Annotated in this window: 55 protein-coding genes and 1 pseudogene (2 of these 56 only partly in view); 22 read left to right on the top strand and 34 right to left on the bottom strand. The window is 51.7% G+C overall.

Annotated elements, in window-relative coordinates:
* Positions 1 to 239 carry the beginning of a muramoyltetrapeptide carboxypeptidase gene (gene ldcA / locus OGX67_RS09940; protein WP_257651126.1) on the bottom strand. 676 nt of this gene lie to the left of the window's left edge, so only the first 239 of its 915 coding nucleotides appear in the window; it begins with the start codon at positions 237 to 239; its stop codon lies beyond the left edge, outside the window.
* Positions 240 to 337: 98 nt separating this feature from the next.
* On the opposite strand from ldcA, the gene emtA reads away from it, so the two are divergent.
* On the top strand, positions 338 to 949 hold the full coding sequence (emtA, locus tag OGX67_RS09945; RefSeq protein ID WP_003020914.1) for a membrane-bound lytic murein transglycosylase EmtA: 612 nt from the start codon (positions 338 to 340) through the stop codon (positions 947 to 949).
* An 11-nt stretch (positions 950 to 960) separates the two neighbouring features.
* Here emtA and ycgR read toward each other — a convergent pair whose 3' ends face one another.
* Positions 961 to 1695 (bottom strand): flagellar brake protein YcgR, encoded by a 735-nt coding sequence (gene ycgR / locus OGX67_RS09950; RefSeq protein ID WP_003844054.1) that lies wholly within the window; start codon positions 1693 to 1695, stop codon positions 961 to 963.
* A 201-nt stretch (positions 1696 to 1896) separates the two neighbouring features.
* On the opposite strand from ycgR, the gene OGX67_RS09955 reads away from it, so the two are divergent.
* The gene (locus OGX67_RS09955; RefSeq protein WP_003020908.1) at positions 1897 to 2151 is read left to right on the top strand and encodes a GlsB/YeaQ/YmgE family stress response membrane protein; all 255 of its coding nucleotides are present in this window, start codon (positions 1897 to 1899) and stop codon (positions 2149 to 2151) included.
* 41 nt (positions 2152 to 2192) lie between these two features.
* Here OGX67_RS09955 and OGX67_RS09960 read toward each other — a convergent pair whose 3' ends face one another.
* The 17 genes and pseudogenes from OGX67_RS09960 to OGX67_RS10040 form a co-directional block, all read right to left on the bottom strand.
* A complete protein-coding gene (locus tag OGX67_RS09960) occupies positions 2193 to 4163 on the bottom strand; it encodes a TonB-dependent receptor plug domain-containing protein (protein WP_200014615.1) in 1971 nt (656 codons plus the stop codon).
* A 23-nt stretch (positions 4164 to 4186) separates the two neighbouring features.
* A complete protein-coding gene (gene modD / locus OGX67_RS09965) occupies positions 4187 to 5044 on the bottom strand; it encodes a ModD protein (RefSeq protein WP_257651127.1) in 858 nt (285 codons plus the stop codon).
* Positions 5041 to 5853, bottom strand: a complete 813-nt coding sequence (locus OGX67_RS09970) for a class I SAM-dependent methyltransferase (protein ID WP_032935412.1) — start codon at positions 5851 to 5853, stop codon at positions 5041 to 5043. The genes modD and OGX67_RS09970 overlap by 4 nt, the downstream gene beginning before the upstream one ends.
* Positions 5854 to 5862: 9 nt before the next feature.
* The gene (locus OGX67_RS09975) at positions 5863 to 6624 is read right to left on the bottom strand and encodes an ABC transporter ATP-binding protein (protein WP_048232176.1); all 762 of its coding nucleotides are present in this window, start codon (positions 6622 to 6624) and stop codon (positions 5863 to 5865) included.
* Positions 6621 to 7580: a FecCD family ABC transporter permease gene (locus OGX67_RS09980; RefSeq protein WP_369707177.1), complete on the bottom strand. Its 960-nt coding sequence runs from the start codon at positions 7578 to 7580 to the stop codon at positions 6621 to 6623. Before OGX67_RS09980 ends, OGX67_RS09975 begins: the two co-directional genes overlap by 4 nt.
* A 26-nt stretch (positions 7581 to 7606) precedes the next feature.
* Complete coding sequence (locus tag OGX67_RS09985; protein ID WP_286526422.1) at positions 7607 to 8629, bottom strand: ABC transporter substrate-binding protein; 1023 nt, start codon at positions 8627 to 8629, stop codon at positions 7607 to 7609.
* 207 nt (positions 8630 to 8836) lie between these two features.
* On the bottom strand, positions 8837 to 10549 hold the full coding sequence (locus tag OGX67_RS09990; RefSeq protein WP_257651129.1) for an alpha,alpha-trehalase: 1713 nt from the start codon (positions 10547 to 10549) through the stop codon (positions 8837 to 8839).
* A 170-nt stretch (positions 10550 to 10719) separates the two neighbouring features.
* Entirely contained in the window at positions 10720 to 12150 is a 1431-nt protein-coding gene (gene dhaM / locus OGX67_RS09995; protein WP_257651130.1) for a dihydroxyacetone kinase phosphoryl donor subunit DhaM, read from the bottom strand.
* A 10-nt stretch (positions 12151 to 12160) separates the two neighbouring features.
* A complete protein-coding gene (dhaL, locus tag OGX67_RS10000) occupies positions 12161 to 12793 on the bottom strand; it encodes a dihydroxyacetone kinase subunit DhaL (RefSeq protein WP_003020881.1) in 633 nt (210 codons plus the stop codon).
* Positions 12794 to 12804: 11 nt separating this feature from the next.
* A complete protein-coding gene (dhaK, locus tag OGX67_RS10005; protein ID WP_003020880.1) occupies positions 12805 to 13875 on the bottom strand; it encodes a dihydroxyacetone kinase subunit DhaK in 1071 nt (356 codons plus the stop codon).
* A gap of 325 nt (positions 13876 to 14200) precedes the next feature.
* On the bottom strand, positions 14201 to 15475 hold the full coding sequence (locus OGX67_RS10010; RefSeq protein ID WP_257651131.1) for a Glu/Leu/Phe/Val family dehydrogenase: 1275 nt from the start codon (positions 15473 to 15475) through the stop codon (positions 14201 to 14203).
* A 321-nt stretch (positions 15476 to 15796) separates the two neighbouring features.
* On the bottom strand, positions 15797 to 16765 hold the full coding sequence (locus tag OGX67_RS10015; protein WP_286526427.1) for a Csu type fimbrial protein: 969 nt from the start codon (positions 16763 to 16765) through the stop codon (positions 15797 to 15799).
* Positions 16766 to 16778: 13 nt separating this feature from the next.
* Entirely contained in the window at positions 16779 to 19064 is a 2286-nt protein-coding gene (locus tag OGX67_RS10020) for a fimbria/pilus outer membrane usher protein (RefSeq protein ID WP_257651132.1), read from the bottom strand.
* A 55-nt stretch (positions 19065 to 19119) separates the two neighbouring features.
* Positions 19120 to 19843: pseudogene (locus tag OGX67_RS10025) on the bottom strand (fimbrial biogenesis chaperone).
* A gap of 14 nt (positions 19844 to 19857) precedes the next feature.
* A complete protein-coding gene (locus tag OGX67_RS10030) occupies positions 19858 to 20388 on the bottom strand; it encodes a Csu type fimbrial protein (RefSeq protein ID WP_003020867.1) in 531 nt (176 codons plus the stop codon).
* A gap of 308 nt (positions 20389 to 20696) precedes the next feature.
* Positions 20697 to 21428: a MerR family transcriptional regulator gene (locus tag OGX67_RS10035; protein WP_049002309.1), complete on the bottom strand. Its 732-nt coding sequence runs from the start codon at positions 21426 to 21428 to the stop codon at positions 20697 to 20699.
* A gap of 203 nt (positions 21429 to 21631) precedes the next feature.
* A complete protein-coding gene (locus OGX67_RS10040) occupies positions 21632 to 22861 on the bottom strand; it encodes a diguanylate phosphodiesterase (protein WP_103798133.1) in 1230 nt (409 codons plus the stop codon).
* Between the two features lie 317 nt (positions 22862 to 23178).
* Here OGX67_RS10040 and ycgZ point away from each other — a divergent pair, with 317 nt between their 5' ends.
* The 4 genes from ycgZ to OGX67_RS10060 all read left to right on the top strand — a co-directional run bounded on the left by ycgZ (position 23179) and on the right by OGX67_RS10060 (position 24714).
* Positions 23179 to 23415 (top strand): regulatory protein YcgZ, encoded by a 237-nt coding sequence (ycgZ, locus tag OGX67_RS10045; RefSeq protein WP_257651134.1) that lies wholly within the window; start codon positions 23179 to 23181, stop codon positions 23413 to 23415.
* A gap of 41 nt (positions 23416 to 23456) precedes the next feature.
* A complete protein-coding gene (locus OGX67_RS10050; protein WP_003844030.1) occupies positions 23457 to 23729 on the top strand; it encodes a hypothetical protein in 273 nt (90 codons plus the stop codon).
* A 34-nt stretch (positions 23730 to 23763) separates the two neighbouring features.
* The gene (locus OGX67_RS10055; protein WP_003020849.1) at positions 23764 to 24030 is read left to right on the top strand and encodes a biofilm development regulator YmgB/AriR family protein; all 267 of its coding nucleotides are present in this window, start codon (positions 23764 to 23766) and stop codon (positions 24028 to 24030) included.
* Positions 24031 to 24162: 132 nt separating this feature from the next.
* Positions 24163 to 24714, top strand: coding sequence for a LuxR C-terminal-related transcriptional regulator (locus tag OGX67_RS10060; protein ID WP_003020846.1), 552 nt, complete (start codon positions 24163 to 24165; stop codon positions 24712 to 24714).
* 78 nt (positions 24715 to 24792) lie between these two features.
* On the opposite strand, the gene OGX67_RS10065 is transcribed toward OGX67_RS10060, so the two are convergent.
* The 3 genes from OGX67_RS10065 to OGX67_RS10075 form a co-directional block, all read right to left on the bottom strand.
* Positions 24793 to 26052, bottom strand: coding sequence for an MFS transporter (locus OGX67_RS10065; protein ID WP_257651135.1), 1260 nt, complete (start codon positions 26050 to 26052; stop codon positions 24793 to 24795).
* 64 nt (positions 26053 to 26116) lie between these two features.
* On the bottom strand, positions 26117 to 27064 hold the full coding sequence (locus tag OGX67_RS10070) for a PfkB family carbohydrate kinase (protein ID WP_257651136.1): 948 nt from the start codon (positions 27062 to 27064) through the stop codon (positions 26117 to 26119).
* 30 nt (positions 27065 to 27094) lie between these two features.
* The gene (locus OGX67_RS10075; RefSeq protein WP_257651137.1) at positions 27095 to 28531 is read right to left on the bottom strand and encodes a glycoside hydrolase family 32 protein; all 1437 of its coding nucleotides are present in this window, start codon (positions 28529 to 28531) and stop codon (positions 27095 to 27097) included.
* 173 nt (positions 28532 to 28704) lie between these two features.
* Here OGX67_RS10075 and OGX67_RS10080 point away from each other — a divergent pair, with 173 nt between their 5' ends.
* From OGX67_RS10080 to OGX67_RS10100, 5 genes are all read left to right on the top strand, one after another.
* Positions 28705 to 29700 carry a LacI family DNA-binding transcriptional regulator gene (locus tag OGX67_RS10080; protein WP_003020837.1) on the top strand — a complete coding sequence of 332 codons (996 nt, stop codon included), beginning with the start codon at positions 28705 to 28707 and terminating at the stop codon, positions 29698 to 29700.
* A 477-nt stretch (positions 29701 to 30177) separates the two neighbouring features.
* Positions 30178 to 31098: a helix-turn-helix transcriptional regulator gene (locus OGX67_RS10085; RefSeq protein WP_032949433.1), complete on the top strand. Its 921-nt coding sequence runs from the start codon at positions 30178 to 30180 to the stop codon at positions 31096 to 31098.
* A gap of 38 nt (positions 31099 to 31136) precedes the next feature.
* The gene (locus tag OGX67_RS10090) at positions 31137 to 32234 is read left to right on the top strand and encodes a chemotaxis protein (RefSeq protein WP_286526434.1); all 1098 of its coding nucleotides are present in this window, start codon (positions 31137 to 31139) and stop codon (positions 32232 to 32234) included.
* A gap of 46 nt (positions 32235 to 32280) precedes the next feature.
* The gene (locus tag OGX67_RS10095; protein ID WP_257651139.1) at positions 32281 to 33852 is read left to right on the top strand and encodes a cobalamin adenosyltransferase; all 1572 of its coding nucleotides are present in this window, start codon (positions 32281 to 32283) and stop codon (positions 33850 to 33852) included.
* Positions 33849 to 34115, top strand: coding sequence for a YkgJ family cysteine cluster protein (locus OGX67_RS10100; protein ID WP_257651140.1), 267 nt, complete (start codon positions 33849 to 33851; stop codon positions 34113 to 34115). Before OGX67_RS10095 ends, OGX67_RS10100 begins: the two co-directional genes overlap by 4 nt.
* Before the next feature lie 167 nt (positions 34116 to 34282).
* Here OGX67_RS10100 and ychF read toward each other — a convergent pair whose 3' ends face one another.
* The gene (gene ychF / locus OGX67_RS10105; RefSeq protein WP_003020818.1) at positions 34283 to 35377 is read right to left on the bottom strand and encodes a redox-regulated ATPase YchF; all 1095 of its coding nucleotides are present in this window, start codon (positions 35375 to 35377) and stop codon (positions 34283 to 34285) included.
* A 115-nt stretch (positions 35378 to 35492) separates the two neighbouring features.
* The gene (gene pth, locus OGX67_RS10110) at positions 35493 to 36077 is read right to left on the bottom strand and encodes an aminoacyl-tRNA hydrolase (protein ID WP_003020814.1); all 585 of its coding nucleotides are present in this window, start codon (positions 36075 to 36077) and stop codon (positions 35493 to 35495) included.
* Positions 36078 to 36351: 274 nt separating this feature from the next.
* Between pth and ychH the strand changes: the two genes are divergently transcribed.
* Positions 36352 to 36633 carry a stress-induced protein YchH gene (gene ychH, locus OGX67_RS10115; RefSeq protein WP_003020810.1) on the top strand — a complete coding sequence of 94 codons (282 nt, stop codon included), beginning with the start codon at positions 36352 to 36354 and terminating at the stop codon, positions 36631 to 36633.
* Positions 36634 to 36747: 114 nt separating this feature from the next.
* On the opposite strand, the gene lysC is transcribed toward ychH, so the two are convergent.
* Positions 36748 to 38109 (bottom strand): lysine-sensitive aspartokinase 3, encoded by a 1362-nt coding sequence (lysC, locus tag OGX67_RS10120; RefSeq protein WP_003020806.1) that lies wholly within the window; start codon positions 38107 to 38109, stop codon positions 36748 to 36750.
* Between the two features lie 608 nt (positions 38110 to 38717).
* On the opposite strand from lysC, the gene OGX67_RS10125 reads away from it, so the two are divergent.
* Both OGX67_RS10125 and OGX67_RS10130 read left to right on the top strand, forming a co-directional pair.
* Entirely contained in the window at positions 38718 to 40103 is a 1386-nt protein-coding gene (locus OGX67_RS10125; RefSeq protein ID WP_003020802.1) for a diaminobutyrate--2-oxoglutarate transaminase, read from the top strand.
* Positions 40104 to 40118: 15 nt separating this feature from the next.
* Positions 40119 to 41582, top strand: a complete 1464-nt coding sequence (locus OGX67_RS10130; RefSeq protein ID WP_286526437.1) for a pyridoxal phosphate-dependent decarboxylase family protein — start codon at positions 40119 to 40121, stop codon at positions 41580 to 41582.
* A gap of 120 nt (positions 41583 to 41702) precedes the next feature.
* On the opposite strand, the gene dauA is transcribed toward OGX67_RS10130, so the two are convergent.
* From dauA to lolB, 4 genes are all read right to left on the bottom strand, one after another.
* Complete coding sequence (dauA, locus tag OGX67_RS10135) at positions 41703 to 43385, bottom strand: C4-dicarboxylic acid transporter DauA (RefSeq protein ID WP_071697385.1); 1683 nt, start codon at positions 43383 to 43385, stop codon at positions 41703 to 41705.
* Between the two features lie 124 nt (positions 43386 to 43509).
* Complete coding sequence (gene prs, locus OGX67_RS10140) at positions 43510 to 44457, bottom strand: ribose-phosphate diphosphokinase (RefSeq protein WP_001518537.1); 948 nt, start codon at positions 44455 to 44457, stop codon at positions 43510 to 43512.
* Positions 44458 to 44723: 266 nt separating this feature from the next.
* A complete protein-coding gene (gene ispE / locus OGX67_RS10145) occupies positions 44724 to 45575 on the bottom strand; it encodes a 4-(cytidine 5'-diphospho)-2-C-methyl-D-erythritol kinase (RefSeq protein WP_257651142.1) in 852 nt (283 codons plus the stop codon).
* On the bottom strand, positions 45572 to 46195 hold the full coding sequence (lolB, locus tag OGX67_RS10150) for a lipoprotein insertase outer membrane protein LolB (protein ID WP_003020792.1): 624 nt from the start codon (positions 46193 to 46195) through the stop codon (positions 45572 to 45574). The genes ispE and lolB overlap by 4 nt, the downstream gene beginning before the upstream one ends.
* Positions 46196 to 46406: 211 nt before the next feature.
* Between lolB and hemA the strand changes: the two genes are divergently transcribed.
* The 6 genes from hemA to kdsA are packed head-to-tail and all read left to right on the top strand — an operon-like array spanning position 46407 to position 51711.
* Positions 46407 to 47663 (top strand): glutamyl-tRNA reductase, encoded by a 1257-nt coding sequence (gene hemA / locus OGX67_RS10155; protein WP_003020789.1) that lies wholly within the window; start codon positions 46407 to 46409, stop codon positions 47661 to 47663.
* Positions 47664 to 47704: 41 nt separating this feature from the next.
* Positions 47705 to 48787, top strand: coding sequence for a peptide chain release factor 1 (gene prfA / locus OGX67_RS10160; protein WP_003020786.1), 1083 nt, complete (start codon positions 47705 to 47707; stop codon positions 48785 to 48787).
* A complete protein-coding gene (gene prmC, locus OGX67_RS10165; protein WP_257651143.1) occupies positions 48787 to 49620 on the top strand; it encodes a peptide chain release factor N(5)-glutamine methyltransferase in 834 nt (277 codons plus the stop codon). Before prfA ends, prmC begins: the two co-directional genes overlap by 1 nt.
* Positions 49617 to 50009 carry an invasion regulator SirB2 gene (gene sirB2 / locus OGX67_RS10170; protein ID WP_003020779.1) on the top strand — a complete coding sequence of 131 codons (393 nt, stop codon included), beginning with the start codon at positions 49617 to 49619 and terminating at the stop codon, positions 50007 to 50009. Before prmC ends, sirB2 begins: the two co-directional genes overlap by 4 nt.
* Before the next feature lie 2 nt (positions 50010 to 50011).
* On the top strand, positions 50012 to 50821 hold the full coding sequence (sirB1, locus tag OGX67_RS10175) for an invasion regulator SirB1 (protein WP_061548117.1): 810 nt from the start codon (positions 50012 to 50014) through the stop codon (positions 50819 to 50821).
* A gap of 35 nt (positions 50822 to 50856) precedes the next feature.
* The gene (kdsA, locus tag OGX67_RS10180) at positions 50857 to 51711 is read left to right on the top strand and encodes a 3-deoxy-8-phosphooctulonate synthase (protein ID WP_003020772.1); all 855 of its coding nucleotides are present in this window, start codon (positions 50857 to 50859) and stop codon (positions 51709 to 51711) included.
* A 98-nt stretch (positions 51712 to 51809) separates the two neighbouring features.
* On the opposite strand, the gene chaA is transcribed toward kdsA, so the two are convergent.
* A complete protein-coding gene (chaA, locus tag OGX67_RS10185; protein ID WP_003020769.1) occupies positions 51810 to 52910 on the bottom strand; it encodes a sodium-potassium/proton antiporter ChaA in 1101 nt (366 codons plus the stop codon).
* A 403-nt stretch (positions 52911 to 53313) separates the two neighbouring features.
* Here chaA and OGX67_RS10190 point away from each other — a divergent pair, with 403 nt between their 5' ends.
* Entirely contained in the window at positions 53314 to 54009 is a 696-nt protein-coding gene (locus OGX67_RS10190) for a gamma-glutamylcyclotransferase (protein ID WP_138828585.1), read from the top strand.
* 54 nt (positions 54010 to 54063) lie between these two features.
* On the opposite strand, the gene OGX67_RS10195 is transcribed toward OGX67_RS10190, so the two are convergent.
* Both OGX67_RS10195 and OGX67_RS10200 read right to left on the bottom strand, forming a co-directional pair.
* On the bottom strand, positions 54064 to 54309 hold the full coding sequence (locus OGX67_RS10195) for a DUF1883 domain-containing protein (RefSeq protein ID WP_003020763.1): 246 nt from the start codon (positions 54307 to 54309) through the stop codon (positions 54064 to 54066).
* Positions 54310 to 54571: 262 nt separating this feature from the next.
* Positions 54572 to 54925, bottom strand: coding sequence for a DsrE/DsrF/TusD sulfur relay family protein (locus OGX67_RS10200; protein WP_032935460.1), 354 nt, complete (start codon positions 54923 to 54925; stop codon positions 54572 to 54574).
* Between the two features lie 175 nt (positions 54926 to 55100).
* Between OGX67_RS10200 and OGX67_RS10205 the strand changes: the two genes are divergently transcribed.
* Positions 55101 to 56486, top strand: a complete 1386-nt coding sequence (locus tag OGX67_RS10205; protein WP_257651144.1) for a YchO/YchP family invasin — start codon at positions 55101 to 55103, stop codon at positions 56484 to 56486.
* Positions 56487 to 56507: 21 nt separating this feature from the next.
* Here the strand turns inward: OGX67_RS10205 and narL are convergent, their stop codons facing one another.
* Both narL and narX read right to left on the bottom strand, forming a co-directional pair.
* Positions 56508 to 57158 carry a two-component system response regulator NarL gene (narL, locus tag OGX67_RS10210; RefSeq protein WP_003020756.1) on the bottom strand — a complete coding sequence of 217 codons (651 nt, stop codon included), beginning with the start codon at positions 57156 to 57158 and terminating at the stop codon, positions 56508 to 56510.
* Positions 57151 to 57671, bottom strand: partial view of a nitrate/nitrite two-component system sensor histidine kinase NarX gene (gene narX, locus OGX67_RS10215; protein ID WP_003020754.1) — the end only. Its footprint extends 1276 nt past the window's final position; only the last 521 of its 1797 coding nucleotides appear in the window; the start codon falls outside the window, past its right edge; its stop codon occupies positions 57151 to 57153. Before narX ends, narL begins: the two co-directional genes overlap by 8 nt.

The raw sequence follows: 57671 nt of genomic DNA on the forward strand, positions 1-57671 counted from the left end.
CTCGCGCCATAGCCGCCACGTACCGCCATCACAATGGTATTGGGGGTTTTCAGATTAACGAGCGAGTTCACATCAGCAAGCCTTTCTGCCTCTGTACCCGCAAAACGCTGGCAGCGGCGCGCAATGACCGCTGAATTGTCGACCTGATGACCGGCCTCAGTAAGACGTGCAAGCCCACGTAAGGCAGCCTGCTGATTGATACAGTAGCCCGATGGGGCAATTAAGTGAAACCGGGACATGGCATTTCCTTGCTACAACTAAAACCAAATGTATATCATGCCGCGTAGGTATGTCGTTGTCACCTCAGCGACAGGTTCCGGCTATAAGGATAGATGACGTGAAATTGAGATGGTTTGCTTTTTTGGTTGTATTACTTGCGGGCTGTAGTTCAAAACATGATTACAAAAACCCGCCGTGGAATGCTGAAGTTCCGGTTAAACGCGCAATGCAATGGATGCCGATCAGTGAAAAAGCCGGTGCGGCCTGGGGTGTCAGTCCACAATTGATTACCGCTATTATTGCCATTGAATCAGGCGGTAATCCGAATGCGGTCAGTAAGTCTAATGCGATTGGTCTGATGCAGTTAAAAGCCTCGACTTCAGGCCGCGATGTTTATCGTCGCATGGGATGGAGCGGAGAGCCGTCGACCAGCGAGTTGAAAAACCCCGAACGCAATATCTCCATGGGGGCCGCATACCTGAGCATTCTGGAGACCGGGCCGCTGGCAGGGATTGAGGATCCACAGGTGATGCAGTATGCGCTGGTAGTATCGTACGCTAACGGAGCGGGAGCATTGCTGCGAACGTTCTCTTCCGACAGGAAGAAAGCCATCAATAAGATCAACGATCTCAGCCCGGATGAATTTATTGAACATGTTGCGGACAATCATCCGGCGCCGCAGGCTCCGCGCTATATCTGGAAGCTTCAGCAAGCGCTGGATGTAATGTAATTCAGGTGATGTTAATCGCGCACTTTGTTCGACTTTTCCCGGGCCTCGCGCTCAAGGGAAAAAATAATCCGCTGTAAGTTCCGCTCCACCGCCGGGCCGACGTTGAGAAAACGAAAGCTCAGGCGGGGAGTGGTAATGGTTTCGTTTTTACTGTCGATAACTTTGCGTTCGCTAATGGAAATAAGCTGGGCGTCAACGTGATACACCCCCCATTGTTCCATGTTCAGTTCAACCTGCGCGAAGCGTATACCTTCTACCAGTCCTTCTGGTTTTGCCGTTTCTAACAGCCCGCCCATACCGCCAAGCGACAAATCGAATAAGCGAAAGCACAGCGTGCTGTTGTCCGGCATTTTTGCCGTGCAGCGATAGGGAGGATGCAGCGGAGCGCCGATGCGAAAATATTCCCGACGCTGAACAAACCACAGGGAAGGCGGCAAGGATGAAATAAACGCTGGCAGTTGCTGATACTCACCTTTTTTTAACTGTGGCAGGGTGAATTCTACTTTGGCTCCCTGCGTTTCGGCGATAATCGAGATCTGACTGGCCCGCTGTACGGCCTGGTTTTCATATTCCTGGCTACCAAAATCCATGACCAGCTCGTTCGGGCTGACGGCCAGAACTTTGCTGATGAACTGGCCGCCCGACCAGGAGATACGCAGTGGAACCTGCTGCGATTTTAAGTCCCGAAGTACACCTAACACCGCTAACGGATTTTGCTTCAGGAACTGCTCATTGTAGTTACTCACACCTAATGACTCCCGGATGCCTGGTTTGTCGTTGGATTATCGGCATCAATCAACGGAACTTAATACAAATGGATGAAATTTTTTACCAACGCCAATGAATTAAGTCTGCGTGAAAACAGCATATAGCGATGGTTTGCCTATACTTTAAAGGCTGGCGCAAGAATGTCTTGCGCGTGCGTTCACTGGAAAGAGGGCCTGAAAATGGGAATTATTGCCTGGATTATTTTTGGTCTGATTGCGGGGGTTATCGCCAAACTGATTATGCCGGGGCGCGATGGCGGTGGATTTATCCTGACCTGTATTCTCGGTGTTGTCGGTGCTGTGGTCGGTGGATGGCTGGCAACGATGTTTGGTATCGGCGGCGATGTCAGCGGGTTTAATCTCCACAGCTTCCTGGTGGCCGTGGTCGGCGCGATTGTTGTGCTGGGTGTCTTCCGACTGGTGCGGCGAGATTAATCGAACGGCCCCCGCGGGGGCCGTTTCTCTGTATTGCTAAGTCAGAACTGATACTCAATCCCCGCCCAGTAATTACGGCCTTCTTCAATAAATCCTTCACTATAAACGTACTGCGTATCGAACAGGTTATTGACCGACGCGTTAACGCTGAATCCGTGACCGATGGCGTAGTCAGCGCGTAAATGGGTAATGGCGAAACCAGCGGCTTTCTGTGAGCCGTCGCTATTGCTATAGCTCGACGAACGGGCCTCTTCTGACAGCGTAATACTGAGCGGATCCCATGGCTTCAGCGTCATCCAGGCAGTCAGGGTTTGCGTTGGCAGGTCGGTAATCTTGCCGATGTCGCTGCGTTTGACGTCTGCATGAATAAGGCCGTAGCTCAGACCGACATCCAGTATATCAAAGACTTTACCTTTAACGCCTGCATCCAGACCAGTGTAATCCACCCGGCCGCTGTTCTGATTCTGAATGGTGTCGGCATCAATATTGTGTGAAAGGATGGCGTCGCTGATGCGGTTGTAATACACGCTGGCTTCGAATCCCCAGTTCTGACTAAGTGACCCATTCCAGGTCAGATCCACGCTGCGGGCGCGTTCAGGTTTAAGCTGCGGATTGACCAGCGCCACCTGGTTATAGGCCGGTTTTGAGGTCGTGTAGCGTTCTTTCAACGTAGGGAAACGCGTTCTGTCAGAATAGGACAGCGCTAATGTGTCTGCATTTTCGAAGTGATATTTGGTCATCATCTGCCAGTTGAAGGCCGACTGATTGTTGTCATCATAGTGGGTGACGCTACCATTTTTTTCGTGCTTCATGCCTTCCAGACTGTCGCGCCAGTCATAGCTTATTCCCGCCACTACATCGACATTATCCGCCGCTGCCCACTGATATTCACTGGCAACAGACCAGGTGCGGTCTTCGTAACGGTCGTAAGCCGCATTCGGTGCGCCTTTCTCACGGTGAACATCATCCTTCCAGTTTACGGCGAAAGAGAGCAGGTCGTTTTCACGCATATCCGCAGCGAGCTGCAGGCCAGCCCCATCGCTATAGTCTGAATAATGACTGTAGTTCCCTTTTTTGTTTTTCAGATCGGCAAGCGAGTTGTACATCATCAACGTATTTTCAAAGGTATCGCGATACAGACGGCTTTTCAGAGTGAAACGATCGCCCAGATGGGTGGTGCCCTGATAGTAATAGCTCTCTTTATCGTACTGTGGCCATTGCCAGTAGCGTGATTTCTGATTGCTGGTTCCGGCATATGGTGGGTTATCTTTTTCACCGTCCTGATTTATATAGGTCAGGACATATTCATCATCGCCGCGAGGGGTAAAGCCCAGCTTCACGATGCCGCGTTTATCATCGGCGGACGAGTTGGCAATCTTGCCGTGACTGCCCGCAACCGGATTGTCCACGCCGTGCGGTAAGCCAAGGAAATCCTGCTTCAACTGGCTGCCGCTGAGCTGAATGTAACCCAGATCGTTACTGGCGCCAAATGAAGCGTGCATATCGTGAGCGTTGTCTTTGCTACGACTCCAGCCCTGGCGATAACCGATGCTGCCTTCAATTGGTTTGGTGGGCTTTTTGGTGGTGATATTAATGGCACCGCCCATCTGGTTAGGCCCTTGTAGCAGAGATGAGTAGCCTTTGGATACTTCAACTGAAGCGATATCGGATGTCAGAAAACGGCCTAAATCGAGGTTGCCGTCATAGGGGATGTACACCGGCACACCGTCAAAAAAGACGGGAACCTGACGGCTGTCAAAACCGCGTACTTTCACCTGCTGCTCATTGCGGTTGCCCGACTTTTGCAGCACCACGCCGGGGACGACGCTTAGCGCCTGCGCCACGTTTTGTTTATCCAACTGTTGGATCGTTTCCTGGCCGAGAACCGTAGTGGTTGCCGCAGAGGCCGGGCTTGACCAGACGGTCATGGTTTCGCTTTCTTGCCCAGCAAAAGCACTGTGCGCGAAAGCAAACGACAGGGCTGTGTAAAGACAACTTTTGTTGAAATTCATTATTGTTAGTCCATTTTTTAATGTTATATGCCACGTGCGTCCGGGCTCAGGTTAACTTTGATATCCGCAGGTGGAGCGTAATAAGGTGCGGAAGTGATAAAGAGCCTGATGCCACAGTCGAGATAACTCGCCAGCGAGGCGAGGGTAATGCCGCCAGTCAGCGCCAGCGTGCAATGAGGGGCCAGTGAAGGTGCCAGGCGGGCAATGTCTGTCGCCTGCTCAGGGGTGAATTTGTCGAGTTGCAGAACATCGGGCGCGGCGCGTAGCGCGGCTAATGCTTCATCTGGCGTATCCGCTTCGACGACGATCTTTTTTTCTGGCGCATGGCTGCGTAAGCGCGCAACCGCGTTTGTCCAGTCGTTTGGGTTGGTAAGAAAACGGCGGTGATTAGCGAACAGCAGCACCGTTTCGGCGCATCCTCCGCGATGAATAATGCCCCCGGCAGCGAGTATTGCCTGAGTCGCCAACGAACGCGTGCCGGGAATGGCTTTGCGGGTGCAGGCAATCTGCCCATCAGGATAGCGTTGGCGCAGTTGGCTCAACATGCTCTCAAGATAGCCCGAAACTCCGCAGCTCCACTCCAGAACGTTTTGTACCGCTTTCCAGCCCTGGTGTAGCGCCGCCGCATTTCCGTGCGCACAAATTATTCTCTGTCCCGCGCTCGCTCGTTCGCCATCGGCCATAATATCGCTGACGGTTATGCCCAATGACGTCAGCATTTGTCTGGCAACGGCGGTGCCGCTAACACACCCGCCCTGGCGATGGTAAAACTCCATAACGCCCGGCTGTGCGCCAATTCCCAACGCGCGGGTAGTCAGATCGCCGCCCTGAATATCTTCCAGCAGCAGCGCGTCGGTTTGCGCCTGCGAAAAGTAGATCATCGCAGCGCCTCCCGTGGGACGCTGTCCCACCAGATAAGCGCCCAGTCACGGCTGGCAGGGGCAATCGCGCGTGGATCCTGCTGCTGATACCAGGTTTCCAGACGTTCGACCTCGTCGGCGCTTAGTTCGCCCATACTCCAGCGCACGTTTTCCAGAAAGCGCGTCCAGGTACTGTTGTCCTGCTGGCAGTTGGGGCCGCGGATAAAATCAACGTGCGCGTGGATCCCCATCTGATACAGGACATTAAGCGCATAGATATAGTTGGGAAGCTCAATCACCTCGCGGCCCAGCGCACGTTGAATGGTGGGGGAAACGAAAGATGAACTGACGAGATGGGTGGTGTAAACCCGCAGCCGGGCCTGATTATTCAGTTTGGTCATCGCCTGGCGCATATCGGCAACCAGCGTAGAGCGCGAGGCGACGGCGATATCGCACTGGGGTAAATCATCCCAGTGTTCTTCCCAGGCCCGCTGCACCCACTGTACGTGACGGGCGTTCATTTGCACAGCGCGGCGGGCAGCAACGCTAAGCATTCCCTGGCTGTAATCTACGCCGTAAATTATTGGTATCTTTTTAGCCAGCGCCAGCGAGACCGTACCGGGACCGCAGCCCATATCAAACAGCGACTCCGCCCCTTGCAGGTCGATTTTCCCCAACAGCTGTAGCAAATAGCTGTCGGTTAATGAGGCGCAATTCTCCGCCATTTTTTCCGCGCGTTTATCCCAGTGCTCCGGCTTTTTCTCGGTTCTGTTCGCCAGTTGTAACTGTTTACGGTAAAGATCGGCAAAATCAATGTCGTCAATGAGCATTCTTATTCCTTAATTGTGTGAGCCAAAGAGGTGATGGGCGATTTGTGACGGTGTAACGTGATACAGCGCAGCCAGGCGATCGGTGGCGAGCTGGTGTTCAGGAAGCCCCTGCGACACTTCACCGTTCGGTTCAACGCGTACCACGCTGTCGGCGATTGCCCGGGCGTGCAACGGATGATGCGTAGACATCAGCAGGGCCATACCCGAATTTTTCAGCGTCACCAGCGTGTCGAGCAGACGGATCTGATGCCCAAAATCCAGGCTGGAAGCGGGTTCATCCAGCAACAAAAGGCGCGGACGTTGCGCCAGCGCGCGGGCAATCAATACCAGTTGGCGCTCTCCGCCGCTCAGAGTGTTCCAGCGCCGGGGCGCCAGGTGAGAGATCCCCAGCATCGCCAGTTGTTGATGAGCAATTTCGTGTTCTTTAGCCCCGGGAACCGCAAATGCCGCCAGTTGTGGGGCCAGCCCCATCATCACCATGTCCAGCGCAGTGAAGGCAAACGCGCCGTCATGCGCCTGAGGAACCCAGGCGATAGCGGCGGCGCGTTGCCGATCGTTGAGATGATTTATGGCGATGCCATCAAGCAAAATGTCACCGTGAAGCGGCGAAAGAACGCCGAGAATGGTGCGCATCAGGGTGGTTTTTCCGCTACCGTTGGCACCAAGCAGACAACAGACGGAGCCGGGCGGAACCTGAAAGGAGACATCGCGTAGCACGGGCTGTTGACTGTGGTATCCCAGCGATGCCCGGCGCACGATTAATAGCGTCATGGTCGGTTTCCCCGTAGCAAAAGCAGCAAAAAGAACGGTGCGCCAATAAATGCAGTCAAGATCCCCAGAGGAATTTCCGTGCTGCTAAGCGTACGGGCGAGGGTATCGGTGAGCAGCAGCAAAATGGCGCCGACTCCCATGGAAACCGGCAGCAACTGCTGGTGGTTATTGCCACTGAGGAGTCGGCCGATATGTGGCACAACCAGCCCAATCCAGCCGATGATGCCCGCGATGGCGACGGTGCAGGCGGTGATTAATGTTGCGCAGACGATCAATCCCAGCCGTAGTCGGGAGACGTTGATGCCAAGCGATCGTGCTTCATCATCCGAAAGGGTGAGCAGGTTCATGCGCCAGCGCAGCAGCAATAGCGGGACCAGTCCAGTGAAGATCAGCGGTGCTGAGAACCACAGATCGTGCAGCGTAATCGTTGATAAACCGCCCAGCAGCCAGAAGGTGATAGACGGGAGTTGGGTATACGGGTCGGCCAGCGTTTTGATGAGTGAAATCCCCGCGCCACATACCGTACCCAGCGCAATCCCGACCAGAACCAGCGTTAACACCGGGTCGTGGCGCTTGACTCGCCGGGTAATCAACCAGACACCGGCGACCACGAATAAACCACCCGTGAACGCATACAGTTGAATAAACAGGATCGGTAATCCAAACAGGATTGCCGTACAGGCACCTAAACCGGCACCCGCCGCCACGCCGAGGATATCCGGCGAGACTAGCGGGTTGCGGAACATGCCCTGATAGGTGGTTCCTGCGCCTGCCAGCGCCGCGCCGAGCAGCAATGCAGCCAGAATGCGCGGCAGGCGGATTTGCCAGAAGACGATTTTGTCCTGCATCGGGACGTCATCAGTACCTGTAATAAGATTCACAACCTGTTGCGCATCCAGGCGGTACGCGCCCGATACCGCAGCGACGCTCGCGCAAAGCACCACCGCAGCAATCATCAGAAAACCGAGGGTAGATGTTTTCATCAGACTGCCACCAGACGTTGATACTGTGCATCGCTTAGCGTGGTATGCCAGAACAGTTCGCTGTAGCGCTGCATATCGGCTTTAAAGCTCTTGTTAACCTGCGGTTCAAGCCAGGCGTGCAGGCGGCGTAACCCCAGTAAACGGTTGATGCCAGGAGGTGCATCCAACCAGCCAAACGGCAGACCGCTGAGAAACAGAATGCGCCGGTCAGCAACCGCTTTGACCCCTTGCCAGATCGGATCTTCTCGTAGGTGCTGCGCTGTCATCGCATCCTGCACCAAAATAATATCGGGCTGCCAGCTGAGCAGATTTTCCATTGAAACCTGTGTGAGCCCCTGTCTTCCGGGGATGTGCGCCACATTCTGTAGCCCCAGCAGTTCTGCCGCTTCGGTATGCAAAGAACCTTGTAAACCTGTCTCCAGTCCTCTGGCACCGCGCGCGGCATAAAAACGCAGATTCGCTGCAGCTGTATGCGAGAAAGCTATTGCATTATCGATAAATCGACGGGCCAGCGCGGCCTGCATTGCAGTACGCGAGACGACGCCCAATGCTTCACCGGCTGCGTGCAACTGCTCTGGGGTATGGCGCAGTTCGCCGTTAATCAGCAGCCAGGGAATGTGAGTTTGTGCGCTCACTTGTCTGGCCTGAGAAAGCCAGGTTTCATCGGCATTACCGCAGTCAATAACCAGGTCAGGTTTAAGCGCCAGGAGTGCTTCAAGCGAGAGCGTGCTGGCGCGTCCTGCCAGCCTGCCCAGTTTCGGCAATGCCCGAATATCATCGTGGAACGGGATGGCGGTCTGGCGAGATAAATCAAAGGAGGAAAGCCCTACCAGTTTTTCCGGCGCGACGGCCAGCAGCAGCATGTCAGCGGGCGCCCCCGCGCTGACCACGCGTTGGGTTATATTCGGCCCTGGCGAGCCTCCAACGGCAACGGTTAGCGGCGTTTGCGCCAATGCGGGAAGATGGCGTAGCAGCAGTGCAGATGCCACGAGTTGGACAAACATCCGTCTTGTCAGTGCCATTATCAGTATCCTGAAGGTTACAAATTCGCTATATATTTACATATACAGCGAATAAAAACATGTTCAGAATCAAATTCTCACGGATGAAAACACCGGATACCCCATAAGGGCTAGAGGGGATAGAGGCAGCTTAAATAGCGAAAAATATGACAGAAAAATCCGCGACGAAGCGCGGATTCGGGGAGTAAAACGGCTCAGGTAATGACGTTATGGCGTCGGTTGAGTCTGTTTTTTAGGCTCGGCTGGTGGTGTACTTGTCGGTGTTGGCCGCGATGCGGGTACGCTGTCACAGGGCTTCTCTTTGGCGCAGATCAGGTCAAGCATTTTTAGCGTGACGCCGTTGGTCCAGCCGAAACCATCCTGCAATGGATATTCACCGCCACCACCGCCTGTGCCTGTGGAGCTCACGTCATACTTCTCAACCAGCTTTTTCTCGCGATCGTAGGTGTGTTGAACATTGGTGAGGAATCGCCAGGTTACGTCCATGGCGACGTTATCCTGACCGTAATTCTGTAACCCGGATGCCGCGACCCACTGGAGCGGAGCCCAGCCGTTGGGAGCATCCCACTGCTGGCCGCTTTTCACCGACGTGGTAGCAAGGCCGCCCGGTTGCAGCAGATGTGCCTGGGTGGCCGTGGCGACTTTACTGGCGCGATCTTTTGCCGCCGCATTGACATACAGCGGGAACAGGGCGGCGGCCGTGAGCTGGTTGCGTACTTTATGGCTTTTCAGATCGTAGTCGGCATACCAGCCTTCTTTGTCGTTCCACAGGTACTTTTCGATCCCTTTTTGTCGGGCATTAGCGAAGCCATCGTACTGCGCCGCTTTGGCATCATCACCGGCAGCCTTGCTGGCGAGGGCGATCATTTTTTCCATTTTGTACATCAGCGCATTGAGATCGACCGGAACGATGCTGGTGGTGCGCAGGGTGCCCAGCTGATTAGGATTGTCCATCCAGCGGGAGCTAAAATCCCAGCCGGATGCAGCAGCTGAACGCAGGTCGCGGTAGATTTCTGTGGCAGGGCGATTTGGGTTGCTTTTAGCGGTGGCGATATCCTCGACCCAGGACTCTGGCCTCGGCGTATCGCGGTCATCCCAGTAGCGGTTCAAAATGGTACCGTCATCCAGTTTAACCACGCGCTTATTTTGCTGACCGGGCTGGAGTGTTTCGACGCCTTCCATCCAGTAACTGTACTCTTTGAGCATCTGCGGGAGGTATTTTTTCAGCGCGTCATTCCCGTCGTGCTGCGCCAGCAGTTCAACCATAAAGGCAAAGAACGGCGGTTGCGAACGGCTCAGGTAGTAGGTGCGGTTGCCGTTAGGAATGTGTCCCCAGGAATCAATCTCGTAAGCGAAGTTTGCCACCATGTCCGAGACCTTATCCCAGTGATTGCTTTCGGCAAGCCCCAGCATGGTGAAATAGCTGTCCCAATAATATATTTCGCGAAAACGCCCGCCAGGCACCACATACGGCTCTGGAAGTGGCAGTAGCGAGTCCCATTTTTCAGCGTCAGTTGTCGAGCGGGTGAGGACCGGCCACAGTCCGTCAATATGTTCGCGTAATGATTGCCCGGCCGGGGGAACGTATTTCTCGCCTTCTTTCGGTAAGGTGAAATTCACCTCCACAAAATGGCGTAAGTCGAATCCGGACTGATTTTTCTGCATCCGGTAATCGGCAAGGATCATGAGAGGATCGCTGTTAGGAACTGCGTCAGCAAAGGTTTTCTGGTCTGGAAACAGTTTAGCCGTTTGTACATCGTTAAACAGAGGTCCAAGCAGGATATCTGGCGGCTGCGGTGTAGCGGCTGGCGCGTCTTCTGCATTGACGGCAAAAGAGGAAAGGGCAAAAAAGGTACTGGCGAGAGTCAGTTTTATTGCAACAGAAAGCAGGCCTGGATGGCGAGTTGCAGGCGTTATCATCGGTTAATCTCCTTAGCGGTGTGCCGAAGTAGCGGCATTTACCATGAGAAAACCTTAGTTCAGGATCGACCGTTGCGCGTGATCGACACCCCATTTTGCGAACAAACAGACATTTCCCGACGCGAATAGGGAAGAAGCACACCCTTTGTCGAAAAGGGTGTGCTTCGGTATCAGTTTGCGCGGGTTATCCGCTGTGTGACACAGTCAATGGTCAGAGTATCGCCCATCTTTATGCTATCGAGAGCAGCGCCTTGCTGACACATCCAGCACAGACCCATTTCACGAGCGATAATCGCCGGATGAGAGGTTTCGCTGCCGTCCCGCAGGCAGATACCTTTGATGGTCTTCGGATCGAGTTGCAGTACCGTAGACGGATAAATGACATCAGCGACCAGGATAGTGGGGCGCAAGAACGCGGGAATTTGTGCGCTCTCTCCCGTCAAATGTTGCAGTGAACGAGACAGCAAATCTTCAATATCAATGTATCGCGCCTGCAGATAAGGATCATCGAGCTGTAAATACTGCTGGCTGAGATCGCTCAGCACCTGATGCCAGGCACAGGCGGCACTGCATTGTTTTTCACGCATTACATCGCAGGCCATTTCAAACAGTTCAGGATCGTCCAACAGCGTGTGGTGACCGGAGAAGATGGCGGCGATATCTGCGGAATATCGTTCTTCAGCAAGAGCGGTGAGTTTGCTCAGATCGTTCAGCGTACTTTGGATGGCGGTCTGTAATCGCTGCTGCTCAGCCTGCAGTGATGCGGCGGACTGCGGGTTTACCTTTGGCGAGAACGGCGTGTGACAAAATGCCGTCCCCGTGACTTTTGAGGGAGCCAGAGTTGCCTTGTTATCAGTATGCGCGGGCTCGAGCGATTCACCAAAATTCTCTGCCGCCAACTGTTTAAATGCGGCCAGCGCATCCTCTGCCTGTTCGCCCTTAGCAATCAGGCGTAGCGTGTCATTACAGCGTACCTGCAGCAGGGCTATTTGATTCAGGCTATCAGGGACCACACACTTGCCGTTTTTCTCCAGCCACATGTCGGCGTTAAAACCAGACAACGCAGAAACCAGCCGCGAAGCCGGGCGGACGTGGATGCCGTTAGGGTTTTTCACCACAATGGCAACAGAACGGGCATCAGCGTCGGGAGACAGTTCAGCGGATGTGGGTTTCGCTGCGGATGGCGAAGGTAAACCCAGTTGTTCACATTTGGCGTCGAGGGCGCTCATGGCATCACGGATGACCCGATCGATATCAGCACCCGCGGCGGCGCTAACCGTCGCGGCTAGTGTGCCTTCAACCAGTGGTGCTGCGCATAAACGCACTTTGGCGGCAATGTTAGGGTCGAGCAGTTCCAGCGCGGTTTCCGCACTCAGTAATGCACTACCGATATCCATCATCACCAGCACGTGGTCCGTATCGGCCACGGACTCGATGGCTTCCATCACCTTAATCGGATCGGTGCCAATCGGATTCTCAGGATCGTCAATGCCTGCGGCAATGGCGATTTTGCAACCATCACCCATTAACATCTGCCGGGCCAGCACGCCGACGCCTTCGCCCAGTTGGGCGCTGTGAGAAACAATAACCAGGTTTACCATCGCTTTATCCTTACTCTCTGGACGCCTGAGCCAGCATTTGCATCATAAACATGACCGACGTTGCGCCGGGATCCTGATGCCCAATGCTGCGCTCACCTAGATAGCTGGCGCGGCCTTTGCGAGCCTGCATGGTGATGGTGCTTTGCGCTGCGACTTCCGCTTGTTGGCTTGCCGCTTCCAGAGCCGCCTGGACGCTCAGCTTCTGTTCGCATGACTGACGTAAAGACTCCACTACCGGCAGCCAGACATCGCACATGGTTTTATCGCCAGGTTCAGCCTTACCGCGGCTAATCACACCTTCTGCGCCATCACGAATCATTTGATACAGCTCTTCAAGCGTCAGGCTTTGATGAGCCTGAGTCACCTGGGCGGCGCGGATAAAAAACGTGCCAAACAGCGGTCCACTGGCCCCGCCGACGCTTGAGAGCAGCACCATACCGGTGTTTTTCAAAATAAAGCCGATGTCTTTGTCCGCGATGGACGGCAGCTTTTCAACGACTTTGCTGAAACCACGATGCATGTTCAGACCGTGGTCGGCATCGCCGATCTCCCGGTCAAGTCCGGTGAGAAAATCACTTTCAGTGGTGAATATTTCACCGCAGCGATAGAGCCAGTTAACAATCTGTGTTCTGTTGAGGGACATCATGAATCTCCTTATTTACCCCAGTTGAGAGCAGGGGTGTGAACCGGTGCATCCCATAAGTTCAGCGTTTCGTCATCCACCTGTAACAGGGTGATGGAGAAGCCGGTCATATCCAGAGAGGTACAGTAAGAGCCGATCAGGTTGCGCTCAATGACGATGCCTGCATCCTGGCAACGGCTTTCGAGGCGGTTATACACGCCGAAGAGTTCAGACAACGGCGTCGCACCGAGATTATTGACCAGCGCAATAACCCGATCGCCACTTTGTAACGCACGTTTGCTTTCTTTACCTTCATGCCACGCGCCCTGGACGTTGTCCCAGTGGCGGAGCGTACGGCTGTAGTTACCGTTTTCCAGCAGGGTATCGAACATTTCATCAACGGTCTGATCGAGAGAGGTGAAGGTGCGGCGGTCAATGCCCGGTTCCCCGTGGATACCTACGCCAAACTCCATCTCGTTATCCTGTAACGTGAACGACGGTTGTCCGGCTGCCGGAACGGTACAGGCGCCAATGGCTATGCCAATGGAGTGGCCCTGGTTATTCAGCTTACGACCCAGCGCAGCACAGGCTTCCAGCGAGTCACCGCGTTCGGCGGCCGCGCCGACCAGTTTTTCGATCAATACGGTATTAGCCACACCACGGCGTCCGGCGGTATACAAACTGTCTTTCACCGCCACATCGTCATCCACCACCATGGTGGTGACCTTGACGCCGCTTTCGTGCAGCAGCTCGGTAGCGGTTTCGAAATTAAGAATGTCGCCGGTGTAATTTTTGATTATCAGCAGCACGCCTTCCCCGCCATCAATTTGCATGGCGCATTCGAACATTTTATCCGGCGTGGGGGAGGTAAAAATCTCACCCGGGCAGGCGCCGGAGAGCATGCCCTGACCAATGTAGCCGCAATGCATAGGCTCGTGCCCGCTGCCGCCGCCGGAAAGCAGCGCCACTTTGCCCATCACCGGTGCATCTGCGCGGGTGACATACACTGGGTCCTGATGCAGTGCCAGGGAAGGATACGCTTTCGCCAGTCCGGCGAGTTGTTCATTCAGTACGTCTTCAACACGGTTGATCAATTTTTTCATTATTTATGCTCCGCAGACAGTCCTGGATGGCTGCCAAATTTGGGCAGCCATCTGATGTAGGGTATCGGTTTGTACAACGCCACGGCGACCGCTCGCTGCCGATAAGGTAATTTTGCACACGGGTTTGCAAAAGAAAATTGCTGTGAAGAGCGTTTCAATACGAAACATAGCAGCATAATAATGTTCCGTATTGGAACGTCATGGTGCATAAAACAGCGAAAGTGAGAGGTCGGGCGGTATTTGTGCGGAAAGTTTTTGAACGATTTTTTATGGAAAACAAACCACCTGCAGAACAGGTGGTTTGTAGGCATGGTCGATTTCGGCGTTAGCCCGGATAAATTCCGCGATCTTTTCGTGCCAGCAGAATGCGTTCGCAGGCAACGATGTAGGCTGCGGTACGCAGGGAGCAGGATTTCTCAGCTGCTTTTTCCCAAACATGCACCATCGCATCAGTCATGATTTTGTCCATGCGATTGTTGATCTCTTCTTCACTCCAGAAGAAGCTTGCCATATCCTGAACCCATTCGAAGTAGCTGACGGTTACGCCGCCGGCGTTACAGACCACATCAGGCACAACCACGATACCACGGCTTGCCAGCACATCGTCGGCATCCGGATAGGTTGGGCCGTTAGCGCCTTCAAGTACCAGTTTACAGGTCAAGGTTTCCGCACGGTGACGGGTGATCTGACCCTCGAGCGCGGCCGGAATAAGAATATCCATATCCAGGCTCCAGAAGGCCTCGCTGGCGATGGTTTCAGCGCCCGGGAAACCGGCAATCTGTTTGTGCTCTAACTGCCAGGCAGACAACGCGGTCATGTCGATACCTGTGGGGTTAAACAGCGTAGCGGTGTGATCCTGAATCGCGACCACGCGTGCACCAGATGCCGCGAACAGTCGGGCGGCTTCGCTGCCGACGTTACCAAAACCTTGCACTGCAACGCGAGCACCTTCAACTTCGATGTTGGCACGGCGCGCGACTTCCAGACCGCTGACGAAAACGCCGCGACCGGTGGCTTTATCACGACCTAATGAACCGCCAAGGTGAATAGGTTTACCGGTGACCACGCTGGTCACGGTGGTGCCGTGGTTCATGGAGTAGGTATCCATCATCCAGGCCATGACTTTTCCGTTAGTACCTACATCCGGCGCAGGAATGTCTTTCTGCGGCCCAATGATAATACCGATTTCGCTGGTATAACGACGAGTTAAACGCTCCAGTTCGCCTTCAGACAGCGAGAACGGATCGACGCGCACTCCACCTTTGGCACCGCCGTACGGCAGGTTCAACGCTGCGCATTTGATGGTCATCCAAGCGGACAGGGCCATCACTTCATTAAGATCAACATCAGGATGATAACGCACACCGCCTTTGCCCGGCCCGCGGGAGAGGTTATGTTGCACGCGATACCCTTCAAAATGACGGATAGTGCCGTCATCCATCTGCACCGGGATATCGACAATCAGCGCGCGTTTTGGGTGGCGCAGGGTATCCACCCAATGGGAAAGTTCGCCCAGGTAAGGGGCCACACGCTCGATTTGTTGCAGGTAGGTATTCCAGGCAGATGTGCTGCTATCTGAAGCGTAAGATAACTTATCCATGATAAACCTTAGTTATAAAAGTAATATGTTCTTAATTTGGCCGTGGTATACAGTGAATCTCACCATATAAACCTAAATTTAACATTTTTTTCATAGAAGGGCCTGCCCGACCAGCACGAATTATCACCATGATTAGTATGGACTTTAACTTGCGATTGAATAGTTATTCTTTGTCTTTGCTTGTATTTGGGTTGTTTTGCAGGGTGCGTAATTTAATATGCATAATATATAAAAATCGTAATTTGTTAGATTTATGACGCACCTCTAAAAGTAAATAATTTGATAACAAAATGTATTTGCTTTATTGCGGTTAAGCTGAGGTCAGTAGGTTACGGCGATGGTAGCGGTATCGGCATAGTTGTCTGGCGTGTAGTTCGCGCTGGGGACGGTGGCGTAAACCGGGTAGGTAGTTGTTGTCCCCGTACCGTTGCCCGCGACGGTATTGAGTGATGTATTGCCCCAGACCGTACCGGAAGGACCTGGCGTCGAACTAAGCTGGTAGGGGACTTTATCCGTATTTGACCCCGTGCCCGCCATCACGCCGCTGCCTGCCGTATTACCGTTGGAGGGCTGAAGCCCGATGGTGTAAGGCGTGTTATTGGAACATGCTACGCCCACGGTATTTGAAGCCGTAAGGTTACGCCCGGTCGCCCTGGCTGGCGCAAAGCTAATATCGGTTGCAGAGGTGATATTGCACTGTTTGCTTACGGTCGCCGATACGGTGAAAGGCAGCCTGGCAGCAATGGTATCGCCACAGGTTGTTGGCGGGAAAAGCAATCCGGGATTGAGAGTGACAAGGGCTGTTGCCGTCGTATAGTTATCCTGATAATTTCCGGGGACGGCTGCGGTTTGTGGTGTGACGATCTGCGCCGATACCGTGAGTGAACCCGTCACTGGAGTCAGATTCAGCAGGTTAAGCTGTACCATGGGAAAAGTGGTTCCCGACTGATACTGGCTGCCCCAAACTTTGGTGCGCCCGCTGTCCTGGTAAAGCTGGTATGCCAGTGTACTGGCAGGCGTTCCGCTTAATGACATATTTCGCGGTGTCACCTGGCCGCTGACGGCCGAGGCGCCAATATTAAAACAGAGATTGATCCCTGCCAGCGCGTCACCAAGCTCTTTGGTGCAGGTGTAACTGAACGTCATTGATGACGTTGCGCCTGTTGCAGACAGTGGATTGACCGAACCTAAATTTATGGGTTGAACATTGCTCACCGAACAGGTTACCGCATGGCTAATTGCCGGACAAAAAAGTACGGCAGCGATGAGTAGCAGATGTCTTAACCTCATGAACGTACTCCTGTTAGTGTGGGCGACAAACCAGTGGGCCTATTTGCATAATCCCCTTTGCTGACACGGGATAGTCAAATTGCACGCGACAACTACCGGTGTCCGTATCAACGCGCAGCGTGTTGTGCTGCTCCAGTGTGTCGAACCAGGTCATCCCATCAAAACCAACGACAGACGACTGTCCTTTTCCGTTGATGGCGTAAGCCATGCTACCTTCAGGAATTGGCTTACCCTGATTGTCGACGAGGATAACCTGCGCAGCACGTACGGTGGTGATGCCAAAACTAACCAAAGTACCGGAACGATCTGCAGGCGTGGCATTCGTCTCAACGCGTGCGATCCGCATATTGGTGGGGAGATCCATCGGGTCAATACTGATCAGGTTTTTTTGATAACTGTTGAGCGGCGTGACCAGCAGTAGTCCCTGGTCATCGCTGCGACCAATCAGGTTATTTTGCAGTTTGACTGGAACATCAGGCACGCCGTCAGTTGAGACGACGGCAAAACCATTGTTGATTTCCCTTGCTGCAAACAAGCCGCCTCCCATGGTCACCAGCGATCCGGTTGCGCCTGCGTAGCCGTAATGGTTATCTGGTAAACGGCTGAATCCCGCGTACGCTTTACCATAACGCCCCAGATATCCTACTTCTCCCTGGCCACTTTGTCGGGAAGCCTGCTGACTGGCGGCCAGATTCCAGCCCCAACCGCCGTCGGCAGGCGGCGTCTTGCTGGCGTTGAGCTGATAGCCGGTTTCATCGTTGGTGCGTTGTAGCGTGCTGCTGGCGCTCAGATTGTTATCAGTGGTAATCGTTACCATCAGATAGAGACTGCGATCGCGGTTATCGTCAATGTTCTGGTTGAATCCGGCATTCAGTGAGATGTTGTCTGTAACGGATTTGAACCAGCTGGCGTTAGCGTAGCGCACCGCATTTTCGTGTGGATAACGAAACTGCAGGTAACTCAGGCTGACATTTCCGACAGATTCCAGCGAATAGCCAATGACCGTGTTGCTGTTAAGCGTTGGGGGCGGCTCACCATAATGGGTGGCGACATCGCGGTAATCGCCAGAAGTTGCCGTGGTACTGGTACTGAAATTAAACCGTTCGCCGGACCAACGATAACCAAAGCTATACAGAAATCCGTTCTGCCCTGAATCGCTACTTGCGGCAAGTGATGTCGAAAATGTGCCGCTGCGGGTTCCCGGGATCCAGTCGTTACTGAAGCCTGCGTTAATCAGTCCATCGCTGGTTTCCGCGTGAGCCCCGGCGGTCAACGTATTGCTAAACCCGCGACGCCATGTAGCGCTCAATACCGGTGCGCTGGCATAGTCAAAAGAGGAATAACCATAATTTTCGCGTACCGTGCCCAATTCTGCCGACCAGGCGGTTAATCCTTCCCGCAGGAGTTGCTGATCGTTGTAGAACGAGAAATTTTGTACGCTCGTTCTGCCCAGCGCGTCTGTCATCATCACCTGACCCGTTCCCGCGCCGCTGATGTTAGGCATGGTGTTGATCTGAAAACTACCTGCGGGGACTTCTCCGTTGTAGTACCTGACACCGTCCACGTACAGCTCAACGTTTGATGGCAACGTCGCGGATCCCAGATATGCAGGGAGCGGGGTGGTTGGCATATAGGGCTGTAAACCAAAATCGGTGCCTATCTGAATGCCGCCAATACGCGTAGGTCGGGACCAGATGAGTGAGCTTGTCAGGGTATCGCCAACGGTTAACGCCAACATCGTATCAGGAAATGAGGTACGCCAGCTGGTATCAAGGCGCTCAAAGCTGTTATCGGCGTATTCCTCAGTGGAGTACTGCGTCAACTGGGTGGTGCTGAGCACGCCGGCAGCATTGAAGGCGCGAAGTTCACTGAAGGTATTGATTGCGCTCTCATCCCCCTGCTGGGTATAGATATCATAATTGAGCAGCGCTCCGCGTGATGTTGTTGCCGTTGGCGTGGTTTCGGTAGGCGAGTTAAGCTGCGTGGTTGCAAGATCGAGTGAACTAAGTGGCGCAGTAAGCGAGAGCGTTTGCAACTGAACGTTGTAGTCAATGGTTAGCTGGGGGATATCGTTCAGGCAGACGGCGTTAGTGGCGTCTGGAGCAAAGCGAAAGCCCATTTTACTCAGGGTATCAGCTCCCGCATAAAGCTTTCCATTATCGTAGCCAAAATGTACCAGCCCAACGGGATTCCCATTCAAGGTGACATCGAGATACAAATCGACTCCCGTAATTTGTGAGGTGCTATTAATAACACCATTCTCACTCTGGTTATTATTCAGCGTTTGTGCGCAAACCATTCCCGATATTAATACTCCATTGAGAAAGCAATATTTCACCAGAAGCCAGAGTCTGTTACAGATCTTGTACTGTTTTTTGGCCATTGATTGTGACTTCAATTTTCCCGCCATAATGGTTATTACTGGCCGACGGGGAGACTATCCAGCGCTATTGTTGAGCCTGGTAAAACGTAGCCTAATAGTCCGGGTGTAATGACTTTTTTAGTACCGTCAGGGCTTATAAATGTTGCAGCAGATAACTGTGCATGCCCATTTCCCTGATTACTGACTTCAATGAATTTTTTGCCATCCAGTTGTTGTAATTTCCATTGCAGTTTTGCCTGCGTTTGTGCCGCTGATGTTGGTTGAATGAAAACGGGAACGGAATAATGCAGCACAAACTGAAGCTTATTTTTTTCTACTTTTGCAGGAGGTAACTCATCTATCGACAAACGATAAGCGTCTTCGGCATGTGCCGAGGGAGGGCTTGTGCGAATAACGCGAATTAACTGACGTTCTCCAGGGGCTAATGCCAACATCGGCGGGCTTATCACCAGCCCCTGAGAGGGGGAAAGTTTGTTGTCATAAGCACTTTGACTCCAGCGAAAAACCCGAACCTGGGCATTGAGCACATTTTCACCCGCGTTACTCAGCCAGATACCATCGGCATTTTGCGTCGCTTGCAACGTTAACGTGACCGGGGCTATTTGCAGCCCACTGGCGGTGGCAAGGTTGGCGCTCGCAACCATCCCTAGCAGGCATGCGCAGGCGCACTGCTTAACAGGCAGTTTTACTCTCATATAGCTTCCTGAAGTTAGTAGTTAACGTTAACCGTTACCGTGTCGGCATAGTCGTCAGGAGTGAAGTTGGCGCTCGGTGCGGTGGCATAAACAGTAAAAGTTTGCACCAGGCCGGTCCCTGTCGCTGCTACGCCATTCCCAGGTGCGGTGTCGGTGGCGGTATTTCCCCATACCGGACCTGTTGCTGACGTGCGATTTAGCTGATAGGGCACTTTATCGGTATTGGTGGCAGCGTTAGCCACAGAGGACATGGCGCCCGAGCCCGTCGTCGTCCCTCCATTGGCAGCCGACGGTGCCAGGCCGATAAAATAGGGCGTGGTTTTTGAGCAATTAATTGAAATAGTGTTGCTTGCACTGGTATTTGTCGCCGTGGTATTCACCGGACCAAGTGTGATATTTGAAGCCGAACCCGCTGTCACGGTACAGGCCTTTTGAATCGTCATCAGCACCTGAAATGTTCCGTTAACGGTTGCTGCATTTGCCACAGAGATAATGGAAAAGGCGCAGCAACAAAGAATTAAGCGTTTGTCTAAGACTAGAGCCATATCCTTTACCTTTTTCAAATAACCACATTTATTACTTTAGAAAAACAATAATGTGGCACAAGAAGACATAATTTAACCCTAGAATAAGTATTAGGTGTACGCCAGTTGATCTAATGAATTTTACTTAGGAAAAAGGTGATGTCGTCGACAAAAAAATAATACCAACGGGTGAGTATGTTGTTTTGTTTTTATGCTATGGCGGGTGTTAAGTCAGGAGAATAGGGGCAACATATTCCTTGGATGGTACTCAAAATAACCACCCAAAAAATGAGAGTCGTATGATTTATCTTACACGTATTACGTATTGGCTACGGGCTGTGGAAAATGACCTTATAACCTTGCTCATTCCAGTGTTGTAGCAGTTCATTTTGTCTGCGGGTTGGCGCGATACCGGTCCAGACAAAAAGCGTTTGCCCAGGGAAAAGTTCAGGTCTTGGCGATTCAATGGGTTCAGCCAGAACGGCAATATGCCAACCAGATTGCGATAAACGCCAGGCTTCGAGCCACAGACGGGTTCTGTCTTCAACATCCCAGGCCATCAGGAGAGCATCCTTTCCTGACTTGCGCCGTGTTTCAGACAGCAGTGTTGCAACATATTCAATCAATGCGCCATCAAGCATGCTGTTCATTATGCGGGATGTATTATGGTCAAGTATCAGCCGTTGACGTACGGGAAGATAAACGTGATCAATCAGCGCATCTACGGGGTGAACGCGACCGAGTGCGGTAATTTTGGCTCGCAGCTTCGGTGGATGCGCCATGCGAAGAATGCTCATCATCTCTTCTTGTACTTGATTCCAGTCGTCGTCAGCTTGACGGATACTGGTTTCCAGCAATGCCTTTACTTTGCCGACAGGTATGCCATTGCTAATCCAACGTTTTATTTCTTCAATACGCTGAATATCTTCTTCATCAAAGAGTCGGTGACCACCTTCACTGCGTTGAGGTTTCAGTAAACCGTAACGTCGTTGCCATGCCCGAAGGGTGACAGGATTTATCCCGCAACGTTCTGCGACATCCCCAATGCTGTAATAAGCCATAGTTCCCCCGAACACTCCTGATTCTCCGTCACCGATATGCGGTTCCTGCTACTTTGTACAACATGCACCAAATTGTACAAAACATATATAAGATTCTAGCAAAATTAAGATTTACTTTACTATCATACAAGGAGTAAATGCTGAGTTTTTATGTTCAGCATGAGGGCGGTTGTGATGATTGTTGATTTATAACAATGCGTTAGTTATTTTGACGCTGAGAAATCATTTTTCTCTGGCCATGCAACAGACGGAATACCATTCAGGCAGGCTTGTGCAAAAAGGTTACCCTGGAAGATTTCAATGCCCGCGGATTCAAGCCACATCCACTCTTCGGGTTTTTCAACGCCGACTGCGGAAATCATAATTTCCAGTGACGCGCAGCATTTGATAATTGCCTGAATGATAGCCTGCCGCGGTCCACTTTTATGCACATCCGTGATCAGCTCGCGGCTTATCTTAATTCGGTCGGGTTGAAAACGAGACAGAAGCTGAAGCCCGGCAAAACCAGCCCCAAAATGATCTATCGCCACACAGATCCCCGCTGCCTTGAGTGACTTCACGGCCTGCGCGAACGTATCAAAGCGAGAAATAACTTCACTTTCGGTAAACTCTACAATGATTTGTTCAGGCACCAGCCTGTGCGCAGCGATTTCGTTTATAAGAAAGCTGACTGCATTGGGTTTGTTTACCAGGGTCATGGGGAGCAGATTGACTGACAGCATTTTGTCGTTAAGTCCCAGCGCGCTTGCCATTGCAAAAGCAGTCTTTTTGCTCTGCAGATCCGCAGTATACAGTTCCTCAGGATTTAAGTTGTCAAAATAAGTTGCGGGCGTTTCACCGTCTCTACCACGAATAAGTGCTTCCAGGGCAATGACGCGTTGCGACATAGGATCGATAATTGGTTGAAAAGCAAAGCTGAAATCGATATCGGATGGGAGTGTGTTTTCATCCAGGAGAGTACAAGAGTTGTCGGCAATAAAACTCCAGCAATCCGGCGCTGGTATTTCAAAATAGCTCGATTTTTCCGTCGCAAGGACAAATGTGCGGAAAAACTGTAACGCCCTGTCATCATAGGTGAGCTGAAATTTTGATGTTCCCTTATTCAGCACAGCTTGCAGAACGTCATTGCGTTCATGTTTTTGTAGATCAAATAACTCCATTCCCACTTTTCCGAATCTTCTCGCAGGAGCGTAATCACACATCAGCTCAACGATATTGTGGTGCCGTGGATCGTTACAAATACAACAATAAATCTCTTTTACCTGCTCCTCAGGGCCTTCAAGCAGTTGGAAAAAGTGGTGACCGTTAAAGAGTAAGATTCCCGTAACATCAGATCGCCTGTTTTTGATATTTGCGGCTGTCACCATATCCTCAAGCGCTTTGATGGGGGCGTCATCACGTAGATGGCTGCGGTAAATAATGGTCGTGAGCATGGACAGTCCGGGAATAAGGGAGAGGAAGATATATGACAGTATCAGACAACCCAGGTTATGTCCTGATTTTAATACATTATTCTAACTTTAACTTCACAATTGAACGGTCTGATTAAGATGAAATTTAACCATGTTACGACGTGATTTGTACAGTGATCCTAATGTTTATATCAATCGATACAATTGTAAGTAATTGATTTATATTATTTAGCACATTTTGGTAAAAACAAATTAATCTTGTTGTACACATTTTTGGTACAACTTTGCTACTGTTATAAAACTTAATATTCACCAGCATTTTGATACAGGAGCATGACATGCAGCAGCATAACGTTCGCACTGATACTGCAAGCGCGATTTCTCGTTACTTTGCGAAGGCGCATCTGCCAACTCAACAGGAAACATTGGGAGAAATCGTCACTGAGATACTCAAAGATGGACGTAATCTGAACCGCAAATCACTTTGCACTAAGCTTTTGTGTCGTCTTGAAAAAGCATCAGGGGATAAAGAACAAAAACATTACAATGCGTTAATTGGCCTGCTCTTTGAATAAAATAAACCCCTTATATGATAGGGGCAAGTAGTGAAGGCGTTATGAAGAAAACTGATAGTGAACGCTTGAAACATGAAATTACAGGTTTGGCTGTGCTAGAAATTCTGCGAATGCATAGAGACGTTTCGTTAGCTGCAGTGATTAAGCAATTGCGACTTATGCAGGCCAGTGAAATAGATGGCACACGCAAGCAATTAATTGACAGCGTTATCAATGATTTTACAAACATTAATCCGGAGAAAATAAGCAGAAAACCGGATAAAACCAGAGATGAGAGTGCATTCAGTGCCAGCAAAAACCCTAAATTACATTAAAGATAATCTTCCAGACTATACAAGCGAGGTTACCATGCTCCATGAAATTAATGTCCACAACGTAATGACGGATAAAGCTTTATCAAGTTACTTCCATAATGCAGGTGAGCTATTAGCAGATGAGTCTGTGGTATTGGGGCAGGCGGTAACAAATGTAATTCTGGCAGGTGATAATGTTAATAATAAAAACATCATTTTAAGCCTGATTGGTTCTCTGGAGTCAACGGTTGACGTTGTCCAGGCAGATGTTATCAGAAAAACCCTGGAAATAGTATTGCGCTACACAGCTGACGACGTTTAATAAGTCTTCATATTAACAAAATATGTACAGTACCCTTGTTATATGCTGAAAGCCCTTATGCTAAGCATTTTTTGGATTAAGACTATACATAGCACCCCTCTAAATCAATTATGATTTTTCATTGAGGCCATAATGATGAACATCGTTCAGGAACATACTCTAAACGCAGAGTTATGGATTGATGATATTTTTATCAGGCAAGGGTTAAAGAATATTCTTGCAGATATCGTTTTTGAAGATGACAAGGCGCGACTTGTATTCTTTACCGCGAATCACTTTGAGGCGGTAAAAAAGCAAAATTACAATCTGAAAACGCATCGTCTGGTATTGCTGATTGATGGTCATTTGTATCAGTATCTTAATGATGTTTCGCTTTACAGACTACCAGTAGATATCGGAGTTGCCTCAATCAAACAATTTATTGTTGATATTACTCGTGCTGGTGGTAATCACGAGAATCAATCGGATTCAAATATCTCATTAACCGCGAGAGATAAATATATTTTAACGCAGTTAGGAGAAGGTCGAACTATTTTTGAGATATCCGCATTGTTAAATCTACACTTAAAAACGATTTACCAGGCCCGGCAGAATCTGATCAAGAAGCTTGGTTGTTCTGGGCTGATTGATTTTCAGGGAATACTGCGAGCGCAAATATTCCGCAACTGGCTGGAACATGCCTGAGTAAATCGACAGTTCGTACTTACTGTTGAGGGGGTACGACAGGGCTAATGGCCCTGTCGCGATATTAATAAAACTTCGCTACTCTGTCACCAGTTCATTGATACCCTTCTGCTGATGATGCTTTTTACTCAGCGAGAAGTAGCCAAATATTAGTGTTATTACCACGATACTCGCCATAATCAGGAAGATTTCCTGATAGCCCACTTTATCAAACAACTTACCGACAGGCAGCGACAGCACGATGATGCCAATGGAACTGGCGATATTGAAGCCAATAAGATATATCGTTGACGACAGGCGCTTATCAAAATTCGCTACGCTGAATTTAAACACTGAAATAACGAACAGTGGGACCTCCAGCGCATGGAGCATTTTAATCAAGGAGATAATATATATATCGGTGAACAGTGCTGAACCCAGGATTCGACAGGTCATGATTGTTCCACCCAGCAGCAATGCGGATTTAGGCCCGATGCGGTTAATCAGGAACGGAACCAGCGCCATACCGACGGCCTCCATAAAGACTTGTACCGAGTTGAGGTAGCCGTATACGCGTGGTGCCAGTTCGGGATCGTCAAATAAGCTGGCGTAAAACACCGGGAACATCTGCTGATCGTAGATGCTATAGAACGACCAGGTGCCGACGACAAAGATGACGAAAAACCAGAACTGCGTATCTTTAAAGATAGTGAGAAAATCCTTTCGGGTCAGCGCGTCGGGTTCAGGAGAACGCGTTTTTACAGACGATGGGGCGGGTGAGTTGGTTTTGAACACCACGTTAATTAACAGGAATAACACCCCCATAACCGATACGCACCAGAAGTTAATGTGTGGGTTGATGCTGAAGAAGATACCGCCAACAAAAGTCCCTGCGGCGTAGCCAAGCGATCCCCACAAGCGGGCGGTGCCGAATTCAAAGTTGAATTTGCGGCTCACTTTTTCGACGAAGCTTTCTACCAGACCACAACCCGCAAGATAGCCAAGGCCAAAGAAAATGGCTCCCAGCGCCATACCAAGCTTGAAGTTGGAGACCAGCAGCGGTTCATAAACATAAATCAGGAACGGACCGCTGAGCGTGATGACAGTCCCCATCATCCAGATAAGGGGTTTGCGGGTACCGAGCTTATCCTGCAGAAAACCGTAGCCCAGCATAAACAGCATGCTGAAAAACTGGTTTACGGCATACAGCATTCCCAGCTCCGATCCGGACAGGCCAAGTTTATTTTTTAGCCATATTGCATAAAAAGACCACCACAACGACCAGGCGGCAAAGAAAAAGAGCAGATACCCGGATGAGTATCGATATTTATCATTACTGAACGGCATATTTATCTTCATGATTTTTCCAATCCAGATCAGGTCATTGTAAGGTCTTTCTGATAAGACGTAACAGTGCGCTTTATTACGGGGTAATCGTTCTCCGTAGCGACGGTTGTGACTGAATAAAGCTGCTCAGGTGTTGGCTGTCGGGAAACGCGCTTAGCGCGCCACGCCGGGTGGTCGCCAGAGCACCACAAGCGCTGGCCTGCTCGATAAGCGGAAGTAGCGTTGACGTCGATGTGGGCCAGCCTTCTCCGGCGAGTGCCGCCAGCAGCCCGGCCATAAAGGCGTCACCGGCGCCGGTGGTATCGATGCTGTCGACGCTATAGCCGCTTAAAGTCAGCCTGCTGTTCTGCCAGAAAACGATAGCGCCATCGGCACCGCGGGTTATGACTTTCAGGCGCGCGGGAAAATCAGCCAGGCATTCGCAGGCGCTACTGAGACAGTCGGTTTGTGTTAGCCACAGCAGCTCTTCTTCCGACATCTTCAGAATGTCGCTCTGCCGGGCAAACTCTCTGACAAGGTCAAACATCTGCATTTCGTTGCTCCACATCTGCGGACGTAGATTGATGTCAAAGCTCAGCGAGCCACCGGCCTGGCGCATAGCCGCCATCGCCTGGGTAAGCGTGGCTCGGCAGTCAGGGGCGACCAGCGCCAGCGAGCAGAAGTGCAGAATATCGGCACCAAAGTCGGGCAGGCTCGCCGGGCTGAGAAATTGATCGGCAGACGGATTAACCAAAAACTCAAACTGCCGCTCACCGTTGGGAGCTAGTGAAACCAGTACGGTACTGGTGTGCTGTTGTGCATCAAACTCCAGACTTCCTGTATCCACCTGCGCTGTTACCAGCGTCTGATGCAGAAAGCGGCCAAAAGTGTCATTGCCCACACGGCCGATAAAGCCGCTGTCATGGCCGAGGCGGGCGACGCCGATTGCCACATTGAAGGGCGCGCCTCCCGCACAGGCTTCAAACTGCATATTGTCGCGCGGTAGCAAATCCACCACGGCATCTCCGAGCGTCCAGATTGTCATTATTTTTCCCCAAAGCAGTGAGACGGGTGTTTAATTGGCGGCGAGCGGCCAGGCATGCCCGTTATTAAAAATGGCGTGTCCGTTCTGGCTAAATAAGGTCAGTTGGCGATCGTCCGGTTCAGGATAAATACGGCTGCTGAGGGTGTACTCGCCGTGATTAACAAAGACTTCTACCGACGAACTATCGATAAATAGACGTAGGTCCAGCACATCATTGGCGGGCAGCGGTATGCTACGGCAGCCCGAGAGGCCGTGTTGCGGATAGCGGCGTTCAAGCACCAGACGCTGTGCCTGGGTATCGACGAAGACGCGCAGCCCGTCACCCAGCGCGATGCCATACTGTTCAGCATGGCTGCGGGCGATATCGAGGCTCAGTTCGACTTCGAGAGCATGCGCCTGTTCTTCTACCATCAGGGTGCGATTGTTCAGGTCACTGACCGGCCAGACATGAAGCTGACCGCGTAATGCCTCCAGCTCTTTGACCGGGTTCATGCGCAGCCGCAGATCTGCATCGAGCGTCACTTCCCGGGGAAGAGTAAGCATGCCCGCCCAGCCGTCGGCCTGTTCTGGCATCGGCGACTCCCACATGGATAGCCAACCGATCACCACGCGGCGACCGTCCGGAGTGATAAATGATTGAGGGGCGTAAAAATCATGCCCGTGATCCATCTCCTGGAAGGGTTGGGTAACGTGGAACTGATGGTCATCCTGCCATTCGCCGACCATATAGCCGCTCTGGAACAGGTTACGGTAATCGTATCCGTCCGCGGCGATGCCCTGCGGCGAGAACATGAAGACGAGTTTATTGTCCAGCGGGAAGAGGTCCGGGCACTCCCACATGTAGCCCATGCCGTCATCGGCCTGGGCGAGCGTACTGGCAAACTGCCAGTGCTGCAGATCCTGCGAGCGATAGAGCTGTACTTCTCCGACGTCGTCGACCCGGGCACCCACCACCATGTACCAGCGGTCTCCCTCTTGCCAGACTTTCGGATCGCGAAAATGGTGTACGCCTCGCGGGGTATTCAGAATCATGCCCTGGCGTTCAAAGTGAATCCCGTCGGTGCTGGTAGCCAGGCACTGTACCTGATACAGGTTTTCCTCTTTCGCTTCGCCGTCGAATTTGTGCCCGGTGTAGATCAGGGCCAGTTTATTGCCGTCAACCACCGCTGAACCGGAAAAACAGCCGTCTTTATCTTCCGGCCCTTCTGGTGCCAGTGCGATGGGTAAGTGCTCCCAGTTCACCATGTCGCGGCTGCGCGCATGGCCCCAGTGCATTGGCCCCCAGACCGGTTGCCACGGATAGTGCTGATAGAACGCATGGTAGTAACCATCGAACCAGGACAGGCCGTTAGGGTCATTCATCCAGCCCGCCGGAGGGGCGAGGTGATAGCGCGGATACCAGCGCGGATTGATACGATCTTTTTGCTGGTTTAGGGCCTCGTTGGCCGCGGCGAGTAATGCTGTCATTTGCTTGTCCCTGTCAGTGAATTGAGCAAAAGATAACGTTAACATTCTCGGTTTTCTCGCGGAATTGATGGTAATATCGATGTTAATCACAAAAGTTAACGTTAACATTTTGCGGGTGTTATCAAGATCGCATTTTCAGACCCGGAAGGGTGAACGCCGTCAAAGGAGAGGGTATGGCATCTTTAAAGGATGTGGCGCAACGGGCTAACGTCTCGTTAATGACCGTATCGCGAGCGATTAACGAGCCCGAACGACTGCGGCCAGAAACCTATAAAAAGGTGATGGAAGCGGTAGATGCGCTGGGGTATGTCTCCGATCTCTCCGCGAAAAAAATTCGTGGCGCGAAAACCACGGCTAACACTATCGGGGTGTTAGCGCTGGACACCATGACCACGCCGTTTTCCGTGGAGATAACGCTCTCTATCGAAGAGACCGCGCGGGCGCACGGTTGGAATAGCTTTGTGGTGAATATGTTCAGCAATGACCAGCCAGAGAAAATGGTGGATCTGCTGCTGGCGCATCGCCCTGACGGCATTATCTACACCGCGATGGGGCTGCGTCAGGTTCCGGTGCCGGAAAAGCTGCATAAGTATCGCTGCGTGCTGGCGAACTGCGAAAGCATCAGTGGCCCTTTTCCCACCTATATTCCTGATGATGAGCAAGGGCAATATCTTGGCGTGAAAGCGCTGTTGGCCGCAGGCTATCGTCGGCTGCTGTGCATACACCTGCCAAAAGGGATTGTGGCCACCGATCGCCGCCGGGCGGGAATGGAGCGCGCCTGTCGTGAAGCGGGCGTAGACCCTGATGCCATGTTCCACCACTATCTTCCGGCGGGCGAGAGTCACCATATTGATGCGGCGGAGATTGCCGGGCATTACCTGAGTGGCACGCGTCCGATGTTTGATGCGGTGGTATGCGGTAACGACCGCGTGGCTTTTGTTATCTACCAGGTCTTGCTGGGGCGAGGGCTGCGCATTCCGCAGGATGTTGCCGTACTGGGCTATGACAACATGGTAGGCACCGGCGAGCTGTTTTTGCCGCCGCTATCCACAGTACAGCTGCCGCATTATGAAATTGGCCGTCTCAGTGCACTGCATCTTATCCAGGGGCTCGATCACCGCGATACCGTGCGGGTAGACAGCCCCTGGCTTCCGCGCGCCTCAATATGATTAACCCAACCGCTTCCTTTCATCAACCGGAGGAATGAGTGCATTATGTGGAGGGAATCGCTAATTTGCTGGTGGATGTTACAAAGCTGAAACGTGGAGGTACTGTTAAGTCACTGTTTAGCGCACAAGGCTCAAAGTTGGGTCGTGTATTAAACGCTCGCCGAAATTTTGGGTTTCAATAAAATAACCGTTATTTATTAATGTTAACGTATCAACACATTGTAAATTTGGCTTAGTGGAAGAGATAGCCGTTAGCCAGTTTGTTGAGTATGTATGCAGGCGGTCTTTTGGCTGTATATCTCTGGTAGTTACTCTTGACGAGGAGAGCTTTTTGCCCCTAAAAATTGCCCAATGCGACTAACGGTCAAATAAATTGCCGATTTCTCTAAAAAAAATGATCAACGTGCCGATACACTGACAGGATATGTCAGCATTTTATATATAATTCATGTCAGGAAAACAGAAAAGTAGGTGCTTATGGCTGATTCAGCAAGGAGTTGCTCAGCAGAACGTTTAGTCGATATCCTAATAGAGCTACAAACTTGTGGCGTTGTGAATCGCTATCAGTTGATGAAGAAATTTAATATCACTGAACGAACGGTCTATCGTGATCTTAATATGCTTTCCTCCTTTATTGAGGGGTGTGGTGGCGGAGAGTATCGATTGATACCGATTCGAGCGCAGAATAATAGCGCCTATGCCCTTCATGATCCACTGGCAAAGCTGCTGGACGCCGACGCGGTTTTTCCTGACAGAGATGAGGATTTTTGGCTTAGCTTAGAGAAAAGAGCTGCAGAACAGCATGTTAGAGTTCAGTTTGGTCGTCCTGAGCATTCAGTCAGAAATGATTTGCGAAAGTATTTTAACTTATTAGAAAAAGCGATTCAGAAAAACAGCGTCTGTCATATTTTATATAAAGACAAAACGCGCACCGTTCATCCTTATAAATTAGCTAACCAGAAAAATATTTGGTATCTGCAGGCGACTGAGGACGGGAAACTAAAGTCTTTTTCGTTAAGTAAAATTCGGTGGTTGGATATCCGGAAAGAGCATTTTGCTGTCGATACACCCACACTGTCATTAATTGATGAGCATCGCGATCCTTGGGTGAGTGAAGAGACGTTTGAGGTGCGGGTGCGTATTAAACACAGTATTGCTGGCTACTTCTTAAGACGAGACTTACTGCCTCAGCAAGAATTGATTCGCGAAGAGAATGATGGCGTGACTTTGCTTTGCAAGGCAGCACATGAGAATCAAATTATTCCACTAATTCTATTCTGGTTACCGAATATAGAAATTCTGGAACCAGAATGGTTGAAAAAAACGGTCATCAACTTACTGCATAACTACATCACTGGCGATCGCGACTCAGTTCCTGTTCAGGAATGTGATGCGTAGCGGGTAACAACGACTTATTGCACAGGAGATTATTATCTATGGCATTACCATTCATTATTCTGGGCGTCGCGGCAGCGGCAACGGCGTTTGGCGGCAAAAAAGCTTATGATGGCTATCAGAAAAAATCGGAAGCTGATGATGTATTAGATCGCGCGCAGCGTCGCTTTGATAAGCATAAAGAGAGCTTTGATCTGGCAAATGAAACAACGTCGAAAAAACTGGCCGAACTGGGTGAAAAAGAGCTGGAAATCGGTAAAGATTTCAATGAGTTTAAAACGATTGCCGACGATCTGCTGGCGCGTATGGCGATAGATGGGCATAAAGATCTTCGTCTGAAGGTACCACAGCATAACATCAATAAAATTCAGAATCTGGCGATTTCCGCCACGGAATACCTGACGACGGTCGTCGGAGCCGGGGTTTCTGGTGCTGCCGCTGGTTTTGCCGTGTACAGCGGCGTGATGGCGTTTGCCGCAGCTTCTACCGGTACGCCGATCGCCGCCCTGTCTGGTGCGGCGGCGTATAACGCCACAATGGCGGCGATTGGTGGTGGTTCCCTGGCCGCAGGTGGTTGGGGGATGGCGGGCGGCGCGATGGTGCTTGGCGGTGCAGTGGTGGCTCCGCTGATTGCTATTGCGGGCTGGGCTTACGATAGCCATGCCGAAAAGGCGCTTAACAATGCTTATCAAAGCTCCCGTGAAGTGACCGCGGCGGTGGAAAAAATGAATGCGGCTGAAGCGCAGCTGACGAAGGTGCAGCAGTATGTAAATAGCATTTATGAATCAATAACCCGTATGCATAGCGTCTTTATTCAGCATTACTTTGAGCCGCTGAAAGCGATGCATGCCATCATTGTTGAACGTCATGAGAAGAATATCACTACCGAGATTAGTGAGTCGGAAGAGATCATGGCGATTATCGACCATGGTTATGAATTAGCCGCCATCATGACCGACGTGATCACCACGCCGCTGTTCAAGCCGGTGACGCAGGAAAACGGTGAAGCCATTATCGAAGATGGGGTGATCCAACTGCAGACCGACAGCAATGGTATGAACCTGCTGAACAAAGAGATTCTGGACGAAAAACTGGCGGCTTCTGCTTCTGAGTTTGACGCATTTTCTTCTCGTATTTAATCGACTCGCCGGGCGAATCTGCCCGGCATTGCTATGGGCGAGCACAATGAACACAGCCAGGTTTGACTGGGGTGAAGAGTTACATCAGACGGTGGTCAAGAGTCTGACCACCTCTTTTGGGTTGGATTTTTTCTTGCTGGAGGATAAACACGGCGGCGATGTGAATACCATTCATAACGCTCGCGAGGGAGTGTATGCTACCGATGCCGAGCGTCAACGGTACGAGCAACGTGAAGGGTATGATTCTCATCATTACCATAGCCACGAAAACTACATTGCCACCAACCAGGCGGGAAAAAAGGCGCACGAGGCCGGTACGTTGACCGATACCTACACCGGTGAGAAATTTGCGGCTAATGATAAAAAGAACCTCGACCATATTATTGCCGCCCATGAAATTCACAACGATCCAGGGCGTATCCTTGCCGAATGCGATGGTGCCGATCTGGCTAATGATTCATCAAATCTGACCTTCACGAATGAGTCGCTGAATAAGGCGAAGAAGGCGAAAACGATGGATGCCTTCGTGCAAACGCTACAAGAACAGCATGCTGTGACCACGCAGGAAATTGCCCGTTTGCGCAGCCAGCCAACGCTTTCCGAGCAAGAGCAAAAACAACTGAATAAGCTGGAAAATAAAGCTGCCGCCGATTTTGAACGGATGAAAGAGGCCGACAAAAAGGCGCGGGCAAAATACAACGGTACGATCAATGGGGAATATTACACCAGCAGCAAGTTTGCGAAGAATGTCGCCACCGCCACAATGAACAATGCATTTCGCATGGGAACGCGGCAGATGTTGGGGCTGGTTCTGGCAGAGACCTGGTTTGAGTTCCGCGAGCGTATTCCCGTGATGTTTGAGAAGCATCGTCGTTCATTCGATGCCGGAGACTTCCTGCAAGATGCGGCGGAGGCATTACGCGCAGTCTGGCAGCGAGTGCAGGGTAAATTCAGCACTTTCCTGACGTCCTTTAAAGACGGTGCCATCGGTGGCGTGCTCTCCAGCATTACGACGACGCTCTTCAATATCTTCTTTACGACTAAGAAGATGATGGTGCGCCTGATTCGTGAGATGTGGAACAATTTGGTACAGGCCTTTAAAGTTATGGTCTTTAACCCTGAGGGGTTAACGCCGGGGCAGCTAGCTAAAGCGGTGAGCAAGCTGGTGGCTGCGGGTGTGGCCGTGGCTGCTGGGGTGGTGGTTAATGATGCTTTAGCCAAGATGCTCGTCTTTCCTTTTGGTCCGGAACTGGCCGCGTTCTGCGGTGCGCTGGCGACAGGTATTCTGACGCTGGTAATGAACTACTTCCTGGAACACAGCGCATTGATGAAAAAGGTCTGGGCGTTTCTGGATACGTTTAAAGATAAGTATCAAAAAGCACTAGAGTATTATCAGCAGGTGAATGTTGAACTCGATCGTTATCTACTGGAGCTTTCGGCGTTAGAGTTTGCTATTGATACGTCTGCGTTATCGCGTTTCTCGCTGCATCTTAACGCGGTGAATAGTGAAATTGAGCGCGGTTTGTTGCTGCGTGCAGAGGTTGAGCGCCGTAATATTACGCTACCGTTTGAAGCAGGGAATACCCGCTCTGTGCGTAGCTGGTTAAGTAAGCTATGACGCTAACGCCCGCGTTTCCCTGTAACCAGTGCGGCGCTTGTTGCCGCCACGTCGATCGCGCCAGTGAAACGCGATTTCTAGATCGCGGTGACGGCATTTGTCAGCACTATCAGATGGAGACAAAGCTGTGTGCGATTTATGAAACACGTCCGCTTATTTGCCAGGTAGAGAAGCAGTATCAGCTTAACTACCAACAGCAATATAGCTGGCAGGAGTTCATTACGCTTAATCGTGAAGCGTGTTTAATTCTGGAGAAACTGTAGGACGGTCTGCTTCACGAAGGAGCCAGTGTCAATATGTACTCATTTTTGACGGTGTTGTGACGAGATGAGTTGAGACGCAATGAAAACAAAAATCCACGCAATTGCGTGGATTTTATAGCTTTTTGCGATTTTTATGAGATGTGTTGAGATCTCATGAGACAACAAATTTAGACATTGAACAGGAAGTTCATGATATCGCCATCTTTGACGATATAGTCCTTACCTTCGGCACGCATTTTCCCAGCTTCTTTCGCACCTTGCTCACCTTTATAGGTGATGAAATCTTCAAACGCGATGGTTTGTGCGCGGATAAAGCCTTTCTCGAAGTCGGTATGGATTTTACCGGCTGCCTGCGGAGCCGTGGCACCGACAGGAATGGTCCATGCACGGACTTCTTTCACGCCAGCGGTGAAGTAGGTCTGCAGGTTCAGCAATTCGTAACCAGCACGGATAACGCGGTTCAGGCCCGGCTCTTCCAGACCCATTTCAGCCATGAATTCTTCACGATCAGCATCATCTAGTTCTGCGATGTCAGCTTCAACGGCAGCGCAAACGGCAACCACAACAGAACCTTCGGCAGCCGCGATTTCGCGCACTTTGTCGAGGTACGGGTTGTTCTCAAAACCGTCTTCGTTGACGTTAGCGATATACATGGTTGGCTTCAGGGTCAGGAAGCTCAGGTATTTGATGGCCGCTTTGTCTTCGTCAGTCAGCGTTTTTAGCGCGCGCAGCATGCCGGCGTTTTCCAGCTGTGGCAGGCATTTTTCCAGCGCAGCCAGTTCCGCTTTCGCGTCTTTGTCGCCGCCTTTTGCCTTCTTCTGCACACGATGGATAGCGCGCTCACAGGTGTCGAGGTCGGACAACGCCAGCTCGGTATTGATAACCTCGATGTCGTCAGCCGGATCCACTTTGTTATTAACGTGGATGATGTTGTCGTTTTCAAAGCAACGCACCACGTGGCCGATAGCTTCGGTTTCGCGGATGTTGGTAAGGAATTGGTTACCCAGACCTTCACCTTTGGACGCGCCTTTTACCAGACCGGCAATGTCGACGAATTCCATCGTTGTAGGCAGGATACGCTGTGGTTTGACGATTTCGGCCAGCTGATCCAGACGCGGATCGGGCATCGGGACAACACCCGTGTTCGGCTCGATAGTACAGAACGGGAAGTTTGCCGCTTCAATACCCGCTTTTGTGAGCGCGTTGAACAGGGTGGATTTGCCTACGTTTGGCAAACCGACGATACCGCATTTGAATCCCATGTTTAAATCACCTTAATCTTTTGATATTCAACCTGTTATGGAAAACAGATTGTAGAAATGTAAATAACTTTGCCTATTATACACAGCACGCGAGAAAAATGCCGCACATCACTGCTTATTGCGCTTTAAAGGTGTGTAACCGGCTCGTAGCTTTGGTCAGGCCATCTTTGAACAAAATCTCGGTACAACGTGCCGCTTCGTCAATCGCTTCATCAATTAACTTCTGTTCTGAAACAGGCGGTTTGCCTAAAACAAATCCGACAACTTTATTTTTATCGCCCGGATGGCCAATTCCAACGCGTAAACGATGAAAGTTGGGGTTATTACCTAATTTGCTAATGATGTCTTTCAGGCCATTATGTCCGCCATGGCCTCCGCCAAGCTTAAATTTGGCGACGCCAGGAGGCAGGTCTAATTCATCGTGCGCGACCAAAATTTCATCGGGGTTAATACGATAAAAACTGGCCATCGCACCGACGGCCTTGCCGCTAAGATTCATAAATGTGGTCGGTACCAGCAGACGGACATCTTCACCTTCAAGCGTTACTCGGGAGGTGTAACCGAAGAATTTCGGCTCATCGCGCAGGGGGGCGCGTAATCTCTCTGCCAGTAGATCGACATACCATGCGCCTGCGTTGTGTCGCGTTGCCGCATACTCTGCGCCGGGGTTCGCCAGGCCGACAATCAATTTAATCGCCACGTGTTTTGTCCTGAGTGTTTCGATAAACGACGTGTAGTTTACTGTCTGACGGTGCGCTTGACAAAAAACTGCGTGCTTATCGCCAAAAGCTGAATAATTGCACAAATGGACTATTAGAAAATGAGTATGTTCAGTGGCTTATTTGTAAAGTTTTGTTGCATGAGTGTTTGTAATTGTGATCGCTCCCGCACTTGCGAACGGCAGTGTTGTCTATACTTTACACATAAGGATTAGGGGTATTCCCTGTAACAACCCAAAGTTCCGGAGGTGACACATGAAACGCAAAAACGCTTCGCTACTCGGTAACGTGCTCATGGCTTTAGGGTTGGTGGTAATGGTTGTGGGTGTGGGTTATTCAATTTTAAACCAGTTGCCGCAATTTAATCTGCCGCAGTTTTTCGCACATGGTGCGGTGCTCAGTATTTTTGTTGGCGGTATTCTCTGGTTAGCAGGTGCCAGAGTGGGTGGACACGAACAAATCAGTGACCGTTACTGGTGGGTACGTCATTATGACAAACGCTGTCGTCGTGGTGACACCAATCACCGTCATAACTAAATCCTCCCTCTGTTGAGAGGGCGGTGGTCAGAATGAAGAGCCTCGGTTATAAAACCAGGGCTCTGCTTGTTTATGAGCATTGCTTAAACTGGATGCGACAGAATAAGAGAAGAATTATTCGAATAACCGGTAATGTAATGCTCTAATCGCGCTATCTGCATCGTCAGCCGGTAACAGGATGCACAGGTTGTCGTTCGATGCTCCATGGCAAATCATTCGTACCGTATGCTCTTCAAGCCAGGCAAAAACGTCTTTGCAAACTCCCGCAGCCTGTGTGAGTTGATTCCCCACCAAAGTGACCAACGCCAGCCCGGTTTCCACTTCTACACGACAGTGGGAGGATAATGCGGTAAACAATGCGGTGGTCAGCACATGGTCTTCACCTGAGGTTGCATGAGTGGCGTCCAGCGCCAGCGCAATACTATTCTCTGAGGTTGTAACCAAATCCACCGTGACAGCGTGGCGAGCCAAAATGGCGAAGGACTGCGCCAGGAAAGAGCAGGAAGGTTGCTTCTCCAGACTGTGTAACCGCAACAGCGTCTGTTTACGACGCACGGCGAGCGCACGATAGCGAGGTGGATTATCGGTGGTGTTGTGCACCAACGTACCTCCGGCGGCAGTATCCTTACTTGAGCCAACAAAGACCGGAATGCTTTTACGCATTGCCGGGAGTAGCGTAGCCGGGTGGAGGACCTTCGCACCGTAGGCGGCCATATCGCTGGCCTCGGAAAATGAGATATGGTCGATTCGTTTGGCCCGCGGCGCAATGCGTGGGTCGGTGGTGTAGATCCCTGCGACGTCGGTCCAGATGTCAACGCGTGTGGCGTGAAGCGCCTCACCGAGAAGCGTAGCCGTATAATCACTACCGCCGCGTCCAAGCGTTGTGGTGTGTCCTGCGGCATCACGCCCGATAAATCCCTGAGTCACCATAATCGCTTGCTCAAGACGAGGGCGCAGGTGAGTCTCCACCTGGTGGTGCAGTGTGCCAAGCTCGGGTTCGGCGCAGCCGAAGTTCGCGTTAGTACGCATCACGCAGCGGGCGTCAAACCACTCGGCCTCGGCCTGCCGTTCACGTAAGACTTCAGTAAACAGTAGTGAGGACATCAGCTCGCCATGGCTGACTAATTCATCGCTTAACGCATCAGACGGTGAAACCATCGCCGTTTGTGCAAGACGATGTATATTGTTGAGAAGATTATCGATTTCCGTGCTGATAACGGAAGGCTGCTTCAGGCGGGAAATAATGTTGTATTGGATGGCGCGTAAAGTCTCAAGCTTATCTAATTGTTGATGCGTTTCCAGACCTTCAGAAAGCTCGACCAGTAAGTTTGTCACGCCTGCTGAAGCAGACAAAACGACTAAACGGACATCTTGATCAGCAAGGACAATGCTGGCGCTTCGGTTCATCGCATCAAAATCAGCGACGCTGGTGCCGCCAAATTTGGCAACGACGGATGGTGGATAAATGCGAGTCATAACAATCTCATATCAGGGCGCCATAAAAGTATGGCTAGAAAATTTTCATTCTCGGCATAAGGGAACAAAGTTCGCCTTACGAAATGTCCGCCCGCGAACATTTCTGCTGACAACCCAGGGTATACCTGTTGTCGATAACGAGTGTCGCCTGTACGCGTTACCGGGTGCTGCGCATTAATTTTATTTACAAAGCCTGCAAATAAGCGCGCCATACTAAGTGATTTATATTAAGGGATCGACTTTTTTATTCGGTTTGTAGGCAAATAAGTGAAAAATCATGTCGTAACAAGAAAGTGCCTACATTATTAATGGTAAAAACGTGTAAAAAAATAATAAAAAAATGAAAATCTCATGGTTTTTATTACATTGTCTGCGTTGCAATTAGCGACAACATTGTTAATTAAATAGCTATATTTCTTTAGGATTTAGTAATGGCGGATGGTCTTTGTGCTTTGATTTTTAAGGGGAAAGTTGTTATTTCTGATGCAAGGAAATAAATGATTGAGTCCTAAGCTAAAACAACATATATTAGCCGCGCTTTTTTACAGGTAATCCTTATAACCATTTATTCAATCAGGCGTTAATCTACACCTGGTTGTAGGAGTGATATGATGACGGATAAAGTCCGTATTGATACTTTAAGTGCTAATTCATTACCACAGAGCAATGATACCTTTTTAGCAAGACAGGCTGAGTTTGAATCTAATGTCCGCAGCTATCCACGTAAACTGCCATTAGCAATCGCTAAAGCGCAGGGCGTCTGGATTACTGATGTAGAAAATAATCAATATCTTGATTGCCTGGCAGGTGCCGGAACCCTGGCGCTTGGTCATAACCATCCTGAAGTGCTGCAGAGCATTCAAAGTGTCATCACAAGCGGCTTACCGTTACATACGCTTGATCTTACTACCCCATTAAAAGATGAATTCTCATCATATTTACTGTCCTTATTACCGGGCCAGGGCAAAGAATATTGCCTGCAGTTCACCGGTCCGTCCGGTGCAGATGCTGTTGAAGCGGCGCTGAAGCTGGCGAAGAAAGTGACCGGCCGTTCCAGCATCATTAGTTTCTCCGGCGGCTACCACGGGATGACCCACGGCGCGCTGTCCGTGACCGGCAACCTGTCACCGAAAGAAGCGGTCAGCAATATGATGGCGGAAGTGCAGTTTATGCCGTATCCGCATCAGTACCGTTGCCCGCTGGGTATCGGCGGCGACGCTGGCGTCAAAGCATTAACTTACTACTTCGAAAACCTGATCAACGACGTTGAAAGCGGCGTGCGTAAACCGGCTGCCGTAATCCTCGAAGCGGTGCAGGGCGAAGGTGGCGTGAATCCTGCTCCGGTCGAATGGCTGCAACGCATTCGTAAAGTGACTCAGGAACACGGCATTCTGCTGATCATCGATGAAGTTCAGGCTGGTTTCGCACGTACCGGTAAGCTGTTCGCCTTCGAACACGCTGGCATTGAGCCAGACATCATTGTGATGTCCAAAGCGGTTGGTGGCGGTCTGCCACTGGCGGTACTGGGCATTAAAAAGCAATTCGATGCGTGGGCTCCGGGCCACCACACTGGCACCTTCCGCGGCAACCAACTGGCGATGGCGACCGGTCTGACAACGCTGAAGATCCTCAAAGACGACAAGATTGCCGATAAAGTTGCCGCCCAGGGCGAGTGGCTGAAAGGCAAACTGACTGACCTGCAGAAACGCTACCCGGTTATCGGCCAGGTGCGTGGTCTGGGCCTGATGATCGGCCTGGAAATCGTGAATCCGAACGAAGCGCAGGATCATATGGGTTGCTACCCGGCTGATGGCGAGCTGTCTGCGTTGCTGCAGAAGAAATGCTTCGAAAACGGGCTGATTCTGGAGCGTGGTGGCCGCAACGGCTGCGTGCTGCGTCTGCTGCCGTCTCTGCTGATCACCAACGCTGAGCTGGAAATTTTCCTCGATAAATTCGAAAACGCCCTGCTGGGCGCTGGCGTGAAGCCGGTTTAAACGGAGTTGGATCGAATGTCAGACGTAAACCCGATTCTGTCCGGCTCGGCGCAAAGCATCGCCGCCTATCAGGACGCTATCGAGCAGAGTACGCAAGCGGTCGTTGAATGGTTGAAGCAGCCTGAGATGTATCAGGGCAAAACCGTTGAACAACTGCGTGAACGTATCAACCTGAATTTTACGTCTCAGGGCCTGGGCAACCAGGCCGCTATTGAGCGTGCGGTTGAATACTTTCTCAAAGACAGCCTGTTGGTTCACCATGCTCAGTGCGTGGCGCACCTGCACTGCCCAAGCCTGGTGATTAGCCAGGCGGCGGAAGTGCTGATCAACGCCACTAACCAGAGTATGGACTCCTGGGACCAAAGCCCGTCGGCCACGATCATTGAGATCAAACTGATCGAATGGCTACGTGAGCAGGTGGGTTATGCGGCAGGCGATGCCGGCGTGTTCACCAGCGGCGGCACCCAGAGCAACCTGATGGGCCTGATGCTGGCGCGCGACGCCTTCTTTGCTCGCCTGGGACATTCCATTCAGCAAGATGGTCTGACCGGTGATCTGAGCAAAATTAAAGTGTTCTGCTCTGAAAGCGCGCACTTCTCCGTGCAGAAGAACATGGCGTTAATGGGGCTGGGCTATCGCTCCGTCACCCAGGTGAAGACCGATGCGTTTTCACGCATGGATCTGGCTGACCTGAAAGACAAGCTGGTCCAGGCGAAAGCCAACGGCGAGCAGGTGATGGCCATTGTCGCGACGGCTGGCACGACAGATGCGGGCGCCATCGATCCGTTAGCGGATATTGCGGCGCTGGCGGCAGAACATCAGATCTGGATGCACGTGGATGCGGCATGGGGCGGGGCGTTACTGCTTTCTGAGCAGTATCGTCACTTCCTCAACGGCCTTGAGCTGGCAGATTCCGTGACACTGGATTTCCACAAACAGTTCTTCCAGACCATCAGCTGCGGTGCGTTCCTGTTAAAAGATGCACGCCACTACGAGCTGATGCGTTACCAGGCGGCGTACCTGAACTCTGATTTCGATGAAGAGGCTGGCGTACCAAACCTGGTATCGAAGTCGCTGCAGACCACGCGTCGTTTCGATGCGCTGAAGTTGTGGATGGGCCTCGAAGCGCTGGGCAAAAAGCAGTATGCCGAAATCATTGATAATGGCGTAACGCTGGCGCGTGATGTTGCTGAGTTTGTCAAAACCCAGTCGCATCTTGAACTGGTGATGGAACCACAGCTGGCAAGCGTGCTGTTCCGCTTCCGTCCTGAAAGCGACGATATAGCGTTCGTTGCGCTGCTGAACCAGCGTATTGGCGACGTGCTGCTGGCTTCAGGTAGCGCCAACGTCGGCGTGACCGAAGCGGATGGCATCACCTGCCTGAAGCTGACGCTGCTGAACCCGACGGTGTGCCTGGAAGATGTGAAAGTCCTGCTGGCCAGCGTGAAGGCAACGGCATTGAGCATTTTAAACGCGTAATTGCCCGGTGGCACTGCGTTTACTGGGCCTACGGGTTCGGTGCAATGTTTGGGTTTTGTAGGCCGGATAAGCGAACCGCATCCGGCAATAAAAAGGCTCCCATTCACGGGAGCCTTTTTGCTATTTAATATCCGCTAAAGCGGCGTCTTTATTCGGGAAGAATGCCAGACGACCGGGGATCGGCTGAATACCCGCGCGCGCCATGGTGCGCAGCGGCTGAAATTCCAGGTTAGATACCCGCAGCTCGCAGCCTTCAGGCAGCTTTTTCACAAAGCGCTGGAAAGCGTCCAGACCACCGGCATCCAGTACCGGGACCGCGTCCCACTTCAAGACTACGATGCGCTTACCTTCAATACGCGACTCGAGATCGGTAAATAATCCTTCCGCCGCGGCAAAGAATAGCGGGCCAATGACGCGCAACACCAGCACATCGTCCGGTACGTCTACGTTGACCGACGCCAGACGCGTCATGCGTGCAATACGACGCATAAACAGTAGAGATGCAAGAACGATACCGACGCTGATGGCGATAACCATATCGAACAGCACCGTCAGCGACATACACATCAGCATGACGATGATGTCGTCTTTCGGCGCATGACGCAGCAAATCCACCACTTTATGCGCTTCACTCATGTTCCATGCCACCATTAGCAGAAGGGCGGCCATGGCGGAAAGCGGTAACCAGGAAAGCAACGGTGCAAGCACCAGCAGGGCAAGGATCACCAGAATCGCATGGATAACCGCTGAGATTGGCGAGGTTGCACCCGCGCGGACGTTTGCCGCAGAACGGGCAATTGCCGCCGTGGCGGTGATACCGCCAAAGAACGGTGCGACGATGTTGCCCAGTCCCTGACCAATCAGCTCACTGTTAGCTTTGTGTTTGGTGCCGGTCATCCCATCAAGTACGACGGCGCACAGCAGAGATTCGATCGCCCCGAGCATTGCCATCGAGAAGGCTGCCGGTAACAGCGCCTGTAACGAGCTCCAGCTCAGAGTAAAGTTTGACTCTGGCATATTCCACGGTAATACCAGTTGCGGCAGCAACTGTGGGATACCATTGCCCTGCGAGCCGTCAGCCAGAATATAGTGGAACTGAGATCCGATGGTGGCGACATGGCCGCCGGTCAGGTTCACGATACCCATTACCGCACAGCCTGCCAGTAGTGCGGGAAGGTGGCCCGGTAATCGGATACCCAGACGCGGCCAGAAAATCAGGATCCCCAGTGTCACCACGCCAATCGCGGCATCACCCACGTTGATGGTCGGCAAGGCCATAAATAGCGCGCCCACCTTCTGCAAATAGTGCTCTGGCACGTGGGTCATTTGCAGGCCGAGAAAATCTTTAATCTGCATGGTACCGATGGTGATACCGATACCTGAGGTAAAACCTAACGTCACGGAGACCGGAATATATTCGATCAAACGACCAAAGCGGGCGAGGCCGAAAAGGATCAGGAATATCCCGGACATGAGCGTGGCAACCAGCAGGCCTGCCAGCCCAAACTGTTGCGACACCGGATACAGAATCACCACGAAGGCGGCGGTTGGGCCAGATACGCTAAAGCGCGAGCCCCCGGTAAGGGCGATAACAATCCCAGCAACGGCTGAGGTATACAGACCGTACTGCGGAGCAACGCCACTGCCTATTGCCAGCGCCATCGCCAGTGGAATGGCAATGATCCCGACCGTTATCCCGGCGATCAGGTCGCGGGTGAAGCGGGAAGCAGTATATTTTTCTTTCCAACAAGCGTCGATGAGGGCGCGGAAAGGCATCACATGTGAGGAAAATAATCTGTTCACAATAATGTTTCATCCATGGGCGCATCATCTGTCAACTGAATGGCAGGTGAAGGAGGCAAAAGTCATACAAATAAATATTACAGATAAAAAAACCCGCCGCAGCGGGTTTTTGAGCCGGGCTCGATTAATGCTCGAACATAGCAGAGATGGATTCTTCGTTGCTGATACGACGAATCGCTTCGGCCAGCATACCCGACAGGGTCAATGTACGCACGTTTGGCAGTGCTTTGATTTCGTCAGTTAGTGGAATAGTGTCACAGACAACGACTTCATCAATAACAGAGTTGCGCAGGTTGTTTGCCGCATTACCTGAGAAGATCGGGTGGGTTGCGTAAGCAAATACGCGTTTTGCACCACGTTCTTTCAGTGCTTCTGCTGCTTTGCACAGCGTACCGCCGGTATCGATCATGTCATCAACCAGTACGCAGTCACGACCTGCAACGTCACCAATAATGTGCATCACCTGAGAAACGTTCGCACGCGGGCGACGTTTGTCGATGATAGCCATATCGGTATCGTTCAGCAGTTTAGCGATAGCGCGGGCACGCACGACGCCACCGATATCCGGAGAAACCACAATCGGGTTGTCCAGGTTCAGCTGCAGCATGTCTTCTAACAGGATCGGGCTACCAAATACGTTATCAACCGGTACATCGAAGAAGCCCTGGATCTGTTCAGCATGCAGGTCAACGGTGAGGACGCGGTCAACGCCAACGCTGGACAGGAAATCAGCGACGACTTTAGCGGTAATCGGTACACGAGCGGAACGTACGCGACGATCCTGACGTGCATAGCCGAAGTAAGGAATAACGGCGGTGATACGGCCTGCGGAAGCACGGCGCAGCGCATCAACCATAACGACCAATTCCATCAGGTTGTCGTTAGTAGGGGCACAAGTGGACTGGATGATGAAAATATCACCACCGCGTACATTTTCATTAATTTGTACGCTGACTTCGCCGTCGCTAAAGCGACCTACAGCGGCGTCGCCGAGTGAAGTGTACAGGCGGTTGGCAATACGTTGTGCTAGTTCCGGGGTGGCGTTACCAGCAAAAAGCTTCATATCAGGCACGAGAAGAACCTCAGGCATGCGTCCATTGGTGGAAAGAATCTGCCGAAAACTGTGCGGGCCAGGCAGTATCCTCTCCATGCGGTGTATTAAAGAGCGCGATGCAACGTCTGGAACAGGGTGACGTTGTCACCGCAACTCAGCTTGCCCGGCTTACTCGGTATCCTTCGTGTTTCATGTTCGCTGGCATCAATTCCTCACATCAGTCACATACTTTTGTATGCTCCTGGCGGTTCGTCATTTCGCCATCTTCCTGAAACCAGAAGGATTTAGAGTAACGCTCTGTGCAATGGGGAGAGGTTGACGCCTTTCGCCACAAAGCCTTTGAGCCATTCCGGGGCTTGCTCAAGCACCTGGCGAGCACGAGACTCAGTGTCAAATTCAGCAAAGACACAAGCCCCTGTACCAGTCAGGCGCGACGGCGCGTATTCTAACAGCCAGGAAAGCGCCGCATCAACCTCGCGAAAACGTTTTCTTGCGATAACCTCGCAATCATTGCTGAATTCACATTTTAGTAACGTTTTTATTGACCTTTTTGGCGTGTTGCGCGGGAGGTCGGGATCGTTAAAAATCACCGGTGTCGGAATGCTGACTCCCGGGTGAGCAACCAGATACCACTTTTCTTCAGGCTCCACCGGCGTCAGAATTTCTCCTACGCCTTCGGCAAAGGCCGCATGGCCGCGCACGAACACGGGAACATCCGCCCCTAGGGTTAAACCTAGTGCCGCCAGTTCATCAATCGAAAGTCCACACTGCCAGAGATGGTTCAGCGCCACCAGAACGGTTGCCGCATTTGATGAACCACCGCCAAGACCGCCGCCCATCGGCAGGCGTTTGTCGATACTGATGTCCGCACCGCTCCCGTTGGGAAGGCGATTGTTTTCAGATGCTACCTTCATCAGCAAACGTGCCGCACGGACGATCAGGTTGTCTTCGTGCGCAACGCCTTCCACCGGGGTTAACAGGCGAATTTCGCCGTCGCCACGCAGCGCAATATCTATCGTGTCGCCATAATCAAGAAACTGAAATAGCGTTTGCAGCGTGTGGTAACCGTCTGCACGTTGCCCGGTGATGTATAAAAACAAATTCAGTTTTGCCGGAGAGGGCCAATGAGTCATCATTTCACAATCCAGTTGTCCATTTTCAGCTTAATACGCTGGGAGCCGTCCGACAGCTCCATGTTTGCCGGCATCGCTGGCTGGGTTTTGCTGTCGTAGGCGCTATAGACCACTTTCCAGCTTTTACCATCTTTGCTGTAGTTCACTTCACTCAGACGATATTGGTCGTCGAGCTTGTAATCAGTAGCGTCACCCGGCAGGCCAAGGATCCACTGGCGCAGGCTGTTCAACGGAATAGGCATGCCGGTCAGTTTGCCGATCATCTCTTCAGCGTCGTCGGCGGTGTAGTGCTTACCTTTGTTATCGACAAGTTCAACGTTGCCCGGCTGCGCGTTGAGTTCCAGTTCCGTGCTGCCCAGCGGGTTGGTCAGCAGCAGACGATAGCGATCCTGACCGGTTTGCTGCCAGAAAAAGCGGGCATACACTTTCTGTTGATCGGAGATATAAGCGAACGCACCGCGCGTCTGATATTGGTTCAGGGCGCGTACTTCCTGCTGGTGCTGGCGCCACTGCGGGGAATCGGGGCTTTTGCCGGGACCTTTCGGCGCGTTGAGGGTACAGGCACTAAGAACCAGGGCCGCAAGGGGCAGCAGGCGAATCAGGCGAAAATCAGGCAGGGTCATAATGATGACAAATCCTTGAGATACGTTGCAGTTATAACTCTCAATGCTAGCGCCACCATCTGACATCGTCTACGTTCAAGTTATCTTAAATCGCTTAAATTTGTGCACTAAGCTATTACTCCAAAAGGGGTCAGTCTCTTTTATTGACCGCACGCATCCTGTATGATGCACCCAGTCTAACCTTATCAACGCTGGTACTATTCCCGCACACATGACCCTTTTAGCGCTTGGTATTAACCATAAAACGGCACCTGTATCGCTGCGAGAACGCGTAACGTTTTCGCCGGATACGCTCGATCAGGCGCTGGACAGCCTGCAAGCGCTGCCAATGGTGCAGGGCGGGGTAGTGCTGTCGACGTGTAACCGCACAGAGATTTACCTCAGCGTGGAAGAGCAGGATAACCTGCGAGAAGCGCTGATTCGCTGGCTGTGCGAATACCATAACCTCAATGAAGAAGACCTGCGTAATAGCCTGTACTGGCACCAGGACAACGACGCCGTCAGTCATTTGATGCGCGTTGCCAGTGGTCTGGATTCACTGGTGCTCGGTGAACCGCAAATTTTGGGGCAGGTGAAAAAAGCATTTGCGGATTCGCAAAAAGGCCACCAGAACGCCAGTGCGCTGGAGCGCATGTTCCAGAAATCATTCTCTGTTGCTAAACGTGTACGTACAGAAACTGACATCGGTGCCAGCGCCGTGTCGGTGGCGTTTGCCGCCTGTACTCTGGCGCGGCAGATATTTGAATCGCTCTCAACGGTAACCGTGCTGTTAGTCGGTGCGGGCGAAACCATCGAGCTGGTAGCGCGACACTTGCGCGAGCATAAAGTGAAGAAGATGATCATCGCCAACCGTACGCGCGAGCGTGCGCAGGTGCTGGCGGATGAAGTCGGCGCCGAGGTGATTTCACTGAGTGATATCGACGCGCGTTTGCAGGATGCCGATATCATTATCAGTTCTACTGCCAGTCCGCTGCCGATTATCGGTAAAGGAATGGTGGAACGCGCGCTTAAAAACCGTCGCAATCAGCCTATGTTACTGGTGGATATCGCTGTACCGCGCGATGTCGAGCCGGAAGTGGGTAAATTGTCTAACGCCTATCTGTACAGCGTTGATGACCTGCAAAGCATCATTTCGCATAACCTGGCCCAGCGCAAAGCGGCGGCGGTGGAAGCCGAAACGATTGTGGAGCAGGAAGCCAGCGAGTTTATGGCCTGGCTACGCGCCCAGGGCGCAAGCGACACTATCCGCGAGTATCGCAGTCAGTCAGAACAGATCCGTGATGAACTGACCGCTAAAGCGTTGGCCGCTCTTCAGCAGGGCGGTGATGCGCAAGCCATTATGCAGGATTTGGCCTGGAAACTGACCAACCGCCTGATCCATGCACCAACCAAATCACTTCAACAGGCCGCCCGTGACGGGGATAGTGAACGCCTGAATATTCTGCGCGACAGCCTCGGGCTGGAGTAGCAGCACACCAATCTTATTTTTTACAGGGTGCATTTACGCCTATGAAGCCTTCTATCGTTGCCAAACTGGAAGCCCTGCATGAACGCCATGAAGAAGTTCAGGCGCTGCTCGGTGATGCGGGTACTATCGCAGATCAGGATCGCTTTCGTGCGCTGTCGCGCGAATATGCGCAATTAAGCGATGTCTCTCGCTGTTTTACGGACTGGCAACAGGTTCAGGAAGATATCGAGACGGCTCAGATGATGCTCGACGATCCTGAAATGCGTGAAATGGCGCAGGATGAACTGCGCGAAGCAAAAGAGAAATGCGAGCAGCTGGAACAGCATCTGCAGGTCCTGCTGTTACCTAAAGACCCCGATGACGAACGTAACGCCTTCCTCGAAGTGCGTGCGGGAACCGGTGGTGATGAAGCGGCGCTGTTTGCCGGCGATCTGTTCCGCATGTACAGCCGTTACGCTGAATCGCGTCGCTGGCGGGTAGAGATCATGAGCGCCAGCGAAGGCGAACATGGCGGGTTTAAAGAAGTTATTGCCAAGATTAGCGGCGAAGGCGTTTACGGGCGACTGAAATTTGAGTCCGGCGGCCATCGCGTGCAGCGCGTACCTGCGACGGAATCGCAGGGGCGTATTCATACTTCTGCCTGTACGGTCGCTGTCATGCCGGAACTGCCGGATGCCGAACTGCCGGATATCAACCCGGCTGATCTGCGTATTGATACCTTCCGTTCATCAGGCGCGGGCGGTCAGCACGTTAACACCACAGACTCCGCAATCCGTATTACCCACTTACCGACCGGTATCGTAGTGGAATGCCAGGACGAACGTTCACAGCATAAAAACAAAGCCAAAGCGATGTCGGTGCTGGGGGCGCGAATTCGTGCCGCCGAAGTGGCAAGACGTCAACAGGCGGAAGCCTCTGAACGTCGTAACCTGTTGGGCAGCGGCGATCGCAGCGATCGTAACCGCACCTATAACTTCCCGCAGGGTCGTGTGACCGATCACCGCATTAACCTGACGCTCTACCGTCTGGATGAAGCGATGGAAGGCAAACTGGATATGCTGATTGAGCCGATTGTCCAGGAATACCAGGCCGACCAACTGGCGGCGTTGTCCGAGCAGGATTAATGGATTATCAGCACTGGCTGCGTGACGCGATAAGCCAATTACAGGCAAGCGAAAGCCCGCGCCGCGACGCCGAGATTTTACTCGAGTTTGTCACCGGTAAGGGGCGCACCTTTATTCTGGCGTTCGGCGAAACGGTGTTAACCGAGGCGCAGCGTCAACGGCTCGATACATTACTGGAACGCCGTCAGCGAGGTGAGCCGGTGGCACATCTGACCGGCGTGCGCGAGTTCTGGTCGCTGCCGCTGTTTGTCTCTCCGGCTACGCTTATTCCACGCCCGGATACTGAGTGTCTTGTTGAGCAGGCGCTGGCTCGTCTGCCTGCCTCTGCGTGTCGTATTCTCGATTTGGGAACCGGTACGGGCGCCATTGCGCTGGCGCTGGCAACTGAGCGTCCGGATTGCGCGGTGACCGCGGTTGACCGCATGCCCGATGCCGTGGCGCTGGCAACTCGCAACAAACAGCATCTGGCCATCGACAATGTTTGCGTGCTGCAAAGCGACTGGTTCAGCGCTTTGCAGGGGCAGAAGTTTGACATGATTGTCAGCAATCCGCCGTATATCGACGAACAGGACCCGCACCTGGCGCTTGGCGATGTACGTTTTGAGCCGCTATCGGCACTGGTGGCGGGTGAGCAGGGTATGGCGGATATCGTGCATATCATTGACGAGTCTCGACACATGCTAACGCCCGGCGGCTATTTGTTGCTGGAGCACGGCTGGCAGCAAGGACAGGCAGTCCGCGACGCCTATACTCATGCCGGTTACCAGGCGGTTGAAACCTGCCGCGACTATGGCGGCAACGAGCGAATTACGCTTGGACGCATCCCATCATGAGTACTTTCAGCGTGTTACTCAACGTCCATCTCATCAGCATTGCGCTTTCAGTTGGTCTGTTAACGCTGCGTTTTTGGTGGCGTTACACCGACTCGCGCCTTGCCTGTGCGCGCTGGACGCGCATCGTGCCGCCGGTTGTCGATACCGTTTTATTACTCAGCGGCATAGCGTTAATGGTTAAAGCGCACATCCTGCCATTCACTGAGCACGGGACATGGCTGACTGAAAAGCTGTTTGGGGTTATCATTTACATCGTTTTGGGTTTTATTGCGCTCGATTATCGTCGGGCGCGCAGTCAGCAGGCGCGATTAGTCGCATTTCCGCTGGCGCTGGTGGTGCTGTACATCATCATTAAACTCGCCACCACAAAAATACCGTTACTGGGGTAAGCATGAGGTCGTTAGCTGATTTCGAATTTAATAAAGCGCCATTGTGTGATGGGATGATCCTGGCGTCGGAGTCTATCCGTCTGGATTTTCCAACACAAACTGTGTATGACGAACTGGAACGTCTGGTTAGTCTGGCGCAAGAAGAAATTAGCCAGCTCCTGTCTCAGGATGAGCAACTGGAAAAACTGCTGGCACTTTTTTACGGCGAATGGGGGTTTACGGATACCCACGGCGTCTATCGTCTTTCTGATGCATTATGGCTTGATAAGGTACTGAAAAATCGTCAGGGCAGCGCTGTATCTCTGGGCGCTATCTTGTTGTGGATTGCCAACCGACTGGAGCTACCGCTGGTGCCGGTGATTTTCCCGACACAACTCATCCTGCGTATTGAATCGCTCGATGGCGAAATGTGGCTAATCAATCCGTTCAATGGCGAAACGTTAAATGAGCACACGCTGGAAGTGTGGCTGAAGGGGAATATCAGCCCGGTCGCGGAGCTGTTTAACGAAGACCTGGATGAGGCGGATAATGCAGAAGTAATCCGCAAGCTGCTCGACACGCTGAAATCATCGCTGATGGAAGAGCGGCAAATGGAGCTGGCTCTGCGTGCCAGCGAAGCACTATTACAGTTTAATCCTGAAGATCCGTATGAAATACGCGATCGTGGATTAATCTACGCGCAGCTCGAGTGTGAACATGTTGCGCTGACCGATTTAAGTTATTTCGTTGAGCAGTGTCCGGAAGACCCGATCAGCGAAATGATTCGTGCGCAGATTAATACTATTTCGCACAAGCAAATTGTATTGCATTGATTAATGACACTTTACCTACCGTTTAAGGCGATCCTATGAAACAAAAAGTGGTTAGCATTGGCGACATCAACGTGGCAAATGACCTGCCGTTCGTGCTGTTTGGCGGAATGAACGTGCTGGAATCCCGCGATCTGGCGATGCGCATTTGTGAGCACTACGTAACCGTTACTCAAAAGCTGGGTATCCCTTACGTGTTCAAAGCCTCCTTTGATAAAGCCAACCGTTCTTCCATCCACTCTTACCGTGGACCGGGCCTTGAAGAAGGGATGAAAATCTTCCAGGAACTGAAGCAGACTTTTGGCGTAAAAGTGATCACCGACGTTCACGAAGCCAGCCAGGCGCAGCCTGTTGCTGACGTGGTGGATGTGATTCAGCTGCCGGCATTCCTCGCGCGTCAGACCGATCTGGTGGAAGCGATGGCGAAAACCGGTGCCGTTATCAACGTGAAGAAACCGCAGTTCGTAAGCCCTGGCCAGATGGGCAATATCGTGGATAAATTCCATGAAGGTGGTAACGATAAGGTTATTCTGTGCGACCGTGGCGCTAACTTTGGTTATGACAACCTGGTTGTAGACATGCTGGGCTTCAGCGTGATGAAGAAAGTCTCCGGCAACTCACCGGTGATTTTTGACGTTACCCATGCGCTGCAATGCCGTGACCCGTTTGGCGCAGCAAGCGGCGGTCGTCGTGCGCAGGTTACCGAACTGGCTCGCGCCGGTATGGCGGTAGGTCTGGCGGGTCTGTTTATTGAAGCGCATCCGGATCCAGCCAATGCGAAATGCGATGGCCCATCCGCGCTGCCGCTGGCGAAACTGGAACAGTTCCTGACGCAGATTAAAGCGATTGATGACCTGGTGAAAAGCTTCGACGAGCTGGATACTGAGAACTAATTCATTTTGTGTGCCTGATAGAGCTTGCGCTTATCAGGTATACGAAAGGAAATAAGAAGCCGGACCCGACAAGTTATGTCGGTGTCCGGCTTCTTTCATCAGGCAAATATCGTCATCAGATAGGCGATAAACAGCGCCAGATGTGCCGCACCGTTAAGCACATTGGTGCGTCCGGTGGAGAAAGAGATATGGCACAATACCAGTGAAGAAACCATCACAATCATCTCTGGCGCGCCCAGCGCAAACACCAAATCATTCCCGGTTGCCCATGCGATCAGCGTCACCACTGGTACGGTCAGTGAAATAGTGGCTAATACTGAACCGAAGAACAAATTCATCGCCCGCTGTACCTGATTGCTCAGAACCGCTTTCAGCGCGCCCAGCCCTTCAGGAGAGAGGATGAGTAACGCGACCAGGAAACCGGTAAAGGCCACTGGTGCATTCAGTTCAGTCAGCAATGTCTCCAGAGGGCTGGCGTTCATCTTGGTTACGGCGATAACGGCGATCAGATGAATGATAAGCCAGGCGGCGTGCCACATATTGCTGTGTGCTGACGGCTTACCGTGATGCGGGTCGTCATCGTCGCCTTCATCTTCATGCTCGTAAATGAACAGGCTTTGGTGCGTTTTGGTTTGGATTAGTAAAAATACGCCGTACATCGCGGCAGAAATTAACGCGACCAACAACGCCTGCGCAGTGGTGAAATTAGCGCCCGGTAGAGCCATTGGGAACACCAGGACAATAATGGCCAGTGGGAACAGGGCAATTAAATACTGTTTAATACCAAACAGGTTCATATACTGAGTAGCAAATTTACGGCCACCCAACAGTAATGAAAAACCGACCAGACCTCCGGTGACGATCATAATGATTGAATACAGCGTGTCGCGCATGAGGGTAGGCGCAGCATCACCGGTCGCCATTAATGCGGATATTAAGCTGACTTCGAGAATAACGACGGACAGGCTGAGGATCAGCGACCCGTAGGGCTCGCCAAGTCGATGCGCTAATACATCCGCATGACGGACAACGCTGAATGCGCTGCTTAATATACCAATAAGGGCCAGCGCATTAATACCGATGACCACTGGTAGTGACTGACTGCTCCCCCAGAAGAACAGGACTACCAGCGCCAAAATCGGGAAGACGAGAGAGGTCTCCTTGTGGCGGGTTTTTACCGCCTCATGTACTTGTGTCATTGAACTAATTCTCCATCTCTGCAGGTATTTATAATTATAAAAGTATTAAAGAATGTAAAAAATAACAGATCTTTCGGTATTTCCGATCCGATTTTACGTAATTTTACGGCATGGACCAATTTTTGCATCAAAGCGAATAAAATTGCATATCTTGTTTATAGAATATTTAAATAACAAAGCATTAGGCTTTAGCGTCAACAAAAATTGCTGATAATCCTGATACAAATGATAGTGCAGGACGTATCAACGCGAGAGGATATAAAATGCCGTTGACGCTTTGCTGGCTTGCAAGCGAGCGGTGAATTGCCTATTGTCCAGCTATTGGTTTCAAAATGAGCAGTAAAAAAGCCCGGAAGGCGTCAAAAAAGTTGTCGCAGGGAAGCAGCAGTGGCGGAGGTGTAAGGTGTTAACGCGTGATTTTTTATTGAATGCCGACTGTAAGACGGCATTTGGTGCTATTGAAGAATCACTACTCTGGTCAGCGGAACAACGGGCAGCCTCACTGGCGGCCACGCTTGCTTGCCGACCCGATGATGGACCGGTGTGGATCTTCGGTTATGGATCGTTGATGTGGAATCCGGCCTTAGAGTTTGATGAGTCCTGTACCGGGACGTTAGTCGGCTGGCACCGCGCTTTTTGCCTGCGCCTGACGGCGGGGCGAGGAACGGCGGGTCAGCCAGGACGTATGCTGGCCTTGAAAGAGGGCGGACGCACTACTGGTGTAGCCTATCGTCTGCCGAACGCGTCGCTGGAACAAGAGCTCTCTTTGCTGTGGAAGCGTGAAATGATCACCGGATGCTATCTGCCCACCTGGTGCCAGTTGGCGCTGGATGATGGTCGGACGGTGAACGCGCTGGTCTTTATTATGGATCCGCGTCATCCGCTGTTTGAGTCAGACACGCGCGCGCAGGTGATTGCGCCGCTTATCGCCGCGGCGAGCGGACCTTTAGGCACCAACGCCCAGTATTTGTTCTCGCTGGAACAAGAGCTGGTCAAGTTGGGAATGCAGGATGACTGTCTTAACGATCTGGTGATCACGGTCAAACGATTGTTGGGAGAGAATCTGCCGGAAGGCGTTATGCGGCCAGGGGTTGCCTGAATCCAGCCGGGAACTGAATGCCCGAAAGCCAGGCGCTTTTCGGGCAATTAACGCTTAGGCTGCAATATAACTTATTGAATGCTCTAGCGACTGGCTGTGGCTGTCGATCAGCACATTCCAGATGCCGGTATAGGGCACGGTCAACCATGCGTTGTCACGATCCTGCACGCTTAAGATGTCGGACTGCGTGTCTTTGACGTGATTTTTCTCGCTCATCAGATGGATGTGACAGCGCTCGGAACAGCGCACAACCACCGTATCGCCACCAAATAACTTTAAACTTGCCTTCACTAATGCCATTTTTCACCCCGTTCTTGAAAACAACGTACTTTCTGTCGAAAGTGCTGCGTGATGTTGTTCACATTTCACTCATTGCATAACACCAAAGGGGGAGCAACGGGATGCTGATTTTGATCAAAAAATGGCATAACGATTAAACAAAAGTGACAAAATCCCTCAAAAGGATTGAAAGGGCGTGCTAACGTTCAACGAAACCGCGCCCATCTACGATTAAATCCGGAAATTATCGACACTTTCAGTGTGCTTGCCTGAAAGCGGTGTATCAGAAGGTCAGTACTTTATCTGCAGCCAGCGTCCATTGAGCCAGTTCAACCAGTGTGCCGACGGCTACTCCGTCAATTAACGGCAGCATCGTGATCCCACGGCCATCGGTGCAGGTTTTGCACAGTTTGACCGGCACATTTTGCGCCGTAAGAATCTCCAGCATTTGCTGAATATTGTATCCTTCCGCGGGTTTTTGACCACGCAATCCCGCGGTTACCGCGTCCGACATTAAAAACAAACGCAGGTCGAGATCCCCTTCCTGCTCGCGCAAGGCGATAGCCAGACGTAGGCTGTTAAATAACGATTCGCTTCCATAGGCTGCACCGTTCGCGACGATCACTATCTTTTGCATTTTTACTCCTTTTGCTGCATGTGAGCGTTAAAAACTGACACATATGTTACACCTATTTCTAGATGCCAGGATAATGCCGAAAAAGGAAGGAAGGGCTGAAAATCAATACTGAAGACGTTATGGTTTAAGATAAGTATGCCGATGTGGCTAATAGATATAAGAAACCACTAACGATTTGAGCCGTAATATTTATTTATCTCTCGCTGTATTTGCACTCTTGCCGTTGGCAGGCGGTACTGCCAGCGCGCAATCGTCATTTATTCACCAGGCGGAAAACCCTTTCGATAACAATAGTGATGGCTTGCCCGATCTTGGTATGGCGCCGGAGTCGCGGGCAGGCGAAAAGCACTTTGCCGAAATGGTCAAAGCGTTTGGTGAAGCCAGCATGACCGATAACGGGCTTGATACCGGTGAACAGGCGAAGCAGTTTGCGTTTGGCCAGGTGCGCGACAGGGTCAGCGAACAGGTGAATCAGCAACTGGAATCCTGGCTCTCTCCCTGGGGAAACGCCAGCGTCGGGTTGCAGGTGGATAACGAAGGCAGCTTTACCGGGAGTCGGGGAAGTTGGTTTATACCGTGGCAGGATAATCAACGTTATCTTACCTGGAGCCAGTTGGGGCTGACGCAACAGGACGGAGGCCTGTTCAGTAATGCGGGGATTGGGCAGCGCTGGGTTCGTGACGGTTGGTTACTGGGTTACAACACCTTTTATGACAACCTGCTGGATGAGAATCTGCCTCGGGGAGGCGTGGGGGCAGAGGCGTGGGGTGAATACCTCCGTTTATCTGCTAATTACTATCAACCGTTGTCCTCCTGGCAGGATCGTTTTGCAACTCAAGAACAACGGATGGCTCGGGGATACGACCTGACCGCGCAAATGCGCATGCCGTTCTATCAACATCTCAATACCAGCGTCAGCGTGGAGCAGTATTTTGGCGACCAGGTGGATCTGTTTCATTCCGGAACCGGGTACCACAATCCTGTGGCGGTGAATCTGGGATTGAGCTATACGCCGGTGCCGCTGATCACCGTGACAGCACAGCATAAGCAGGGTGAAAATGGCGTCAGTCAGAATAACCTCGGATTAACGTTAAATTACCGTTTTGGCGTGCCGCTAAAAAAACAGCTGATGGTAAGCGAGGTGCCAAACAGCCGATCGCTGCGCGGCAGTCGTTATGACGATCCACAACGTAACAATCTGCCGACGCTGGAGTATCGCCAGCGTAAAACACTGTCGGTATTTTTGGCCACGCCGCCCTGGGATCTCAAGCCTGGTGAGACAGTGGCGTTGAAGCTGCAGGTGCGTAGTTTGCATGGGATCCGTCGTCTGGCATGGCAGGGTGATACTCAGGCATTGAGCTTAACGGCTGGCAGCAATAGCCGAAGCGCGCAGGGTTGGACGATTATTATGCCGAAGTGGGACAACAGAGAAGGTGCGACAAACCGCTGGCGGTTGTCTGTGGTGGTAGAAGATGAGCAGGGCCAGCGTGTCTCTTCCAATGAGATCACGCTATCACTGACCGAACCGTTTATTACCGTTTCGGAAAATGATCCTCGTTAACAATGACGCATGAGCGCGTTATCAGAAAATGCGTTCCTGGTGCACCCATACCGCGGCTTCAACGCGTGATTTGAGCTTCATTTTCTTCAGCATATGCTTCACGTGAACTTTTACTGTGCTTTCGGTGATGTCGAGGCGGCGGGCGATCATCTTATTAGGCAGACCCTGGGCGATGAGTTTAAGAATATCGCGTTCGCGCGGCGTCAGTTGAGTAACATCACGGTCGGACGTTGCGCGATTGGCGCGCAGGCTGGCGGCCAGAACCGGGGTTAAGGCTTCGCTCAGCACCATTTCACCAGCGGCAGCCTGCTGCAATGCTTTCAGTAAATCTTCCGGCTCCATATCTTTCAGCAGGTAACCGTCGGCACCACGCTTCAGTGCGGTAACCACATCTTCTTCATGATTGGATACGCTAAACACAACGATACGGCCCGACAGTGATTTTTCACGCAGCTTATCGAGGGTTTCCAGACCGTTCATGCCTGGCATGTTGAGATCAAGCAGGATCAGATCGGGATCAAGGGATTCAGCCAGCTCGATACCCTGCTCACCATTGCTGGCTTCGCCGACAACGGTAATATCGGGCGCCATGCTGACAAGCTGTTTTACACCGGTTCTCAGCATCGGATGATCGTCGATCAACAGGATAGTTGCCGGTTCCAGATTACTCATGGGTATCTCCTTGGACTTCTGTGAAGTTTGTTTCGGGAATAAAAGTGACAGCAACTTCAGTACCGCCCGTCTCGCGACGGCGTACGCGGCAATCGCCGCGCAAGCTCTGCGCGCGGTCGCGCATTATTATCATGCCGTAGTGGTTACTGCGTTCGGCGTTTTCCGGTACGCCGCAGCCGTTATCTTGCACTGTCAGTTTGACCTGCTTGCCATTTTGCACCACCGTCACGACCACTTCATTGGCCTGAGAGTGTTTAAGTGCGTTGCTCAGGGCTTCGCGCGCAATTTGTAGCAGGTGAATCGCCTGATGCGAAGGGACCAGGCGTGGCGGTAGCTGATAATCCAGCTTAACCGTAAATCCAAAACGGGCGCTGTACTCCTGACAGCTGGCTTCCAGCGCCGGTCGTAATCCAGGTTCCGTGAGCTGTAAACGGAAGGTGGTTAACAGTTCTCGCAGTTGTGCCCATGAAGCATTTAGCTCGTTACGAATCTGGCTGAGCAACTCGCGACAGT

Origin of the sequence: Citrobacter sp. Cf118 (assembly GCF_030334095.1) — a bacterium.
Classification (GTDB): Bacteria; Pseudomonadota; Gammaproteobacteria; order Enterobacterales; family Enterobacteriaceae; genus Citrobacter; species Citrobacter freundii.

What these genes read in the sequence shown, in the direction of transcription:
- OGX67_RS09955 (WP_003020908.1), top strand. Translation starts at nt 1,897, where the DNA reads ATGGGAATTATTGCCTGGATTATTTTTGGTCTGATTGCGGGGGTTATC.
- OGX67_RS09960 (WP_200014615.1), bottom strand. Translation starts at nt 4,163, where the DNA reads ATGAATTTCAACAAAAGTTGTCTTTACACAGCCCTGTCGTTTGCTTTC.
- modD (WP_257651127.1), bottom strand. Translation starts at nt 5,044, where the DNA reads ATGATCTACTTTTCGCAGGCGCAAACCGACGCGCTGCTGCTGGAAGAT.
- OGX67_RS09970 (WP_032935412.1), bottom strand. Translation starts at nt 5,853, where the DNA reads ATGCTCATTGACGACATTGATTTTGCCGATCTTTACCGTAAACAGTTA.
- OGX67_RS09975 (WP_048232176.1), bottom strand. Translation starts at nt 6,624, where the DNA reads ATGACGCTATTAATCGTGCGCCGGGCATCGCTGGGATACCACAGTCAA.
- OGX67_RS09980 (WP_369707177.1), bottom strand. Translation starts at nt 7,580, where the DNA reads ATGATTGCTGCGGTGGTGCTTTGCGCGAGCGTCGCTGCGGTATCGGGC.
- OGX67_RS09985 (WP_286526422.1), bottom strand. Translation starts at nt 8,629, where the DNA reads ATGGCACTGACAAGACGGATGTTTGTCCAACTCGTGGCATCTGCACTG.
- OGX67_RS09990 (WP_257651129.1), bottom strand. Translation starts at nt 10,549, where the DNA reads ATGATAACGCCTGCAACTCGCCATCCAGGCCTGCTTTCTGTTGCAATA.
- dhaM (WP_257651130.1), bottom strand. Translation starts at nt 12,150, where the DNA reads ATGGTAAACCTGGTTATTGTTTCTCACAGCGCCCAACTGGGCGAAGGC.
- dhaL (WP_003020881.1), bottom strand. Translation starts at nt 12,793, where the DNA reads ATGTCCCTCAACAGAACACAGATTGTTAACTGGCTCTATCGCTGCGGT.
- dhaK (WP_003020880.1), bottom strand. Translation starts at nt 13,875, where the DNA reads ATGAAAAAATTGATCAACCGTGTTGAAGACGTACTGAATGAACAACTC.
- OGX67_RS10010 (WP_257651131.1), bottom strand. Translation starts at nt 15,475, where the DNA reads ATGGATAAGTTATCTTACGCTTCAGATAGCAGCACATCTGCCTGGAAT.
- OGX67_RS10015 (WP_286526427.1), bottom strand. Translation starts at nt 16,765, where the DNA reads ATGAGGTTAAGACATCTGCTACTCATCGCTGCCGTACTTTTTTGTCCG.
- OGX67_RS10020 (WP_257651132.1), bottom strand. Translation starts at nt 19,064, where the DNA reads ATGGTTTGCGCACAAACGCTGAATAATAACCAGAGTGAGAATGGTGTT.
- OGX67_RS10030 (WP_003020867.1), bottom strand. Translation starts at nt 20,388, where the DNA reads ATGGCTCTAGTCTTAGACAAACGCTTAATTCTTTGTTGCTGCGCCTTT.
- OGX67_RS10035 (WP_049002309.1), bottom strand. Translation starts at nt 21,428, where the DNA reads ATGGCTTATTACAGCATTGGGGATGTCGCAGAACGTTGCGGGATAAAT.
- OGX67_RS10040 (WP_103798133.1), bottom strand. Translation starts at nt 22,861, where the DNA reads ATGCTCACGACCATTATTTACCGCAGCCATCTACGTGATGACGCCCCC.
- ycgZ (WP_257651134.1), top strand. Translation starts at nt 23,179, where the DNA reads ATGCAGCAGCATAACGTTCGCACTGATACTGCAAGCGCGATTTCTCGT.
- OGX67_RS10050 (WP_003844030.1), top strand. Translation starts at nt 23,457, where the DNA reads ATGAAGAAAACTGATAGTGAACGCTTGAAACATGAAATTACAGGTTTG.
- OGX67_RS10055 (WP_003020849.1), top strand. Translation starts at nt 23,764, where the DNA reads ATGCTCCATGAAATTAATGTCCACAACGTAATGACGGATAAAGCTTTA.
- OGX67_RS10060 (WP_003020846.1), top strand. Translation starts at nt 24,163, where the DNA reads ATGATGAACATCGTTCAGGAACATACTCTAAACGCAGAGTTATGGATT.
- OGX67_RS10065 (WP_257651135.1), bottom strand. Translation starts at nt 26,052, where the DNA reads ATGAAGATAAATATGCCGTTCAGTAATGATAAATATCGATACTCATCC.
- OGX67_RS10070 (WP_257651136.1), bottom strand. Translation starts at nt 27,064, where the DNA reads ATGACAATCTGGACGCTCGGAGATGCCGTGGTGGATTTGCTACCGCGC.
- OGX67_RS10075 (WP_257651137.1), bottom strand. Translation starts at nt 28,531, where the DNA reads ATGACAGCATTACTCGCCGCGGCCAACGAGGCCCTAAACCAGCAAAAA.
- OGX67_RS10080 (WP_003020837.1), top strand. Translation starts at nt 28,705, where the DNA reads ATGGCATCTTTAAAGGATGTGGCGCAACGGGCTAACGTCTCGTTAATG.
- OGX67_RS10085 (WP_032949433.1), top strand. Translation starts at nt 30,178, where the DNA reads ATGGCTGATTCAGCAAGGAGTTGCTCAGCAGAACGTTTAGTCGATATC.
- OGX67_RS10090 (WP_286526434.1), top strand. Translation starts at nt 31,137, where the DNA reads ATGGCATTACCATTCATTATTCTGGGCGTCGCGGCAGCGGCAACGGCG.
- OGX67_RS10095 (WP_257651139.1), top strand. Translation starts at nt 32,281, where the DNA reads ATGAACACAGCCAGGTTTGACTGGGGTGAAGAGTTACATCAGACGGTG.
- OGX67_RS10100 (WP_257651140.1), top strand. Translation starts at nt 33,849, where the DNA reads ATGACGCTAACGCCCGCGTTTCCCTGTAACCAGTGCGGCGCTTGTTGC.
- ychF (WP_003020818.1), bottom strand. Translation starts at nt 35,377, where the DNA reads ATGGGATTCAAATGCGGTATCGTCGGTTTGCCAAACGTAGGCAAATCC.
- ychH (WP_003020810.1), top strand. Translation starts at nt 36,352, where the DNA reads ATGAAACGCAAAAACGCTTCGCTACTCGGTAACGTGCTCATGGCTTTA.
- lysC (WP_003020806.1), bottom strand. Translation starts at nt 38,109, where the DNA reads ATGACTCGCATTTATCCACCATCCGTCGTTGCCAAATTTGGCGGCACC.
- OGX67_RS10125 (WP_003020802.1), top strand. Translation starts at nt 38,718, where the DNA reads ATGATGACGGATAAAGTCCGTATTGATACTTTAAGTGCTAATTCATTA.
- OGX67_RS10130 (WP_286526437.1), top strand. Translation starts at nt 40,119, where the DNA reads ATGTCAGACGTAAACCCGATTCTGTCCGGCTCGGCGCAAAGCATCGCC.
- ispE (WP_257651142.1), bottom strand. Translation starts at nt 45,575, where the DNA reads ATGATGACTCATTGGCCCTCTCCGGCAAAACTGAATTTGTTTTTATAC.
- lolB (WP_003020792.1), bottom strand. Translation starts at nt 46,195, where the DNA reads ATGACCCTGCCTGATTTTCGCCTGATTCGCCTGCTGCCCCTTGCGGCC.
- hemA (WP_003020789.1), top strand. Translation starts at nt 46,407, where the DNA reads ATGACCCTTTTAGCGCTTGGTATTAACCATAAAACGGCACCTGTATCG.
- prfA (WP_003020786.1), top strand. Translation starts at nt 47,705, where the DNA reads ATGAAGCCTTCTATCGTTGCCAAACTGGAAGCCCTGCATGAACGCCAT.
- prmC (WP_257651143.1), top strand. Translation starts at nt 48,787, where the DNA reads ATGGATTATCAGCACTGGCTGCGTGACGCGATAAGCCAATTACAGGCA.
- sirB2 (WP_003020779.1), top strand. Translation starts at nt 49,617, where the DNA reads ATGAGTACTTTCAGCGTGTTACTCAACGTCCATCTCATCAGCATTGCG.
- sirB1 (WP_061548117.1), top strand. Translation starts at nt 50,012, where the DNA reads ATGAGGTCGTTAGCTGATTTCGAATTTAATAAAGCGCCATTGTGTGAT.
- kdsA (WP_003020772.1), top strand. Translation starts at nt 50,857, where the DNA reads ATGAAACAAAAAGTGGTTAGCATTGGCGACATCAACGTGGCAAATGAC.
- chaA (WP_003020769.1), bottom strand. Translation starts at nt 52,910, where the DNA reads ATGACACAAGTACATGAGGCGGTAAAAACCCGCCACAAGGAGACCTCT.
- OGX67_RS10195 (WP_003020763.1), bottom strand. Translation starts at nt 54,309, where the DNA reads ATGGCATTAGTGAAGGCAAGTTTAAAGTTATTTGGTGGCGATACGGTG.
- OGX67_RS10200 (WP_032935460.1), bottom strand. Translation starts at nt 54,925, where the DNA reads ATGCAAAAGATAGTGATCGTCGCGAACGGTGCAGCCTATGGAAGCGAA.
- narL (WP_003020756.1), bottom strand. Translation starts at nt 57,158, where the DNA reads ATGAGTAATCTGGAACCGGCAACTATCCTGTTGATCGACGATCATCCG.